Here is a 52,488-nt window from a genome sequence, read left to right on the forward strand (position 1 = left end):
AAGTCTCTAATTTTTCTTGAGATAGTATTTTAGTAGCATCAAATTTTTTGGTCGCATAACGCCATTGCAACTTTTCTATAATGGACATTTGTTCTTAATTTTTGTCAAAAATACATAATATATCCTTTCAACTATAAATTGACTTCGCGTCGAAATTCTAAAATAAAAAAAGCTGAATAACATAAAACGTTATTCAGCTTTGAACTCTTATTTTATTTTAAAAATATTATCGCTTCAAAGTAAAATTTGCTTGAAACTCTTTTCGAACTCCACTACTCGGCTCGTCATATTCTACAGTAAACCAATAATCACTTGTTGGCAAAGCCTTACCATTAACTGTACCGTTCCAGCCCTCTCCATCCGGACTTAGTTGCTTTAATAATTTTCCGTAACGATCGAAGATATAAATTATGCCATTACTACCAATACCTTCAATGTTCCAAGTGTCATTATTTCCATCACCATTTGGTGTGAAATACAATGGATAATCGATAACAAAAATAGATTCCGTGGTGATTCCACAACCGTTTTTATCTCTTGCTATAATTTCATGTTCTCCTGTAGACACATTAGAAAATATACCTTTGTTTAACTATTAAATGTTTCGCTTTTTTATATCCATAATTTTTCAACATCTGTTAATTTAGGAATCTTCACATTCCAATTGTATTTATCTTTTAATTTTACTCTGAATGCATCTAGCGCACTTGGCTCTCCATGAATTAAATAGACATGCTCGGGTACGTTTTTAATATCGCTTAGCCAATCCAATAAATCTTGTTGATCACCATGTGCAGATAAACTCTCTATACTTTTTATAGTAGCTTTTACAGGATAGTATTTACCAAAAAAACGAATTTCATGTGCTCCTTCTAAAAGTTGTCTACCCCGTGTACCTTCAGCCTGATAGCCTACTAATAGCACAGTAGTTGATGGTTCATCTATCAGCTGTTGTAAATAAGAGAGTACTCTTCCGCCTGTAACCATTCCACTTCCTGCAATAATAATTTTAGACCTTCTATCATCAATAGTTTCCCAAGTTTCTTTATAAGATCGAATAATATTTACATGGTTACACATGGCATTATAATCTTCTCTAGCGATTTTATGCCATTCGGGAAAACGTTTAAAAACATCAAGGACATTATTGCCCATGGGACTGTCTACGAAAATTGGAATGTTCGGAATTTTATTTTTCTTGTACAATTTCCAAAGCAGAAACATCAAGGTTTGTAAACGTTCTACCGCAAAACTTGGTATAATTAGATTTCCGTTATTTTGTAAGGTTTCTAGAACGATAGCTGTGAGTACATCTTCTGCATTTTCTTCGGGATGTAATTTGTTTCCGTAGGTACTTTCAATACATAAAACATCTGCCCATTCTGGTTTTTTTGGGTCTTTAAGTAAATAATCATTACGCCTACCTATATCTCCAGAAAACACATAACGCTTAGCATTGATATCTATTTCTATAAATGTTGATCCTATAATATGACCGTTATATTGAAATCGGTATGAGATATGCTCTGATAATGGTATCCAATTATCTACCTGCGCTATTTCAAATTGTTTTATGGTGTTTTCGGCGTCCTTAATGGTGTAAAATGGTAAAGCAGGATTGTGCTTGCTATATTTTTCTTTGTTCGCTTTTTCGGCTTCTTCTTCATGAATTTTTCCACTATCTTTTAGAATAATTTCGGCAATAGCCAGTGTAGGTGCGGATCCTTTTATTTTACCTTTAAATCCTTGTTTTATTAAGCGTGGTAAATATCCAACATGATCTAAATGCCCATGAGTAAGCAACACCACATCAATTGATGGCACATCAATAGGTAGATTCTCCCAATTAAGTTCTCTCAATTCTTTTAGGCCTTGAAACATACCGCAATCCACTAGTATATTTTTTTCTGATGTTTCAATTAAAAATTTAGATCCAGTAACAACTCCTGCGGCACCTAAAAAATTAAGTTTTACAAATTTTTCCATGATTCTTTATTTAGCTAGCCACATAATTGGATAATTTCATTTAAAATTTTCTTTTTCCTTGTCTCAGAAACCCCAAGATGATCTAAGTAAAATTTATCGTCAATTAAATCTCTACACAACACCACCGATCTACTCAGAAGGAATTGTTTTTCTCGTTTACTCAGCAAGGTTGATGCGGTTATGGGATATAAGCCTAATCGGTCAATTCTATCTTTTATACCATCATTAGTTGGATAATCCCAACTTAATAAATACAAACCACAGCAATTACCATATTGTAGCGCGTCTTTGGTGAATCTTGTATTGGTCACTACCCAACCTGGAGTGAGTCTGTTTTTACTTTTGGTAATTTTGTTCCAATTGGTTTTTATATCTTGATATCTCGAATTAATATATAAAGGAATTTTCACATTGCATTTGAGTCCTTGTTCACTATGAAATTTACACTCAATTATAGTGGACGTATTGTTTTTATCAGCAATAACATCAATTTCATGTGTAACACATTTACCATTTAATAAGGTTCCTACTTCAGTTTTATAACCTGAATATTTTAAAAGGGCACTCACAAAATCTTCAAAAGGAAAACCCGTTGGTCCCAATTCATAAATAGCCTTTTTGAGTTTATACTTTGAAGCGTATGGATGCTTACATTTTTTAAGTAAAGCAAAGGCCCTATTGTAAATTTCTTTAGTTGAAATACCATGATAAAGTTCATCGATCACTTTATCTAAAATATCACTTACTACCTTATCGTTTGCCCCTGTTCTATTGAGAGAATTGCGTAATTTTTCTAACGAAAATTTTACCTTTTCGCCAGAATTTTTAATAATATCTATGTTCTCAATATGCATACGATACGTTTATAAGCTTAATTCTAATCTTTATTATTTTGAGTATTATATGTAACAATCATAATCAATAGGGTTAAATGACATATTAATCAACACAAGGAATTACCAGGAATGGCACTTTTGGTTGGAATCCAATATTATGTACAACAGGCTCGTTCATAATATTTTCAATAAAACTGTGTTTGTAATTTATCATTGTGAGAATATCGATATCAAGATCATCAATAAAATCGTTTATTTCACGTGTTTTCTTTGCGTAATCTGGCATCCAATGGAATGTGTGTGGATGGTTTTCTAAATATACTTTTAACATAGATAAGTTATACTCTTGTGTACTTGTTAAATCGCTGTTTTTAGTGATATGAAGAATTCTAATTTTAGAGTTATATATTCCTGACAAGTATTTTAATGGCTCTAATTCATCTCCATAAAACCTATTAAAATCTGTTGGGAATGCAATTTGTTTTGGTTCCACAAAATTAAATTCATCCGGAACGACTAAGGTTGGACACAATTTCGTTTTTAAAGTGTTCACAGTATTACTTCCGAAGAAAAACTCTTTTGTTTTTGAGGCTCCTTTTGTTCCCATTACAACAAGGTCTATCTTATGCTTTTCTACAGCTACGTCTATAGCACTTTGTAAGTAATCTTTGCTTAAGATAACCTCAAAACTATGATTCGCATTAGAGTTAGCAGCCTCTGACATTTCCTTCAACTCAAATAATTGTCTTAATGCGTCATTTTTTACAGTCTCTACATATGTTGTTGTGATATATGTTCTAGAGGCATTAACTGAAACAGACCACGCATGCAAAAAATAAAATGTACACTCAACATCTGCGTATAATTTTAGTGCATAAACTGCTGCGCTCCATGCATTGTCTGAAAAATCTGTTGGTAGTAATATATGTTTTCTCATGATGATTTATATTTATTATTAAAGATCTATTGCTATTTATAACGCTGCGGGAATGACTAAAAAAGGAACATTTAAATTAAAGCCTATCTGATTAATTGTATTTTTAAAAAACAGATTCTCAAAGAAAGAATGTTTATTGTTTACCATTACTAAGAGGTTAATTTTTTGCTTTATTTGAAATTCATTTATCGCTTTTGGTATTTCCGTATGTCTAACTTGATGAAATAAAAATGCAAAGTCCTTAAACATAAATTCTAATGTTTCCTTATTTGAGACCTGCTTTTTATTCAATTCATAACCAGTGGATACATGTAAAGCATTTAGTCTAGAATGATTTACGGCGACGAGATCTTTTAAAATTTTAAGGTTTGTATCGTTATAGTTAACATCCAAATCAGTTGGAAATAAAATCTCATGTGGTGCTTCAAAAGAAAAGTTTGATGGCACTGCTAGAATTGGACATTTCACTTCTTTAAAAACATGAACCGTATTAGAGCCAAAAAGCACTTCGTTTGCTCCAGTAGCACCTTTAGTTCCCATGACTATAAAATCAATGTTATATTCTTCAACAAATTCTTTGATACCAGACACTAACGTATCGAATCTTGCATAGGTTTCAAATTTATGCTTAGGGTTATTATGTTCATCATTTAATGCAGTAACTATGGCTTCTAAATTGTCTTGCGATGTTTTTCTAACCGCATCTCCCAGTCCAAATTGAGCCGGATAACCGAGAACATATTCCACATGGTAAATTACAGGTGTATACGCATTAAATACGTAAAACGTACAGTCTTCATCTTTTAATAGTTGAAGAGCATAATTTATAGCATTCCGAGAGTTTTCGGAGAAATCAGTAGGAAGTAGTACAGATAGCATAACGATTGTTTTTATAACTTATGACTAAAGTTAAGGTGTTGTAAAACAAAAAACTATGATATATATCAGATACGTATATACGTAACCCAAAAAGACACCCAACTTAAATGAGTTGGGTGTCTAGTTGGATTAATAGCAAATAATAAAATAACTGATATAAAGGTAGCCGCTTTATTGCATTTAAAATATGATATATATCAGGTTTAGTAAAAATTAATTATGAGTTTCAATTGTATAAAAATTAAACAGGTACAATATTATATGCGATATTTAGTAGAAAAATACCTATTAAAAATAATAAGGTATAAATAACCTGAACCATTTTTATATTTATAATCTCTAACCAATACACCGTTGGTTTTGGAAACATAAATAAGGCTAATCCAAAAAACAAAGAAAACCAACCGATTAGCGTAATTATGAGTTTATGGTTAGGCTCCCATATATTGTGAAACAGTATATTTAATAGCCCAACAATTATAGCTATAAACGAAAAAACAATTAAAAATTTTTGATCTTTAAGGTCATTAAACACCTGCTTTATTCGTTTAGGATTTAGGCTTAATATCAAGAAGAAAATGATAAGATACCATCCCCAAAACTTTGTTAAAAATATTGAACTGTCCATAATTAAAGTGTTTTATTCATGTATTACCAAAAATGGTATATCTGTGTGATACGTAATTTTTTCTACATTAGAATGAAATAGTATACTTTGAAAATAATTAAGATTCTTAGCCACCATAACAATCATATTAATAGCTCTACTCTCCACAAAGCATTGTAAAGCGTCTTCCACATTTCTATTGGTTAAACAATGAAAACTCGGTTCAAATTCATCAAAATAGTCATTTAAGACATCTTTATTTTGAAGTTGTTCTGTATTTAACTTTGTATCTTTTTTATGAATATGTACAATACGTAAACTCGCTTTTACCATTTTTAAAATGTTGATAAATGGTTGAAGCGCCATGAGATCGTACGAGAGATTAAAGTCTGTTGGAAAAGCAATTTCTTTAAGTGGAGAATATTTTGCAGCTTCTGGAACTACAAGTGCGGTACATTTTACTTTTGTTATTACATCACCTGTATTACTTCCTACAATATATTCTCTGAGACCAGACGCACCTTTAGTTCCCATGACAAGTAAGTCTATCTTTTTCTTTTTAACACATGTTCTAATAGACTCTAAGAAAAATCCATAATCGGCAAGTGTATAAAATTTATGATTTGTATTAGGTTGACGTTTGTCGTTAATTTCTTTTAGTAAGGCTTTTAATCTAAGCTTTGAGGGTTTAATATATATCTCCTCTATTTGATCTTTTGTAGGTGAATAACTACTATCTCCAGCCATAAAAGTATCCATTCTACTGACATGAAGCAGATAAAAATTACAAACTACTGGATCAAAAAAATCAATAGCGTAAGAAATGGCATTCCATGAGTTGTCAGAAAAATCTGTTGGCAATAAAATGTTCATCGTTTAAATTTCTAAGGATATACAAATCTAAATCGATGAGGATTATTAAACTATGATATTAATCATATTGAATGGGTTAGTAGATAAGCTTTGCTTAAAATTCTAAAAGTTCAAAAGGATTGTTTTTATAAAAACCATATTAATTTATATCATGTAATTTTTGAAGGTCTAAAATTTTAATATTTCTACCTTGCATTTCTATGATACCGTCTTTCTTAAACGCTGACATGGTTCTTATCAATGTTTCTGTTGCAATACCTGCAACACTTGCCAAATCATTCCTAGAGATTACAATAGGTTCATTTGGTTTCGTGTTTAACTTTTCGGCAAACCTAATAATTGTAGCAGCTGTTTTACGTTGTACAGAACTGTAAGCCATTTGCAGTAATTGGTCTTTAACACCAGTTATATCTTCAGTTAATAACTGAATAACCTCTAATGTTACTTTGTGGTTTTCCTCTAATATAGCGGTTAAATCTGATTTAGTTACACCTGCCAATTCAACATCTTTCATGGCAATTGCAGTTTCTCTATAGGGCACATTTTGAGTAAAAGAAGTATAACCAAAGAGATCATCTTCAGTATGTATAGCTGTTGTTAATTCTTTTCCTTTATCATCAAATTTATAACACTTTACAACCCCTTTTAGTATTAAATAAATGTAATTAGAGTTTTGTCCTTCCTTATAAATAACATCATTTTTTTCATAACTAGAAATGCTGCCATTATCATCAAAGAAATTCTTTAAGTCGCTTAATGTTCGTAGTTCATCTTCGTTTGTTGTTGTTGTTGTTGATGTTTGAAGAGACTCTTGCTCTTCCTTTAATAAAGCTACTTTTGCAATTCTACTTTCAATAGCATTAATAATTTCCTCTTCACTAAACGGTTTTGTAATATAATCATCAGCACCCATATCCATACCTCTTCTTACATCTTGTCGTTCAGTTTTGGCAGATAAGAAAATAAACGGGATAAACTTTGTACTACTATCTTTAGACAAGCCTTCTAAAACACCATAACCATCTAAAATAGGCATCATAATATCACAAACAATAATATCTGGCTGATTTGCTTGCGCCATTTCGAGCCCTAATTTTCCATTTTCAGCCGTGAGGACTTCGTAATCGGACAGTTCTAATAATTCGGCTGTGTTTTCTCTTAATACCGTATCGTCTTCTATTAATAGTACTTTTTTCATTCTTGTGCTTTGTTGGGTAATTCAATAATAAATGTTGAACCTTTTTGCTCAGTGCTTGTAAACGCAATATTGCCATTTAATTTCTCTAAATGGTCTTTAACAATATTTAAACCAATACCAGTACCTTGCATAAGAAGGGCGTTTTCCGCTCTAAAATAACGTTGGAATATGTTTTTTTGATCCTTCTTTGGAATACCAATACCATTGTCAATAACCTTGAAAATTGTGGTATCCTTATTTTGTGAAATTTCAATATCTATTATCGTATTTTCATTTGAATATTTAATAGCATTATATATTAAATTAGATAAGGCTAATTCTAAAATTTTTTCATCTTGAAATAACGATAAATCGTCAATATTTTCAGGGTAGTTAATACGCTGGCCACGCTTTAATACCATATTGGCATTATAAATCACTTCATTTAACACCTTACTTATTTTAAAGGTAGAAAACTTATAATTAACCTTTCCTTTATCGAGCTTTTCTACAGAAAGAAAATCATTTAGAATCACATTGAGGTATTGGACCTTATCTGTAATGGTAGCTATATGTTTTTCACGTTTATCTTGCTGTTCAGTGCGTTTATATTTACTGAGCAACATGGTTGATGTTAATATGCCGCTTAAAGGTGTTTTAAATTCGTGAGACACCATAGAAAGAAATTTTGTTTTTAAATCGTTAAGTTCTTTTTCTACGGCTAATGCAGATTTTAATTCTTCCGTTCTTAGCTCCACTGTTTTTTCTAATCGTTCCGTGTAATTTTTTTGTTCAGTGATGTCTAAAATAATAGCCACATAAACAGCTCTATCTCCTAATTTGGAGCGCTGTAGATGAACACTAACAGGGTAAGTACTACCAGATTTTCGTTGGTGTAAAGCCTCAAACTCAATTTTTTCAATTGAATCATTGTTTAGTACTTCAACTTCATTTCTAAACTGTTCTTCATTATAATTAGGTTTTATATCTAAAGGTGTCATAGATTTTAACTCCTCTAAAGTATAACCTATATTTTTTTTAGCACCTTCATTAACATTAATAAAATTTAAAGTGATTGCATCAAACACATAAATTTCATTAAGTGATTCTAGAAATATTTTGGCTAAATGATTTTTTTCTTGTTCTAATTTTTTCCGTTCGGTAATATCTATGACTAATGCCATAATATAATTTTTACCATGAAAGGTAAACGGATTTAAACTCGCTTCAATAGGAAAAATGCTGCCATCTTTTTTTGCACCAAAGATGTCCCGACCATGTCCCATGCTTCGTTGCTTATTTTCCTTTACAAAGCCCTTAAAATGTGCACCATGTTTTGCATGATAATTCTGTGGAATTAAAATATTTAAGGTTTCATTAGAAAGCTCACCTTCATCATAACCAAACATAATTTCGCCTGCTTTATTTACCTGTACAATATTTTGCTGTTCGTCAACCACTACAACTCCTTCAGAAATTGAATCTAAAAGAACATTAAAAATGTTTTGGTCTTGCTCAAACATGGTTGGTTGTTTTTTGAAAGCGACTAAGATAATTATTCTTAATTAAAATTAAAGACTAGAATTGTTAACTTTAATATTGCGTCTATCTCAACTGATTTATATCATATAATAAACCAACAGAATGCATTAATTTTAGTAATTATAATAATACATTTTGAATCAAAAAACCCATATAGAATTTTATCGTAGTCTTGGTCATCTATATTATGCGATTGCTGCAGCGGATAATCGTATAAGAGAGGAAGAATTGAGTGCGCTTACAACTACAATAGCAAAAGAGTGGATCTCATTAGACAAGGATGCTGAATATATTTTAGAAATGTTTAAGCAACTTCAGCAAAGTGAACAAAAAACACCTGATGCTTGTTTTCAAAGTTTTGTGAATTTTAAAAGAGCGCATTACGCGCTGTTTAATAACACCATTAATTCTAAAATTCTAAAAACAGCAACAGCTATAACTACAAGTTTTTCTGGACAAAATAAATCAGAATTAATTCTACTTGCAAAACTTGATTTGGAATTAAAAAAGGAAGAAAGTAAAGGTTAAAGAAGTAATATAATCTAACCAATAGGCTTTCAAAAACTTAAACTGATGTACAATGAAACTTTATAGTGTTCTATTTCTCTTTTTAATTGTGCAATCTTGTGGTAATAACAACGAAAAAGTTTTACCAAAAGAACGTACTTTAACTGAAGCCGTGTATGCATCAGCAGTTATTCAACCTGATAGTTTATATCAAGTTTATGCTATTGTTTCAGGCATATTAGATGCTAATTTGGTTGAGGAAGGTGACATGGTTGTAAAAAATGAACAACTACTACAAATTATCAATAGCACAACAAAAATTAACAGTGAAAATGCAAAACTCGCTTTAAGTTTAGCTAAAGAGAATTATACTGGTAAAGCTGCAATTTTAAGTAGTATAGAAGATGAGATTACCGCAGCAAAACTAAACTTCAGAAATGACTCTATAAATTATTACAGACAAAAAAACTTATGGGATCAACATATTGGATCTAAAGTACAATACGATACCAAAAAGTTAAACTATGAATTGGCATCTAATCAATTAAAGTTATTACAAAATAAATATCACAGAACAGAAAACGAACTACATACAGCCTTAAAACAAGCGCAAAACAACTACCAATCGTCGTCTATTACAACCCAAGATTTTACAGTAGAAAGTAAGATTAATGGAAAAGTTTATGCGTTATACAAAGAACCTGGAGAAATTGTAACCACCATGGAGCCCTTAGCAAGTGTAGGCAGTGCTCATAGGTTTATTATAGAATTGTTGGTTGATGAAGTAGATATCGTTAAAATCTCATTACACCAAGATGTGATTCTTAATTTAGATGCTTACAAAGACATGGTTTTTAAAGGCACAATTTCAAAGATATATCCTAAAAAAGATGAACGCAATCAAACCTTTAAAGTCGAAGCTGAATTTATAGTACAACCAAAAGTATTATACCCAGGACTTTCTGGAGAAGCCAATATAATTATTGCTCAAAAAGAAAAGGTGTTAACACTACCCAAAGCTTATATCACAGATGGTAACAAAGTTAAAACAGACGACGGTATTATAACCATAGTAACAGGTTTAGAAAATATGGATTACATCGAAATTTTATCAGGAATTAGTAAAAACACTTATGTCTACAAACAAAACTAATGGTGAATTGGAATATTATATTAAGTATTGCAAAAACGCATTTACTCACTAAAATAAAGCAAACCTCTATTGCTGCACTTGGTGTCACATTTGGTATTGGCTCTTATATTACTTTGGTTTGTTTTATGACAGGTTTAAATACCATGTTAGATGATTTAATTTTAAACCAAACACCACATATTCATATTTACAACGAAATAGAACCTTCGGAAAAACAACCCATTTCATTTTATGATAATGTAAAGGAAAGTTTTACAGTCGTACACTCTATTAAACCTAAGTTAAGTCAGAAAAAAATACATAATGGCTTACCTATCATAAATTTTTTAGAAAAGAACGAAAATGTAAGAGGCGCGCTTCCACAAGTAAAAACTCAAATTTTCTATAGGGCTGGTTCTATAGAGTTAGCAGGTAATTTAACAGGCATTAATCCCTTAAATGAAGTTGAACTTTTTAATTTGGGAGATTATATTGTAGAAGGTTCTGCGGAAGCGTTACAAAACACGGATAATAGTATTCTTTTGGGTATAGGAATTGCAAAAAAAATGGCTTTAAAAGTTGGCGATCGCATACAAGTCAGCCCAATTAATGGAGGTCTTTTTCCTTTAAAAATTGTTGGTTTTTATCAGAGTGGTGTTGCCGATTTAGATGCTGTTCAAAGTTTTAGTAATATAAAAACCGTACAGCGTATTTTGGGTGAAGCCAATAATTATATCACAGACATTAACGTTAAACTTTACGATATAGAAAAAGCCTTTCCGCTCGCTCAAAATATTCAGCAACAATTCAATTTAAAAGCTGTAGATATTAAAACAGCAAATGCACAATTTGAAACCGGAACCGACATTAGAAATCTAATTACCTATGCGGTATCTATAACACTTTTAATTGTTGCGGGTTTTGGTATTTATAATATTTTAAACATGCTTATTTATGAGAAAATGAATGATATCGCTATCCTTAAAGCTATAGGTTTTTCTGGTAAAGATGTACAACTGATATTTATGAGTCAAGCTATGATTATTGGTTTTGTTGGTGGTATCCTAGGCTTATTAATTGGATATGGATTAACCAGTTTAATAGCAACAGTTCCATTTGAAACCGAAGCGATACCAACAGTGGAAACATATCCTATAAATATCCAACCATCATTCTTTATAATTGGGTTTTCATTTGCTATGCTTTCAACCTTTCTAGCAGGTTATTTACCTTCTAGAAAAGCTAAAAAAATAGATCCTGTAACCATTATAAGAGGCTTGTAATATGAAAACTGTACTCGAAGCAAAACACATCAATAAATACTTTAAAAATCCAATATTGTTTCATGTTTTAAAAGACATCAACTTTAAGGTTAAAAAAGGGGAATTTGCATCCATTATGGGGAAATCGGGTTGTGGAAAATCGACATTGCTTTATATTCTTTCTACCATGGATACCGATTACGAAGGCGAATTATATTTAGATAACAACCTTATAACCGGAAGCGACAATAAGCATTTGTCTTACATGCGAAATAAACACATTGGCTTTGTATTTCAGTTTCATTATTTACTGTCCGAATTCACAATTTTAGAAAACGTGATGCTTCCCGCTAAAAAATTAGGTGAAAAATCGCTTCAAGAAATTGAATACGATGCCATGGAAAAATTAAAAATGTTGAATATTGATCATTTGGCAAAAAAACGAGCGTCTCGTGTTTCGGGAGGTGAAAAACAACGGGTGGCTATCGCACGAGCTTTAATAAATAATCCCTCAATTATAATGGGCGATGAACCTACAGGAAACCTGGACAGCCATAATGCTGAAAATGTATTTAATATTTTTAAACAGTTAAGCGACGAAGAAGATTTATCACTACTCATAGTGACACATGATGAAGATTTTGCGAATAAAACCGATCGGATTATTCAAATGGAAGATGGAAAAATAATACGATAGAACATCCTAACACACTGATATTTATCATATTTGATGACTCATTTTATGGTTATCTTTAGTTCATACTCTTAAATGATAGCGTCATGAAAACATTACAAAACATCGAAAATCAAATTATTAGACTTACCACGAGTATTGAAGTCAATTATCCAGAATTATACAAAACTTTAGATGAGAGTCCTATTACGATCCCCTCATCATCACATCCAGATATGACCATAAGTATTATGGAAGATTATTTAGAAACACTGAAGCAGATGTTAAAGCAATATACCAAAACTCATCTTAAACAATAGTTTTAACCAAAGTGATTTATACAAATTATAAACCAATTTTAATGATAGACATAAATGCATTAAACGAATGGATTGATGCGAATCCTTTTCTCATTAGTAGTCTTAAATTTATATTCATACTTGTTATAGTTTTGGTTACTATTCAGTTGGTAAGACGCTATTTGAAACGAAAAATATCAGATACTGTAATACGGTATAAAGCACAAAAAGGCATAGAGATTGTCGGTTATGTGCTTTTAGTTTTTTTAGCCATAGTCTATTTTTCGGGATCTATTAAAGACTTCACTATTATCATTGGTTTATTTACCGCAGGACTAGCGTTTACCTTACAAGAACTGATTCTTAGTATTGCTGGTTCAATTTATATTTTTTTAGTAAAAGTATATAAACCTGGAGATCGTATTGAGATTAACGGTATCAAAGGAGATGTGATTGATGTTGATAGTATTTATACCACCATGATGGAAATTGGCCAATGGGTAAGTAGTGATAATTACAGTGGACGTATTGTAAAACTGAGCAATGCCTTTGTCTTTAAAGGCCCTATTTATAATTACTCTCAAGATTTCCCATTTATTTGGGACGAATTTAATTTACCTATTCGTTATGGTTCGGATATTGATTTAGCAAAATCGATAATCATTAAAATAGCTTCTGAAACCCTTTCTGAATACACGGCCAACTCAAAAGCACAATGGAATGAAGTGGTTAACAAATTCTATATTGAAGATGCACAAGTAGATCCCACTTTAGCCATATCATTAACTGATAATTGGATTCAATTCAACTTGAGATATATCGTAGATTATAAAAAACGAAGAAATATAAAGCATATATTGAATGATAAAATCCGCTTAGAAATAGAAAAAACAAACGGAAAAATTGTTTTAGCATCGACCACAATTGAATTAATTAAAATTCCTGATATAAACATAAAGCGCGATGCAGATGTGACATCATAGTACCACCATTTTAAGATGAAACTTTAATCTAATAGGCCATCATTTTATTTATAAAAGCACTGATTTTTTATTATAACTTCATGATTAGCAGCGGTAAAATTGGTTTTAGGTTTATTCATATTGAATTCAAATCATATATTTGTTAATGGAACAAAAACATCTAGAAACTCACCAACACTATAATTTTTTGGGTAAAAAAACAGAGCTCTATTTTGCTGTGTTCTGTGGTCTTTTTCTAATGTTAGGGTTTTTAGCAGCACATTTCACCGACGCATCATCTATCTGGTCGCTATTGGGTTATGTAATATCTTATTTTTTTGGAGGCTTTTTTATTTCAATTGAAGCATCCAAAAAATTACCTAATGGAGAATTTGATATTGATTTTTTAATGATTGCTGCTGCAGTAGGTGCTGCCTACATCGGAAGTTGGGCAGAAGGTGCGCTACTGCTGTTTCTCTTTAGCTTAGGTCATGCTTTAGAACATTACGCTTTAAATAAAGCTAAAAAATCAATTGAAGCTTTAGGTAATCTGACACCAAAAACAGCGCTCATTAAACGCAATGGAAAATTACAAGAGGTACTTATTGAATCCTTGAAAATAAACGATATCATCGTTGTAAAGCCAAACTCAAAGATTGCTGCAGATGGTGTGATTATAAGCGGTAGTAGTAGCATTAACCAAGCACCAATTACAGGTGAAAGCATCCCAATTGATAAATCATGTATAGCTAATACGGATTATTTGCCAGAGTTTAAACACATAGACAAGAGTCATATTGTGTTTGCAGGTACTATAAATGGAGATAGTAGCCTTGATGTTTTGGTACTAAAACTCAGTGAAGATTCTACAGTTTCACGCTTAGTTAAAATGGTTAGTGAGGTAGAAACTCAAAAATCACCAACGCAACGACTAACTAAAAAATTTGAAAAATGGTATGTGCCAATAGTTATAATTCTAGTGGTTTTATTGTGTTTTGCATTCCTAATTATTGATGAAAGTTTTGATACTAGCTTATACAGAGCCATAACCGTTTTAGTTGCTGCTAGTCCGTGCGCATTAGCTATTTCAACACCTAGTGCTGTATTGAGCGGCATTGCTAGAGCGGCTCAAAAAGGGGTGCTTATTAAAGGAGGGCGAGCTTTAGAAGATTTGGGCGAAATCACTACCATAGCCTTCGATAAAACAGGGACATTAACAGAAGGCAAACCAAAACTCACCAATATAATTCCATTTAACGGTTTTGATTTCGAACCATTAGCACAACTCGTTTTAGAAGTTGAAAGTCTGAGCAATCATCCTCTTGCTAAAGCCATTTCAAATGACATAAAACTAAAGTACCATTTAGAATCTCAGAATACAGCATCCAATGTTAATGCTATTCAAGGTAAAGGCATTCAGGCAACTTATAATCATACAATTGTCTTAATTGGTAATGTAAAACTAATGGAAGACGCAGGTATAAAAGTAGATAAACCTATTATTTCAAAAATGGAGGAACTTCTAAGCCATGGTCAAACCGTAATGTTAGTTGCTTTAAAAGACAAAATTGTTGGTGTCATTAGTGTTATGGATCTACCGCGAAAAACAGCGGCCTCTACACTAAAGCGTTTACTTAAAATGGGCATAAAACACATGGTAATGCTCACTGGAGATCATCAAAATGTTGGTGATGCTATTGCCAAACAAATTGGGCTGACTCAAGCTAAAGGTAATTTACTACCAGAAGATAAAGTTGCGGCTATAAAAGAATTAATTATCAGAGATAAAAAAATAGCCATGGTTGGTGATGGAGTTAATGACGCACCTGCCATGGCATTAAGTACAGTGAGTGTTGCCATGGGAGCGGCAGGAAGCGATGTTGCTCTTGAAACCGCAGACGTCGCACTGATGTCTGATAAAATAGAAAACTTACCATTCGTTATTGGACTAAGCCGCGCATCTAAACGTATTATTACACAAAACATTTTTATTAGTTTAGGAGTTGTTGCCGTCTTAATGCCTGTAACCATTTTAGGGCTCACAAATATTGGAATAGCAGTGGCCTTTCATGAAGGTTCTACTATTGTAGTTGTTTTAAATGCCTTACGATTATTGCGTTATAAAATAGATTAAAGTTGCATGCCATCGTTATAAAATGATATTTCTCATTTTATAAGCCTTGGCATTGTATTAGTTTTACGTAAAGAGAGATAAGGATGCTAACTTTTAAAAATTTTAATATTGCAGATTGGTTTTCGTTTTATAGAATTTTGGCGTCCCCTTTTTTGTTAATGCTAATTTGGTTTGATCAACGTATGGTATTTACATGGTTCTTGCTAATCAGTTATGCTACAGATGCCATAGACGGTTATTTAGCACGGAAACTAAAAATTACGAGTCCTAGAGGTTCGCAACTCGACTCATTTGGCGACCAAATGACGTTTATTATTGGTTTAGTAGGATTGTATTGCTTTGAGAGTGCATTTATTAAATCGAATATTGTTTTAATAAGTATAGCATTCGTGCCTTATATAATTCAAATGCTGATTGCTTATTTTAAATATGGAAAAGCAACCGCCTTTCATACGTATTTGGCAAAGCTTTCTGCTATAATTCAAAGCATCTTTATATTATATTCTTTATTTTTCTCTCCTAATGATGTGCTATTTTACATGATGATTGTAGTAGGTTTATTAGAAACATGCGAAGAAATTACACTCATTTTTATGTATGATAAATGGACATCTGATGTAAAGGGAATTTATTGGGCCATAAGAGATAATAGGCGAATGAAAAAAAAATCTAGCGATTTATAGTATAAATAAACTGACTTAAATCATAGGTCACAAAGCTCATTTTAAATAACTTAGTTGAACATACTTATAATTTTTTTATTAATAAGGATGAATTTACTTGAAACATGAATACCTAGTAAACTTAAAAATTAAATCAAATGAAATATTCTTACATTCTAATCCTCATCCTATTATTTTCAAATTGCAAAAATGATCAACGTGATGCGAATTATACTAATCCAGAGGTGATTGAAGATGCCCAACCAACTATTGAGGACACTATACAATTCAAAGATGCCGATATCAAACCATTAGACAAATCCTTAAAAATTGAATTAAAGCAAAAGCAACTGGTTGAGAAGAAAGATGAAAGTGAAGAACTTGAAATATTAATCATCAATAAAAATTATCTGGTAGAAAAAGAAGATTATACAATAAACTTTAAATATCCAGTGCTCAATGAGTCTTTTAATTTAACAAACAAAAACTTCAACGATTTTATTAACGACTATTATGTTAACATCACAAAAACTGAACAAGAAATTCTAGCTAATAAACTATTGTGCGATAGTATTGAAGCCAAGACATTCAGAGAAGAACGCTTTATAGATTATAAAATTTATAATGTTAATGACCGACTTATAAGTGTATTGTTTTACAAAGAAAATTTTTATTCAGGAGCCATGCATCCAAGTTATTCTTTTGATGGGTTTAATTATGATTTGCTCAACGGAGTATTTATGAGCTATAATAACTTTTTCAACCAAGATTCAGAGGAGGAATTAGTAGAAATTCTAAACGAAAACATAAATAAACAAATAGGAAAAGGTGAACTATACTATGAGTGCTGGGAGATATCTTTAGATGATTTCATGGCGCGTAAAAACAACTTTGTACTCAACGACAATTATGTTGAATTTTACTTTGATGATTGTGTAATCTGCCCATCATATACAGGCACCTACTCTATTGAACTTCCATTAGTAGATCTACTTTCAGTATTAAAAAAATATGATACAAACCCAATAGATTTTTAAAGGTATATAACTGATTGTTATGTAAAATTGCCTTAGGCACGTTCAATAAGAATCAAGATCAAAAGTTGTGTTTAAGCAAAGATAGTAGAATCAATAAAAAAAGCCTTGCAAAAAAATTGCAAGGCTTTTGCGGAGAATGAGGGATTCGAACCCCCGGAGGTGTGACCCTCAACAGTTTTCAAGACTGCCGCATTCGACCACTCTGCCAATTCTCCTTTAGCGGGTGCAAATATAAAACCCTTTTTGTTCTAGACAAACATTTCTTAGTAGTTTTTTTTATAAATATTTTAATTCATTGATTTGCAAGCTATAATTTGCCACTTTTTATTGAGGCATTGTATTTTCGGCACAATAGATGATAATCTTTTATTGAAATTTTTAAAGTAATTCGAATACTTTCTGATTAAATCATCAAATTTGTAAAAAATAATAGAGCTATGAAAAAATCACTTATAATCTTAGGACTCATTGCAGCAATAGTTGCCGTTAGCTTATCAGCATCACATATGTCAAATTTAGCCTTGATTCCTATAATCATAGCATTTATAAGCGGCTTGGCATTAGTTATTCTTTCAAAAAAAGAACAAGCCAAAATAAAACCTATTCAGTATATATTCCTATTAGTTATCGTTTCTTTAGGATTAACGATATATAAAGGTGTTTTTAAAACCATAGAAAAAGAAACCATTGAACAAGTGGATCAATTAGAAGAAAATACACAAGACCTGCCAGAAGAGTTATAAATTGACAACAATTTTTAAAAATTCTAACAGATTGTAAGAAAAGTTTAATTCTATTTGTTTTATTTTTGCGTAAATCAATTAGTTACATGAAATTATTTTTTGCTTCTGTATTGCTTTTTGTTGGATCTTGTGCCACAATAAGACATAGTGAGAAAATTAACAACCTTAAAAATAGTATAGCTTTTAAGGATAAAACTATTGTCAACACGTATTTAAACACCATTAATTCTGAAGATTTAAAAGCACATATTGTTGAAGTCGCTTCAGACAAATATAATGGTAGAATGACTGGTGAAGAAGGTCATAATTTAGTTTGTGATTATATAAGAGAACAGTATAAAAGCTATAACATAAGTGCACCAGAATCGCATGCAAACTATTACCAAGTAGTCCCTAAAGAGAATCTACCCAATAACCTCAATGAATCACAAAATATTATAGCGTTTATTGAAGGTTCTGAGTTTCCAGATGAATATGTTTACATCACGGCACATTCAGACCACGAAGGTGTTAAAAATGGTCAAATTTATAATGGAGCAGACGACAATGGCTCTGGCACTGCAGCTGTTTTAGAAATAGCAGAAGCGTTTATACAAGCGACTAAAGCTGGTAATGGTCCAAAACGAAGCGTAGTCTTTTTACATGTTACCGCTGAAGAAGTCGGCTTATATGGTTCTAGATACTATACGGACAACCCAATATTTCCAATGGAAAACACAGTAGCAACACTAAATATAGATATGATTGGGCGTGTTGATGACAGACATAAAGACAATGAAAATTATATCTATGTTATTGGCTCAGACAAAATGAGTTCCGAACTTTATTACATTGCAGAACAAGCCAATACTACCTTTACAAATCTTAATCTCGATTATAAATATAATGAAGATAGAGAGCCGAATCGCTATTATTATCGCTCAGATCATTATAATTTTGCATTAAAAGGTGTTCCTGTCATTTTCTTTTTTAATGGTGAACACGAAGACTACACAAAACCAACAGATACTGAAGATAAAATTAACTATCCCTTATTAAAAAAACGTACCAAATTAATATTTGCAACAGCTTGGTACCTGGCAAACTCTGAAACACGACTTAAGAAAGAAATTCTTTGATGTTAAAATCTGTTAAAAGACACTAGAACTCGCTTATAGCCTATTCTAATTTCGTAAATTTAGAGCTAAATATATTTGAAGGTGTGTTTTAAAATAGGTCCTCCTTCTATTCACTTTAATTATCCAATTTCTTTCTTTACATGAAAAAATTATTACTCTTAGGTGTTGCTTTTGCAATAGTAACTGGTTGTGGCACATCTTCAAAAAGCGGTGTAAACACCTCACAAATACCCCAACCTAAAAACATTGACCCAACAGAATATGCAGCAACAATTACATCTGCAGAATTAAAAACCATGCTTTATAAGTATGCTTCTGATGAATTTGAAGGTAGAGATACCGGGGAAAAAGGGCAAAAAATGGCCGTAGAATACTTGAAGCAAAAGTATGTTGATATGGAAATCCCTTCACCATTAGGTGGCGACGACTATTTTCAAGAAGTTCCTTTAGAAAAACAAAGGGTTGCTGAGGCTAAATTTTCAGTGAACGGAAAATCATTTAAAAGTTTTGAAGATCATATTGTTTTAACAGCGACTAATAATGTAAATACATCAATAGACCATATCGTTTATGTTGGTTATGGTATTGATGATGAGAACTATTCAGATTATCAAAATATTGATGTCACTGGAAAATTTGTACTTGCAAAATCTGGTGAACCTAAAGATACCGATGGTAATTTTATAACTTCTGGGACATCAGAAGCTACAAAATGGACTAATGGGCGTCGATCAATATCTAGTAAAAGAGACGCTGCTGTAGCTAATGGAGCACAAGGCATCATATTTATGAATGACAATTTATTTTCTAGATATTCGGCGTTTTATCAACGTCAGGCAGCATCTGGAACAGCAGGTCGCTTATCACTAAAAAGCAATGACAACGGAATAATAATGCTAATGATCAATGAAGCTTTAGGTAAAGCCTTACACGCTTCTATTTCTGAAGATTCAACACCAAAAGAAATCGAAACTAATATCAATTTAGAAATTGAAAACAAATCTGAATCTATTACTTCAGAAAATGTTGTAGCCTATATTAAAGGCTCTGAAAAACCAGATGAAATTGTAGTACTATCTGCACATCTAGATCATGAAGGTGTAAAGAATGGTGAAATTTACAATGGAGCTGATGATGATGGTTCTGGTACAGTTGCAATATTAGAGATTGCTCAGGCATTTAAAGCGGCGGAAAAAACTGGTCACGGCCCAAAGCGTTCTATTTTATTTTTACACGTTACTGCAGAAGAAAAAGGTCTTTTAGGATCTAGACATTATACTGATAATGATCCTATTTTTCCATTAGAAAATACCGTCGCCAACTTAAATATTGATATGATTGGACGTGTAGATCCAGAACGTACTATTGGAACAAGAAATTATATCTATCTTATTGGTAGTGATAAACTAAGTACCGACTTGCATAACATTTCTGAAGAAGCCAATAAAAATTACACAAACATAGAGTTAGATTATAAGTTTAATGCAGATAATGATCCAAATCGTTTTTATTACAGATCGGATCATTACAATTTTGCAAAAAATAATATTCCAGTTATATTTTATTTTAATGGTACCCATGACGATTACCACAAGCCTACCGATACACCAGATAAAATTGAATACGACTTATTAGAAAACAGAGCTCGCTTAGTTTTCTATACAGCTTGGGAAGTTGCCAATAGAGATCAACGCCTTGTTGTAGATAAAGCTACTGAATAATTAAAAGTTATAAATCATAAAAAAGGTCTTTCGTTAGCTTGAAAGGCCTTTTTTAGTTTTATGGGCTTAAACAAAAAAAAGCCTCCCTTTTCAGAGAAGCTTTGTCTTTTGGATGGAAGACCGGGTTTACTTCGACTGTACTCAGCATAAACTTCTCACCCTAATTCTTCTTACAAAATAGTATATACAAAAAAAGCTCCTCTTTTCAGAGAAGCTTTGTCTTTTGGGTGGAAGACCGGGTTCGAACCGGCGACTTTCGGTACCACAAACCGACGCTCTAACCAGCTGAGCTACAACCACCATTTTAAATTGGATTGCAAAGATAATTTATTTGTTATTTCTTGCAAACAGTTTTTGTATTTATTTTAAATCAAATAATGAATCTACAGCCACAAAACGCTCAACTGTATAACCCTCAGCATGTTCTACTCCAATTAGTCGTCCTAAATTTCGTGCTCTATATTCTACACTATCTGTAAAATTCTTGCTAGAAATCGGAGTTTCAGGCTCTTGACTATTCGGATCAAAAAACTGTGTTTTATACGCTAAAACAGATTCGACCTTTTTTTCCATAAAACCAGTGACGTCAACCACAACATCTGGCTGAATATCTTTCCACTGAATATAGTGATAAACTACTTTTGGCCGCCAAGGTTCTTGTGGTTGTTCTTCATCGCTATAAAATGTCTCAATCTTTTTTAAACCACTTAAAAAACAAGCGTCACTTACTAATTGACTTCCTTTTGGGTGATCAATATGTCTATCATCAATAGCATTACAAATGATTATTTCTGGTTGGTAATAACGAATCATCTTTATAATATCGAGTTGATGTGTTTTATCGTTCACAAAAAAGCCATCAGCAAATCGCATATTAATTCTAGAATGCACACCTAATATTTTAGCAGCATTAAAAGCCTCCTCATCACGTGTGTCTGCGGTTCCTCTTGTTCCTAATTCTCCCCTAGTTAAATCTATAATTCCTACTTTCTTCCCTTTAGAAACTTCTTTTGCTAAGGTTGCTCCACAACTCAATTCCACATCATCAGGATGCGCACCAATTGCTAATATGTCTAATTTCATACGTCTTTTGTTTTTTCTAAGTATCAAAAATATTAAAAAGAAGACAGAAAATCAGTTTCTTTTTAATGCGCAAACGGTTTCGATTGAAAAAAACATCAATTTTCTCAAAAATCAGTAGTCAAAATTGAAATATTAGCAATACTTACAAAGTATGACTTTCGTCATAAATAAAGCCTGTAATTGATTCTACCTTTACATTGTTATTAAAAGATAATGTCCTTATGACCTTAATGTTAGCCATTTTAATTATCACTATTTCCTTATTCATTTGGGGAAAATTCACACCAGATATTATTGCACTTATTTCCATGTTAAGCTTGTTTGTTTTTGGAATTTTAGACTTAACAGAAACCTTAAGTGGATTTAGCAATCCAACGGTAATTATGATTGCTGCCTTATTTATTATCGGAGAAGGATTATCTCAAACTGGGTGGACAGCTTTAGCTGGTGAAAAATTCATAAAATTAGCAGGTAAAAGTAAAGTAAAACTCTTGTTAATAACCACTTTTGGATCTGGTTTACTTTCTGGGGTAGTTAGCAATACTGGTACTGTAGCTACATTAATGCCAGTAACAATAGCTTCAGCATGGAGCATTGGAACTTTACCCTCTAAGTTATTGATGCCTGTAGCTTTTGGTTCTAATACAGGTGGTTTACTAACCTTAACGGGGACACCTCCAAATATTATTGTAAACAACACCATGTTAGAAAGTGGTTTAGAAGGATTTTCTTTCTTCGAGTTTGGATTAATAGGTCTACCGCTATTATTGTTAACACTACTCTATTTTAAATATATAGGTTACAGACTTTTACCGAATAATAAAACCAATAACAAACCTGTTGATATCAGCTCAACACTTCACCAATGGATTGAAGCCTACAAAGTAGATGGTGACTATTACAGACTGAGAGTTAGATCTGTATCTCCTTTATTAAACACAAAATTAGGAGACTGGAATTTTGAAAAAAATCACGCCGTAACCATTCTACGCATTAAGCGAAGACATCCTAGTATTTTAAAAGGTAATGAGCCTTTTATAGAGCTGCCAACAGACGATACAGAATTCTTATACCACGATATTATTACTGTTAAAGGAGATACCGAAGCAATAAACACTTTAATGATTAGATTCAGATTAGGTTTATTACCCCTAAACTCTATTAAAGATGAAATGCGTCATAACTTAATTAACCAAGAGGTTGGAATGTCTGAAGTTTTAGTAACTCCAAAATCTGCACTGATTGGTAAAAATGTAAAATCAGGTCATTTCTTTGAACGATATAACGTGCAACTTATGGCTGCTTCACGAAACGGAAAACCTATACTAGAGCGAGAGACTACTGTAAAAGCAGGTGATGCGTTTTTAATTAGAGGACAATGGAGTGCTATTGAAGAATTAAAAACCCAATATGAAAATTTGGTGATTTGTGGTAGCCCAGAAGGTATGGCGAAAACAGTGACTAACCTTACATTCAAATCATATATCGCATTAGCAGCACTATTACTAATGATTGTTTTGTTGGTTTTTAAAATTGTACCTGGCGCTGTTGCAGCTTTACTTTCTGCAGGTATTATAATGATAACAGGCTGTGTTCCTATGGTAAAAGCCTATAAAGGAATCAGTTGGATAAGTGTCATAATGATTGCAGCTATGATACCAATGGGAGTCGCGTTACAAAAAACAGGAACTGCAGCATGGATTGCCAATGGCTTAGTTGCATCTTTAGGAAGCTTACACCCTGTTGTGTTGCTAGGAGGTGTGTTTTTACTGACAACTACTTTTAGTCAGGTGATTAATAACTCAGCAACCGCAGTATTAATGGCACCAATTGTAATTATTGCTGCAAATACACTTAGTATATCTGCTGCACCGTTTATGATTGTTGTGGCTATTAGTGCTTCAACCGCATTTTTAACACCAGTAGGTACAACTACAAATGCAATGGTAATGACCGCTGGTAATTATAAGTTTATGGATTATTTAAAAGTAGGCGCACCACTGCTTCTACTCTTCTTAATAACATCATTAATACTTGTCCCAATAATTTGGCCTTTTTAAAACAAATGTGTAACGAAAATAATTATATCATGGAAACTCTATTAAACAATACAACTATGAAAACAAGAGACCTCAACAAGTATGGATTAAAAGATACCAATGCGCATTGGAATCTTTCACCAGAAAAATTACAAGCCATTACGATTGAAAAAGGTATGGGAAAAGAAACAGCTAACGGAACTTTAGCTATAAATACTGGTAAATTTACTGGGCGTTCCCCTCAAGATAGATTTATCGTTAAAGATGAATACACAGAAAATAAAGTTTGGTGGGGAAAAACAAACAAAGCAATTTCTCAAGATAATTTTGATAAACTACAATCTGAGATTACTAATTACCTAAGCGGAAAAGAAATCTATGTTAGAGATGCTTACGTATGTGCAGACCCAGAATATAAAACAAATGTAAGAACCGTAACAGAATATCCTTGGTCTAACATGTTTACTTATAATATGTTTTTAAGATTAGAGGAATCTGAATTAGAAAATTTTGAAGAAGACTGGTTAGTACTATGTGCTCCTGGTTATGAAGCGCCAAACCCAAAAGATTTTGGTTTACGTCAAGGAAACTTCTCTATCTTAAACTTTAGTAAGAAGATCGCTTTAGTTGGTGGTTCTGCTTATACAGGTGAAATTAAAAAAGGGATTTTCTCTTCACTAAACTTTATTCTTCCTGTTGAAAAAGATGTGTTACCAATGCACTGTTCTGCTAATGTTGGCGAAGAAGGTGATACTGCTATTTTCTTCGGATTATCTGGGACAGGAAAAACAACCTTATCCGCAGATCCTAATCGTAAATTAATAGGTGATGATGAACACGGTTGGACCTCAGAAAACAATATCTTTAATTTTGAAGGTGGTTGCTACGCAAAAGTTATAGACCTATCTGAAGAAAAAGAACCAGACATTTTTAGAGCTGTTAAACCTGGTGCCATCTTAGAAAATGTCGTTTTTAAAGACAACGGTGAAGTTGATTATATGGATAGTAGTATTACACAAAACACGCGTGTAAGTTACCCTATTTATCATATTGATAATATTCAAAAACCATCGTTTGCAGGTAACCCAACAAATATATTCTTCTTAACTGCTGATGCATTTGGTGTTTTACCTCCTGTGTCTAAATTAACACCAGGACAAGCTGCATACCACTTTATTTCTGGTTATACAGCTAAAGTCGCAGGTACTGAAGCTGGAATTACAGAACCTGTTCCTTCGTTCTCTGCATGTTTTGGCGAACCATTTATGCCGTTACACCCAACAGTATATGCTGAGATGTTAAGTAAAAAAATGCAAGATGCTGGTGTCAACGTTTGGTTAATAAACACAGGCTGGAGCGCAGGACCTTACGGAGTTGGTTCTCGTATAAAATTAAAATATACAAGAGCTATGATTACAGCTATTCTTGAAGAAAAATTAGATAATGTTGAATTTGAGCAACATCCAATTTTTGGATTATTTATGCCAAAAACATGTCCTAATGTCCCTGATGACATTTTAGACCCAATGAACACTTGGGAAAATAAAGGACAATATGTAAGCAAGTCAATTCAACTAGCACACTCTTTCCATTTGAATTTTGAAAAATTTGCTAGTGAAGCGTCTCAACAAATCATAGCAGGTGGGCCGTTAATTGATGAACACCATCAATTAAACGACCATATTTAATAGTTTCCATGACTAAAAAGAGCCTAGAAATAGGCTCTTTTGTTTTATTCATTCTATTATGAAAAATGTACTATACACAGTATTTATTTTTATGCTTTTTCAAAGTGTATTATTAGCGCAGAAAAATTCTGAAGACTACTTTGGAGCCTGGTATACACTTGGCATAAATCATAGATTTACAGAACAATTTAGTTTAACTCCTTATGCTGAATTAAGACTGTACAAACCTACATCTAATTACAATTTAACCTTTGCGAGTTTAAATGGAAACTATCACTTTAAAAAAAATCAAACAATTACCGTTGCTTATGCGTATTTAGACATTGATAGTGTTTTTGATACTGACAACGTACCCAATACTATTGAGCATCGAATTTTAGAACAGTATGCCATAAAACACAACTTTAAGGCTTTAAACATTCAGCATCGATTTAGGTTTGAACAACGCTTTTTAGAAAAGACCGCTGGAAATGAACTTCAAAATCGGTTCCGTTATAGATTGAGTTTACAATATCCTATTAACAAGACTGTATATTTAGCCTTAAAAGATGAGGGGTTTATCAACTTTCAAGATCAGGTATTTCATGAAAATCGATTTTTTGTTGGATTTGGGGTTCACATCTTAAAAAACACCCAACTACATATCGATTACTTAAAACATCATATACGAAACAATAGCCTTAACAGAATTCAAATTGGGTTAAGTATAAAAACAGACTCAAGAAAACCTAAAACATCTACAGCGCAGCAATAGCTTGATCAATATCGCGTTTTAAATCCTTGGTATTTTCTATGCCTACCGAAAAACGAATCAATTGATCACTTATACCAATTTTATCGCGCTCTTCTTGTGTTAATAAAGAATGTGATGTTAAATGAGGTGAGGACAGCGTACTCTCTACTCCTGCTAAACTCATCGATGATTTAATTAATTTTAATTGTTTCTGAAACTGTTCAGAGTCTAAATCGTCCGTTAATTCAAAAGATAACATAGCGCCAAAACCTTTCATTTGAGATTTCGCTAATTTATGTTCAGGATGTGATTTTAATCCAGGATAATATACTTTTGAAATCTTAGGATGCTTGTCTAACCATTTCGCAAGTTTCATGGCATTTTTAGTTTGAGCTTTTACACGTAAACCTAAAGTTTTCATGCTGCGTTCTAGCATCCAAACCGTCATATCACTTAAACTGCCACCTAGATTTTTACCTACATTCCAAATACGTTCAATATGTGCTTCTGAACTTGCTACAGCTCCTGCACATATATCGCTATGTCCACCAAAATACTTCGTAGCAGAATGCATTACCATATCAATTCCTAAATCTATCGGGTTCTGGTTAACAGAGGATGCAAAGGTATTATCTATAGAGGTCAATATATCTTTAGACTTACCTAGTTTGGCAACTGCTTTTATATCTGTAATTGTTAATTTTGGATTTGAAGGGGTTTCAATATGAATCAACTTGGTGTTATCTTGAATTACAGCTTCAAAATCTTCAACCGTATACCCATTGGTAAAGGTGTATTCTATACCATATTTTGGAAATTCTTCTTTTATAAAGTTTACCGTTCCACCATATATCGTATTCTGAACCACCAAATGATCGCCTTGTTTTAAAAACGCCAAAAACATGGTACTAATAGCTGCCATTCCTGAACCAAAAATTAAGGCGGCTTCTGTATGTTCTAGTGCGGCCACTTTCTTAGCTAAATATTCTTGATTTGGTGTGTTAAAATATCGTGGATAACGCTTTACTTCAACATCTAAAAACTCATAAGACGAACTTAAGAACATTGGTGATACTGCACCTTTAAATTGTTCGTCTTTTACTTCTCCGATATGCGCACAAATAGTGTTTAGGCCTAATTTTTTCTTAGTCATGATATAAATTTAAAACGTAAATTTAATAAAAATGTACCCAATTAAACCAAGCTCCATAAACAAAAACTGGTTGATAAATATTCAAATCTATCAACCAGTTTTTAAACGTTTTTAAACGAAATGTTTCAAAGTGTTACCTCTATTTTTTATAATATTTTCGATTCTTTAAATAAGAGAAAACACCTAATACTGCAATGATACCCACGGTTATTGCAATAAACTGAAAACTCAATATTTGATCACCACTAGCATAAGAGTGTAATCCTGCGAGATAGAAGTTCACCCCAAAATACGTCATCAAAATACTTCCAAAAGCTATAATTGACATTAGATTATAAATCCAACGACCTCTTAAACCTGGTACCAAACGCATGTGAATTACAAAAGCATAAATCATGATACTAATAAGTGCCCACGTTTCTTTTGGATCCCAACCCCAATATCGTCCCCAACTTTCGTTGGCCCACATTCCACCAAGGAAGTTTCCTATGGTAAGCATTACTAAACCAACCGTTAATGCCATTTCGTTAATAATGGTTAGCTCTTTAATGTGAACAAGCATGCGTTCTTTGTTTTCCTTGTTTGTAAAAATCATTAGCAATAATGAAACCACTCCTAAGATCATACCTAAAGTAAATGGACCGTAACTAGCAACAATTACCGATACGTGAATCATTAACCAATAGCCTTGTAAAACAGGTTCTAGATTACCAATAGCAGGATCCATCCAGTTCCAATGTGCAATCATTAAAATCATAGATGTTACAAACGCACCAGCAGCCACTGTTAAGCTCGATGTACTAAACCTACCTGCTAAAGATTTTGTTTTTACAGAATCTGCAGCTTTTTTAGTTTGCACTTTGTTTTTAGTAACACCAACAATAAAACCAAATAACATCGTAGACCAAGCAACATAAATCATAGATTCATAAGCGTCACTCCAAGGTGCATGACCAGATAAATACCATCTCCAGATTAAACCTAAAGTATGTAGTATAAATAATAAGGCTAAAACACCTAACAAAATGTTTATCGCGTATTTAATCCAAGTACTTCTATATTTAAAAATCTGTATGATAATAAATATAAACAGTACTGTACCTGCATATAAGTACCAGCTGTATAAACGCTTAAAAATATCGTAATCGTTGTAAAGTATTTCGGCATTAATTTTTTCGTCAGTTAACATGACGTCGCTTCCAAAACGCTCTTGTGTTTTTTTAATACCATTTAATAATTCTTCTGCTTTAGTATAGTTCCCTGTTTGTTTGGCGTTGTTTAATGTCACTAAATACGCGCTAAACCCATTATTAATAAAGTTACCGTAAAGGGTATCTTCAATTGTTTCTCTATAGCCTTGTTCTCTAAACTCTACTGAAGAAATCCATTTATTATTTTCATCGTTGGGAACAGGAAATATTTTAATCGATCGACCTTCTATCGCATTATACAACAAGTTGACCCTAGAATCTGCTTCTTTTACTTCTTTTTGAAAGCCATTAGGCACTTGCGTTTTATAGGCTTCTTCTAAATATGGGGCTAATTTATATCTCCCTTCAGGCGTAAAATAATCTACAAGACGCGAATATTTCTCATCATAATCTATACCTATAATATCTCGAATAGAATCTGCTTTCCTTGGTTTTAAATAAATAATTGGCACGTTATACCAAAGCATCGGACTTTCTTGAATAGATAAAAATACCTGATCGGCATTAAAGTCTTCATACACATCACTTTTGCTTAATTTACGTAGCATTTCAGAAGAAAACGTATGCATTGGCATCATACGACCACTGTAATCTTGAATCACCATTTTTGAAAATTTAGCAGCGTGCTCCTTAGGTGTAATATGAACATTTAGAATTGAATCTACTTGTGCTTTTCCTGTTTTTCGTTGGTGATTGTGACCATCATCGTCTGAATGTACTTGTGCAAAACCTGACAAACTAAAGAGTAGCAAAATCATAGTCATCATTTTTGCTTTCTTCTCTTTTAACTTAGACAATCGTTTTCGGATGTCATCGAAACGTGTATTCTTCACAAATAGAATTGCCATCATTGCTAAATACAATAATATATAGCCTGCATAAGTAATATAAGTTCCCCAGAGATCATGGTTTACAGACAATACGGTGCCTTTTTCATCGGGATGAAAACTTGCCTGAAAGAATCGATACCCTTTATGATCTAACACATGATTCATATAAACACGATAATCAAAATCTCCATCTTCTTTATCGAAAACCGTTATTTTACTCTCAAAAGAAGAATACGCATTTTCTGTACCTGGATATTTATCTGCAATAAAATCATTCAGTTTAATTTCAAAAGGTAGTTTTAATACTTTAGGCCCATATTGCAATGCTATTTCTAAACCACCAACTTTGAATTCTTTCATGGCTGTATAATTGCCTGGGCCACCTATAATACCAACTTTTTGCGTGTCGCCATTTGCACTGACGCTTAAAATAAGGCCATCGGCATCATTCTTTAGCAACTCTGATTTCTTTACCACTCCAAAATCACCTTGTACAATAGGTTTTGGCATAACCAATTGCATATTACCAATAACATACCTAGATCTTAAAATTAAGGGTTGTAAACTATCTTTCACCAACTTACCTGTAGCACGCGTTGCCATAGTCATATAATCTCCTTCGTATGGAGATTGAATAAATAAACCTTCATCGGTTTCGGTAATATTGATAGCACCTTCTTGATACTTATTTAAAGACACTAAAACATTGTGTAGATTGGCTACTTTTCCATCTTCTAAAAAGTGGTTGTGTGGGCCACTCTCTCCAGCTTCAACAACTTTTAAGTAGCGCTTTCCTGTATCGCTTGGAATAACATCTTCTTCAGCTCCTTCTATAAATTCTTCGAGCTTAATTGTAACTTCAGTGTCACCATAATCAAACGTTTTCTCGAATTCATTATCTAATCGAGGTGAAAAATCGACCTCTTCCTCAATTCTACGTTGTTGTAACTGACCATTAACGGTGTAATTACCAATGATACGCCCGCCAATGTAGGTTTTTTGCGAAAAGAATTCGCTTTCAGTTGCCCCTTCGCGTATTGGCATCATTCCCTCAAAACCAACATAACGTGTTATAAATGCTCCAAAAAGAATGAGAATAAAAGACAAATGTAAGATTAATGTGGCCCATTTCTCCTTTCTAAAAAGTCTGAATCTATAAATATTACCAATAAAATTGATAACAAAAAACACCATTATGGCTTCAAACCACCACGCATTATAGATTAAGGTTCTGGTATATGGAGTTGGTGAGGTTTCCATATTTCTATCTAAAATAGTACCTACTGCCATGGCAACGGCAAAGGCAATAAATAAGAATGCGGTAAGTTTTGTAGAGAATAGGAAGTTAGCGATTTTCTTTTGCATAGCTATTGGCTTTTTAAGCTGTGCAAAGATATGGTTTTTTAATTATTCCTAGTTTCAGAATAGGTACTAAAACATGTTAAAATTACGCACCAAAATCCATCTAACTTTTGTATTAGATTTAAGCATTTTATTTTGCTCTTCCATTAATTCTTTTAAATCTGAAAGCAACTGTATATCTTTAGGTGTAGATACCGTTTTATCTTTAGAATCTTGGGCTTTTGTTCGCAGTCTATTCATAAATTTTACAATGATAAACACCGTAAATCCTATGATTACAAAATCTAAAAGTACTTCGAATAATTCACCGTAAGCGATGGCAACTTCACTAGTAGTAACAGTACCGGAAGCATCTAGAATAGCATCGCGTAGGATCAACTTTTTCTTACTAAGCGTAACTCCATCTGTCAATAAAGATAATGGTGGTAATATAACTTGCTTGGCTAAAACATCTATAACTTTATTAAAGGCCGCACCAATGATGATACCAATAGCCATATCCATCATATTTCCCTTTACTGCAAATTCCTTAAATTCCTTTAAAAGCTTCATTATCTGTCTTTGTATTTCTAATATTGCTGGTTTGTTCTGTTAGCCATCTAAAAGCACTAAGAATAGCCTATATAAATTTAGATGTTTAAACTGCAAATTTAAATTATGTTCTTAACCATTAGCTATTTCTAGCCTTAAAAATATTCATGTACATAAACGTGCCCATTTTACGCGCTCTTCGTTTAGCATTTTCGGCATAATCCCCTTCAAATAATTCGTTTATAGTTTCGAACCAAAGGTTTAACCATATCCCAAAATGCAATTCCGTAATACTATGATTACATGCCGCATCTACTTTAACATGTGCTTCCAAAGGATTACCATAATATTTGGTTTTTAAAAACAAACTCGATTCCCAAAAGGTAGTTAAATGCTCTAAATGTTGCTCCCAATCTTTTATGGTTTCGTTGAAAAAAGGTCCTAATTTTTCGTCTTTCCTTACCTTTTCGTAAAATTTTGAAACTAATAAGAATATGTCTTCTCTGGTTTTTATGTCTGATTTGTTCATGGTGTTATAAATTATTTTCATTGGGTTTTGTTATCCATATATTGTCCACAAATGGACAATTTTGATTCTTGTTATTTCTGTTTAGCTTGTTGTCAAACAAAAGACCCTTTTCGGTTAATGTTTAAAATTCTATTTTTTCGTCCCGTTAGGGACTTCATATTGGTAAAAAAATCACAGTTAGACTATTGTGCCTTTCGGTACAATATATCTTTTTAATCTATACTTTACAACACAGGTTTTAGAATATAACGCTCATCATATTTCACATCAAAATCCTGCAACAATTTCAAATACTCGTCTTGAAATGCAACCTGTTTATGATGTTCTTCTTGATTTTTTATATAATTAATTATTACAGGAATTTCAGATTTTGAATATGAAAATGCGCCATAGCCAGATTGCCAAGAAAACCGACCATTTACTAAACCTTTATTATTTATCCATTTCGAAGAATCCTGTTTTACCTGTTTCATTAATTCTGATAACGATTGTGTTGGTCGCATTCCAAACAATATATGAATATGGTCTGCCATGCCATTAATTTGCAACACCTTATGATTGTTATTTTGAATTATTCCTGTAATGTATTTGTTTAATTCTGCTCTCCAACGACCTCTAATTAAACTTTGCCTATTTTGAACTGCAAAAACGGTTTGAATATGGATTTGTGTGTATGTGTTTGGCATGGTTGTAAATTATATCGCGTACCTAAAGGCACGCTGGATTAATGAAATTTCTTCTACCCATATGTTGTCCCTAACGGGACATTCGGAATTACCCCTAAATCTTCTACCTATATGTTGGCCCTAACAGGACATTCGGAATTACTCCTAAATCTTTTTCCTATATGTTGGCCCTAACGAGACATTCGGAATTACTCCTAAATATTCTACCTATATGTTGGCCCTAACGAGACAGTTTTGATGTATCGTATTATTAAACGATATAGTTCATAAATGGACAATTTCAATTTGACTTGTATGCGATCTTTCACCGAAATGTCAACATTTATACAAACGTATTTATCGAATTAATCAAAGTTATCCTTTTAATCGCATTCTTGTGATTCTAAACTAAGAAATCTTAGTATTTTTACAGCATGATATCAGTTGTATTACTTGGTGCTGGCAATGTCGCCACACATTTATATAAAGCCTTTTCAAATTCTGAAACCATTACGATTACACAATGGTATAATCGTACACGTGCTTCTATTTCATCTTATGCAAACGACGTTGACATAACAGATTCGTTAGCCGAATTAAAAGAAGCCGATATTTACATTATGGCGATTAGCGATGACCACATTGCTTCATTTTCCACAGATTTACCATTTACAAATCGATTTGTTGTGCATACGTCAGGAAGTGTTGCCATGCACGATTTAGACAAAAAGAACAAGATTGGCGTTTTTTATCCACTGCAAACCTTTTCTAAAGATGCTGAAATCAATTTTACGGAAGTTCCGATTTGTATTGAAGTTTACGAAAAAGAAAACCTTCAACTTTTAAAAGATTTAGCAAAGGCTGTAGGGTGTAAACCTCATAAAATCACTACAGAACAGCGTCAAACACTTCATTTAGCTGCTGTTTTTGTTAATAATTTCACGAATCAATTATATAGAATCGGTCATGAAATTTGTGAAACCAAGAATATAGAGTTTGAAATTTTGCATCCTTTAATTGAGGAAACAGCTAAAAAAATTCAACACATGTCACCTTTTATGGCCCAAACAGGTCCTGCGAAACGGAATGATAAAAAAACTATAAAACGGCAACTTAAACTAATAGAAAAAGAAGAACACGAGGCCATTTATAAAATGCTTACAACGTCTATAAAAAAGACACATGGTGTAAGATCGACGAGAGTAAAACGCCATAAAAACGAAAAATAACTATGAGCGACGATAAAAGTTACAAAGAATATTTAGCAAACATCAACACCTTTATTTTTGATGTTGATGGTGTCCTTACCGATGGCACAATTACAGTTACAACCGATGGCGAAATGCTAAGAACCATGAATATCAAAGATGGTTTTGCTCTAAAAACAGCAATTGATGCTGGATTTAACCTCTGTATTATTTCTGGCGGATCTAATGAAGGCGTTCGTAAACGTTTAGCCGGATTAGGCATTAAAGACATTTTCCTAGGAGCTCATAATAAAATTGAACAACTCAACAGTTACTTGGATCAGCATAGTATTTCAAAGTCGCAAGTATTGTATATGGGAGATGATATTCCTGATTTTCCCGTGATGAAATTAGTGGGTTTACCTTGTTGTCCGCAAGATGCAGTTCCAGAAATTAAAGCGATTTCAAAATATGTGTCTCATAAAAATGGAGGAAAAGGTGCCGTAAGAGATGTTATTGAGCAAGTGCTGAAAGTACAAGACAAATGGAATGGAAATTTTGACGCTAAGTACGATTAAATAGATACAACGTAAACTACAACACACATGTCGCAAGGAAGAAGACATAGTACAGGATTTGGCTATATAGGTTTTGGTAATAATCAAGCAACTTTTAACCAAAGATCTTCTAAGCCTTTTTCTAAATACAAGGAAAAATTAGATCTTGAAGCACATCTACACTACAAAATGGATTTCTTGCATAAAGATTTATCCAAAGAAGACAAGCAGCACATTAAAAACAAAATAAGACAACAAGAACTCAAAATTTTTAAAAAAGCGCTAATTATCAGTATCATTGTCTTTTTTATAATCGCTGCGTTTTCATATTACTTAATTACTAAAATATTATCTCACTAAACCTCAAATGATTCAGTTTCTTAATTTAATTCGTTGGAAGAATTTATTAATGATTGCCTTAATGCAATACTTAATAAAGTATGCACTATTATTACCATTTCAAGAAAGCCATGGAGTACTTATTACCTTAAGTCACTTCAATTTTTTTCTTTTAGTATTAGCGACCGTGTGTATCGCAGCTGGTGGTTACATTATTAACGATATTTATGATGTTGAAGCCGATAAAATTAACAAACCTAACCGATTAATTATAAATAAGCACATTTCAGAAAAAAAGGCGACGAACTTATTTGTTGTGCTTAATATTATTGGTGTCGGTTTAGGGTTTTATTTATCTAATGGTATTGGTAAACCTGAATTTTTCGCCATCTTTTTTATGACTTCGGCACTACTCTACATGTACGCGTCATACTTGAAACAAATTGCCGTTGTTGGTAACATTGTAGTGTCAATTTTGGTATGCTTAAGTATCTTATTAGTTGGAATTATTGAATTAATTCCTGTTATAACAGACAATAACAAAGCCATTCAAACCACTTTTTTATACATTATTAGAGACTATGCCATTTTTGCGTTTATGGTTAATTTAATAAGAGAACTAGTTAAAGATATTGAAGATATTGATGGAGATTATAAAGCAGGCATTCAAACATTACCTATCATTTTAGGAAGAGAACGCACTACTAAAATTGTTTTTATACTCTCATTAATTCCTATATTTTCAATCGTTTATTATGTTATTACCTATTTGTTTAAACAACAAGTAGTCGTAGGTTATTTTTTAATTCTTGTTATTGCTCCATTAATTTATGTGAGTATAAAATTGTTTAGTGCGAATCAAAAAGCGCAATTCAAACATATTAGCACAGTGCTAAAATTAGTTATGCTAACTGGTATGCTTTCCTTATTACTTTACAAATTTATTATCCTTAACTAAAATGCTAAACGACAAACTCAAAGATTTTAATATTATTCTGGCTTCGGCATCACCACGTCGTCATGCTTTTTTAAAGGAACTGCAACTCGATTTCGAAATTCAATTAAAACCAGTTGAGGAAATTTACCCAAATGAGTTAAAAAGAGAACAGATCACAGATTTTTTGGCCAAATTGAAAGCTGAGCCTTTTTTAGAAAACCTTCAAAAAAATGACATTTTAATCACCAGTGATACCATTGTTTGCTTAGGTGATAAAGCTATAGAAAAACCAAAAGATGAAGCTGATGCTGTTAACATGATAAAAGCATTAAGCAATAAAACACATGAGGTTGTAACCTCTATCTGTTTCACTCAAAAAACAGAACAGCTCATTGTAAACACAAGTACCAAAGTGACGTTTAAACCCCTTACAGACGATGAAATTCATCACTACGTCAACCACTACAAACCGTTAGATAAAGCTGGTGCATATGGTATACAAGAATGGATTGGAGCCATTGGCATTACAAGTATTGAAGGCTCGTATAATAACGTTGTTGGCTTACCTACGCATTTACTTTACAAAACGTTAAATACCATTGCAGACAGCAATTAGAATCTTATCTTTATAGAAACTGATTATCAGACATTTTGTACCAAATTTATTAAGGTAACGGTGTCTATAAAACATCTATGAATTATGATAAGAATAATAAAACCCAAACTTCTTTTAATACTAATTACGCTATTTATATACGTCACGTCTTGTAAAGACAATACAACGACGACGTCTGAAAACGACATCGCTACAGTCTCTAAGGCTGAAGAACCACAACCTAAAACAAAACTATCTGACGATTTTAAAAACTATTGGTATAATGGTGAAGCAGAAATTACGTCTTACAAGCTCGAACAAGCACGTTATGGCGAAATTAGAGAAGGCCAAGCCGTTTTGGTATTTGTTACCGAAGACTTTTTACCAAAAGAACAAGTGAAAGCCAATAACTATGATGAAACTAACACTCCTATTTTAAAATTCAATGCCACCAAAAACTTCAATACTGGTATTTATCCGTATTCTATAATGGAAAGCACGTTTTATCCTGTGGCAAATAATCAACATGCACTAAAAATTACAGCTTCAGTACAAGAATGGTGTGGCCAAGTTTATACACAAGTCAATAATCGTAATCAGTTTGAAGTACGCTCACATTCCTATTTTCAAGGTGAAGCAGACGAAACTTTTAATGTTGAAAAAACATGGACTGAAAATGAACTGTGGACAAAATTGAGAATAGATCCTCAAAGTCTTCCTGTTGGTGATTTACAAATTGTACCATCGTTAGAGTTTTCGCGCCTTCATCATAAAAAATTAAAAGCTCACAACGCACTAGCAAGTAAAACTAATGATAGCTATACGTTACATTATGAAGATTTAAATCGGACTTTAAAAATAAATTTCAGTCCTAACTTTCCTTTCGAGATATTAGGTTGGGAAGAAACGATAGTTAACGGAGTTGGTACAAATGCTGAAACTTTAACCTCTAAAGCTTCAAAATTAAAATCCATAAAATCGGACTATTGGAACAAAAAAAGCAACGCAGATTTAAAGTTAAGAGATTCTTTAAAATTACATTAAATAGTTGTAAATCTAAATTATCTTTGATGTAAAGTAAGTCATCTATGAACATCGTATTATCCAATTATCAAGATCAGATAATTTCTACACTTATATTATTAATAGTCCTGTTTATCCTTAGGACTATTATTGTTATTACAGTAAAGAAAATAGGAAAAAAAAGTGGTACAACAGAAGCACGAGCGGCCTTAATTGGCAGGTATGTAACCGTTACTTTCGTACTCATCGCAATTTTAATTGAAGCCTTTATTCTTGGTGCGCAAACACGAGATGTAACGCTTGTTTTTTCGTCTGTATTTGCTGTTATTGGTGTTGCATTGTTTGCGATTTGGTCAATTTTAAGCAACATCACTTCTGGTGTTATTATGTTTTTTTCATTTCCATATAAAGTTGGAGATAAAATAAGAATACATGATAAAGATTATCCCGTAGAAGCCATCATCGAAGATATTAGAGCTTTTCAAATCCACTTAAGAGAAGATAGTGGAGATTTAGTCACTTACCCAAACAACCTTATTCTTCAAAAAGCTGTAACTTTATTGCAAAAGGATGCATTAGACGACAGCAGTATTTTATAACGCATGAAGAAAAAGAAGGTAAAGACACGTACTCATAATTATAAAAAACATATTGGTAAAGCACCTGGTACGCTGGTGTATACAGGAAAGAAAACTGAGAAACAACTTAAAATAGAATCTTTCGATTATACCAAAGACACTATAACCGAGAATGTGCTTACCAACATTGCAGATGTTAAAGCTCACAAAGAAACCGATTCTGTTACGTGGATTAATATCGATGGCCTCAACGCTATTACCGAAATTGAAAATATTGGTAAACAATACGATTTACACCCGCTTGTCTTAGAAGATATTGTAAATACAGCGCAACGTCCTAAAATTGATGAGTATGACGATTACCTGTTTGTAGTTCTTAAAATGCTATACTATGATAATGAAGAAAACATAGTAATAGAACAAGTAAGTTTTATTTTGGGTAAAAACTATGTCTTGTCCTTCCAAGAATCGGAAGGTGATGTTTTTGACAATGTAAGAGAACGTCTTCGACATGGCAATGGTAGAATTAGAGGTTTAAAATCCGATTATTTACTGTATGCCTTAATAGATGCAGTGGTTGATAATTACTTTAGTATTATTGAAACCTTAGGTAATAAAATAGAAGATTTAGAAACCGATTTGTTTGAAGGCAATGCAAAAGAAGATATAAGTATTGAAGTACAACAACTAAAGCGCGAAATCTTAAAAGTACGACGTGCTATTTTCCCGCTTCGTGAGATAATTAACCGCGTTGAAAAAGGAGAACACTCACTAATCTTACAGCGCACAATCAATTATTATAGAGATATTTACGACCACTTAATTCAGGTGTCTGAAAACATAGATATTTACCGAGAAATGATTTGGAGTTTAATGGACATGTACATGACAACCATTAGTAATCGTATGAACGAGGTGATGAAAGTTCTCACCATAATATCAACCATTTTTATCCCATTAACCTTTCTCGCAGGTCTCTACGGAATGAATTTTGAATACATTCCAGAGCTACAATACCGTTATGGTTATTTTGTGCTATTGGGTGTGATGTTCCTAATGTTTTTAGGATTACTGTATTATTTTAAACGTAAGAAGTGGTTGTAACTTTGAAAGCAACCAAGTGCAAAACATTACATCAACAATAACTAAAAAATTAACACAACTTGAAAATGAATACCATAAATTTTAAAAAATGGGCTTTCCATTTTATGATTTGGATTTTAATAATTAATGTTATCTCATTTTACTTAACAGTGAGCTATACTAGCTTGTTTAACGAATTTAACAACACAGGCCAGATCCTATTATATTTAGGAATTTTAGCAACAGTTTTACTCTTCATGAGTCTAATTTTTATCATTATTAGCAGCATAAAAAAAGAGAAAAAGAATTATCAATATTGGACTTCAATAATCGGACTTATCTTTTTTGGAACATTGCCAATTTTAGCAAGTTTACTCTAAAAACAAAATTCGATTAGACATATAAGACGATATCGAAACGAAAAGCAAAAGTCAACGTTAAAAAAATCAAAAACAAAGGCTATACGATTCAAACTTTTCTATATTTGAAAAGCAAATAACCGAAATCCTCATGCACCAACTTAGACTCTGTCTTCTGCTTGCTATCAGCACTATATTTTCACTTCAAGCACAACAACCAAAAACCTATAATGCATCAGAAATTTACGAAGCCGTTCAAAAACTAAATGTTTTAGGTTCAGTATTATATGTCGCTGCGCATCCAGATGACGAAAATACGCGTCTCATTTCTTATATGTCTAACGAAGTTAAAGCGCGTACTGCTTATTTATCCTTAACACGAGGCGATGGAGGTCAAAATTTAATTGGTCCAGAAATCAGAGAACTTTTAGGTGTTATAAGAACTCAAGAGTTACTAGCTGCAAGACGTGTAGATGGTGGAGAACAAATGTTTTCAAGAGCGAATGATTTTGGCTACTCTAAACATCCCGATGAAACTTTAGAAATCTGGAATGAAGACGAGGTTCTTGCAGACGTCGTTTGGGCCATAAGAAAATTTAAACCCGATGTGATTATTAATCGGTTCGATCATAGAAGAGCTGGTCAAACACATGGTCACCATACAGCTTCTGCAACATTAAGCATGGAAGCTTTTGATATTGCTAATGATGCTTCAAAATATGCATCACAATTAGAATTGACTGAAACCTGGCAACCAAAACGTTTATTTTATAACACCTCTTGGTGGCGTTATGGAAGCCAAGAAAAATTTGATAAACTAGACAAAAGCAATATGCTCAATTTTGATGTTGGTGTGTTTTACCCTTCTAAAGGCATGTCTAACAACGAAGTCGCGGCATTAGCCAGTAGCCAACATTTGTGTCAAGGTTTTGGTCGTTTATCGCAACGTGGAACGCAACAAGAATATATTGAATTGTTAAAAGGGGAACCTATCAGTGAAGGCAACAATGTTTTTGAAGGGATTGACGTCTCTTGGAACAGAATTGAAGGTGGTGAAGCCATTGGAACCATTTTAAAATCCGTTGAGACCAACTTTAACTTTAAAAATCCAGCGTCACATTTACCAGAACTTTTAGAAGCGTATAAATTACTTCAATCCATAAAAGATAAACACTGGAAAACCGTTAAAACTAAAGAGCTTAAAACAATTATTGAAGCCTGTACTGGTTTGTATTTAGAAGTTTCGGTAAATACGCCAACAGCAGCTCCCAACTCGGAAGTAAAGCTTAATATGGAAGTTTTAAATAGAAGTACTGTGTCAATTGACTTGGTGTCTTATAAACTTTCAACCTTAGAATCCGGTATTGCCAAAAACATGACCTTATCCTCCAATCAAAAATTAAATTTTGAAGAAGGTATTACCATTCCAAATAACAGCAACTATACCACACCTTATTGGCTAAATACTAAAAGTACATTAGGCATGTACAACGTAAAAGACCAAAGTTTAATTGGCTTACCAGAAACACCAAGAGCGGTTTTTGTTGCATTCAATTTATTAGTTGATGGCACTCCGTTAACAATCACCAAGCCTGTTGTGTATCGCTATTCTAAACCAGATAAAGGTGAATTATATCGTCCTTTTGAAATTGTACCAATTGTTTCAGCAAGTCTAGGTCACGAGGTTTATATTTTTGAAAACGACCATCAAAAAGAAATTGAAGTCACTGTAAAAGCTGGTAAGGATAATGTAGAAGGCTTTGTACAAATGGCTTATCCTAAAGATTGGCAAGTCTTTCCACAAAAACAAAAGATTGATATTGCTAGCAAAGGAGATATTCAAAATGTCATTTTTACAGTTATTCCTCCAAAACACCAAAGTGAAGGACTATTAACTCCAATGGTAAATATTGATGGTGAATTTTATACCGACAAAATTATTGAAATTGATTATGCACATATTCCATTTCAGACTGTTTTAATGCCTAGCGAAAGCAAAGTAGTACGTTTAAACATAGAAAAGGAAGGTAGTAACATTGGCTATATTGAAGGTGCAGGAGATGTGGTTCCAGAAAGCTTAAGGCAAATTGGATATAATGTCACAATCATTAAACCCGAACAAATTTCGCCAGAAAACCTTGATGATTTTGATGCCATCGTTGTAGGAATCAGAGCTTACAATATTGTTGATGACCTTGTATTTAAACAACGGTTTTTATTAGACTATGTAAAGGAAGGTGGCAACTTAATCATTCAATACAACACAAGCAGAGGTGTAAAAGTTGATAATTTAGCGCCTTACGATTTACAATTATCTAGAGATCGTGTTACAGACGAAAATGCGGTCGTAAGAATTTTAGAGCCAAACCATCCCATTTTAAATTTCCCTAATAAAATAGGAGTTCAAGATTTTGACGGTTGGGTACAAGAACGTGGGTTATACTTTCCTAATCAATGGGCTAAAGAATTTACACCATTACTTGCAGCTAACGACAAAGGTGAAAACTCTAAAGAAGGTGCACTTCTGGTTGCAAAATACGGTGAAGGAAACTATATTTACACAGGTCTCAGTTTCTTTAGAGAATTTCCGGCAGGAGTTCCTGGAGCGTTTAGACTTTTTGCAAACCTACTATCTGCTGGCAAACAAAAAGAAAGCACTCTAAAAAACTAAGAAGCTAACAACTAACTAAACAAACAGCTAATGAGTAACCAAGAAAATCAACCAGAGCCGAAGCAAAAATGGAGTAAAATGTATACAGCTGTCCTAATAGCTAATGCACTATACATTGTCTTGTTCTATTTCATTACAGAATCATTCGCCTAAAAAAAGAAAATGCAGCAGACTTTAGATTGGATTGATTGGATTGTTTTAATAGTAACCTTAGCCACCATTGTTGGTTATGGAACTTGGAAAACCAGAGGCCGAAAAAACGCACAAGACTACATTAAAGGAGGTAATACGTCTAAATGGTGGACTATAGGTCTATCTGTAATGGCAACACAAGCAAGTGCAATTACATTTCTTTCTACAACAGGTCAGGCATTTGCTGATGGTATGGGATTTGTTCAGTTTTATTTTGGACTCCCAATTGCCATGATTATTATTTGCCTGGTGTTTATTCCTATTTATCATCGGCTTAAAGTTTACACAGCTTACGAGTTTTTAGAAAATCGGTTCGACCTTAAAACCCGAAGCTTAACAGCCATTCTCTTTTTAATTCAACGTGGCTTAGCAGCAGGAATCACCATTTTTGCACCAGCCATTATTCTTTCAGTTGTTCTCGGATGGAACATTGTAACTCTTAACATTATTATTGGTGTTTTAGTTATTATTTATACAGTTTCAGGTGGTACAAAAGCCGTAACAGTTACCCAAAAGCAACAAATGTTCGTCATATTTGCTGGTATGATTGCGGCGCTATTTATCATTATTAATTTAATTCCTGATGAAGTTTCTTTTGTAGATGCCATTGATATTGCTGGTGCTACCGGAAAAATGCAAGTTTTAGATTTTTCATTCGATTTAGAAAATAGATATACCGTTTGGACGGGTTTAATTGGTGGAACATTTTTAATGCTCTCTTATTTTGGTACAGACCAAAGCCAAGTGCAACGTTATCTTTCTGGTAAATCATTGAAAGAAATGCAAATGGGTTTATTGTTTAATGGTATGCTAAAAGTGCCAATGCAATTCTTTATTCTGCTTGTTGGTGTGATGGTATTTGTATTTTATCAATTTAATCCTTCGCCTTTAAACTTTATAGATAAATCGGAACAGACGGTTTTGTCTTCAGAATATGGTGATGAGTATAGAACACTTCAAGATAAACAAGCCGCATTATTTACCAAAAAGCAAAAGGTGAGTTTAGCATTATCTAAAAGCACAGATGATAGTTTAAAAAAGGATCTTTTTCAACTCGATAGTATTGAAAAAACGTACCGTAAAGAATCGAAGTTTTTAATTAAAAAAGCTGTTGATCCTGAATATACAACGGCATATAATACACTTCAAAATGAAGTTGAAGCCCTTAAATCTAATCCCGAAAGCGAAGCTTATCTTTCAAAATCTGCTGAGTTAACATCCTTATATTTAGATGCAGCTAAAGACACACAGACCAACGACCGGGATTATATGTTTATTAGGTTTATTTTAAACAACCTTCCAACCGGACTTATTGGTTTATTATTAGCTGTTATTTTATCGGCCGCCATGTCTTCCACGGCTTCAGAAATTAATGCACTAGCGACTATAACTGTAATAGATTTATATGGAAGAAATCAAAAGGAAGAAAAAGGTGAAGACCACATGGTTAAAATGACCAAATGGTTTACACTAGGTTGGGGAATTGTAGCTATCATTATTGCCTGTTTTGCAGATCTTGCCGAAAATTTAATTCAATTGGTTAATATCATAGGTTCTATTTTCTACGGTAATGTTTTAGGCATATTTTTATTGGCTTTCTTCTTTAAATATATAAAAGGAAACGCTGTGTTTTTTGGAGCATTAATCACACAGGCTATCGTTGTCATTGGTTGGTGGCTAGATTGGATGCCGTATTTATGGCTCAATTTATTTGGTTGCGTCGTTGTGATTTCTATCGCTAACCTATTACATGTCATTACACCCAAAAACAACCATATTGAAGTCAACAGTGATTAATTGGGGAATAATTGGAGCTGGTAAAATTGCGACTAAATTTGCATCGGATTTAGCTGCAGTTTCAAATACCCAACTCTATGGTATCGCGTCTCGAAATTTAGAAAAAGCCAAAACTTTCGGTCAAGACTTTAAGGCTACAATGGCTTACGGAAATTATAAAGACTTAGTCTTAGACCCTAACATTGATGCTATTTATATTGCAACACCTCATAGCTTTCATAAAGAACACACAGCATTATGTTTAAATCATAACAAAGCCGTTTTATGTGAAAAACCATTTGCTATGAACCTTGATGAAGTTGAAGATATGATTCAACTGTCAAAACAAAAGGAAACTCTTTTAATGGAAGCCATGTGGACTATTTTTCTTCCGCATTATCGCTATGTTTTAGACCTCATAAAAAACAAACATTTCGGAAACATTATAAAACTTGAAGCTGATTTTGGTTTTCATCCAACGTATGACGAAACTTCTCGAGTTTTCGATAAGTCTGTTGGAGGAGGAAGCTTATTAGATATTGGAATTTACCCTGTATTCGCAGCACTATCAACATTAGGTGCACCTGAAACGATAAATGCTAGTGCTAAATTTTTCGATACTGGTGCAGACTCAGAATGTAATATCACGTTTCACTATAAAAATGCTACTGCGATATTAAAAAGCACCTTTTTAGAAGAAACACATACGCAAGCCATCTTTCATTGTGAAGAAGGAACGATTAAAATAAACGGCCGTTTTCACGAGCCTTCATCTGTAACACTAACGGATTCTGAAGGCCATTCCGTTTTAAAGGAGTTTGATACAAAAACTATTGGTTATGGTTACGAAATTGAACATTTTAATGCATTACTTAGAGCTGGTAAAACGGAAAGTAATATCATGACATTTAATAAGAGTAAACAATTGATTGCTACTTTAGATAGCATACGACGTAAAATTGACTTACAATACCAATAAAAAAAGCGCAACTAAATAATTAGCTGCGCTTTTTGAATTTATACTTTAGCCTGAACTATTTTGCTCCCCATTCTTTTAGAGAATCATTATTCATTTTTACATAATCCGCGTTGCCTGCTTCTTTAGCTGCAGCCAAAGATTTCTTGGCAAGTGCAATCGCACCTTTTTTATCACCTGCTTTCGCATAGATTAAAGATTGTTGACGTAACTGCCAAAAACGTGGCTCCTTTGTCATTGACATTGCTTTATCGATCCAAGTTTTTGCCTGATTAATATCTTTATCTTCACTCAGGTAATAAGTAGCAGCAGCATAATAATCATTAAAAGAAGGACCAGCCATTACGTTTTCTATAGATGTCGTTACCGCTTTATCAGTTGGAACTTTAAACTCAACTCCAACATACGTTTTTTCCCACATCATTCCAATAACAGCAGAACTGCTTGTAATATCATCTATAGAAATGGTAAACGATTTAATATCCATTTCAATAGGATAAACTGGCGTGGTAACACGCGCTGCAACTTTAGACTCATCTAATTCTGCAGGAGCTCCACCTCCATTATAATCGGTGTAAAAAACAACATCCCAAGTTTTCGCTTGTGGAATAGTAAAAATCGCATACGTACCTGCTTTAAGATCTTTTCCATCAATAGTAACATCATTACTAAACGTAACTTTAGTTCTTGCATTGGCTCCGGTTCTCCAAACTTTATCGTAAGGTACAAGGTCGCCAAAAATTGTTCTTCCGCGCATCGCTGGACGAGAATATTCTATAGACACATCTGTTAATCCTACAACTTGCTCAATTTTTGCAGCAGGACTTGCCTCAGGTGTTTCAATCTGTGCATTTACCGAAAACATTAAGGTTAAGGCAAATGTAAAAAGTACTAATTTCTTCATTTCTTATGGTATTATATGTGGTTAATTATTAAATGTAAATTTACGACTTAACAAAAGCTAGATATGTTAATAAAGTCTTAAAATCAATTAGATGAAAGAATTAACATAAAAATAATTCAGCAAATTATTTGAGGCCTCAATCTTTCATCGTAATATTGCAATATAATAATACATGAGATTATGGGTTTAACTAAATCAGAAATTTTTACAACAGAGCAGAATCAAATTTCAAGCATAGCCAAGGTCTTTGGTCATCCTGCTAGAGTAGCGATTCTACAATATTTATTTAAAATTAATTCGTGTATCTGTGGAGATTTAGTTGAAGAAATCGGTTTGGCGCAACCTACCATTTCTCAGCATTTAAAAGAATTAAAAAACATTGGACTTATTAAGGGAAACATTACAGGCACCAGTATTTGCTATTGTATAGACAAAGACAATTGGACGGAGATGAAAACCACCTTATCCATTTTTCTTAATCAAGACTTAAACGACAACAGCAATTGCTGTTAAGTAACATTATAAAAAATAGACTTATGAAACTATCAGAAATTAAATCAAAATTAAAAACCTTAGACACTATTGCGTTTCAATTACCAAACGGCACTTTAGTACCAAATCATTTTCATGTGACTGAAGTCGGTAAAATATCGAAACACTTCATCGATTGTGGTGGTACAGTTAGAACAGAAAATGTAGCCAACTTTCAACTTTGGGAGGCAGACGACTATGATCATAGATTACATCCTGAAAAACTATTAAGCATTATTGAGCTTTCTGAAAAAGTCTTACATATTGAAGATTTAGAAATTGAAGTAGAATACCAAGGAGACACTATCGGAAAATATGGTTTAGATTTTGATGGTGAACATTTTTTATTGACGTCCAAATTAACAGATTGTTTGGCAAAGGACAAATGTGGAATTCCTGAAAAAAAATCAAAAGTAAAATTGTCCGAAATACAAAAGGAAGCGGCTCCTTCTTGCGCTCCTGGTTCTGGATGCTGCTAACCATTAAAACTTTATAAAACGCATGTTATACCAACCAATTAACAACCAAGTGGAGCAGTTAAATATTGATTCTATTTCTGCAGAACGTAAAACCGTTTTACAACCACTCATAGATTTTATACAGCAAAAAGCAGCTACAAATGAAACTATTAATTTAAACTTTATATGTACTCATAATTCGCGTCGCAGTCACTTATCGCAAGTTTGGGCGCAAACAATGGCGACCTATTTCGATATAAAAAATGTGTATTGTTATTCTGGAGGAACAGAAGCAACAGCTCTTTTTCCTGTTGCAGCAAAAACACTTGAAAATACAGGGTTTCAAATTGAAATGCTATCTAACGGAAGCAATGCGGTTTACAGTATTAAATTTTCAAAAAACGCACATCCTATCATTGGATTTTCAAAAACATTTGATGCACAATTTAATCCAACTTCTGCATTTGCTGCGATTATGACCTGTTCTAGTGCAGATCAAGGTTGTCCTTTTATTGGTGGATCCGAAAAACGAATTCCGATTACTTATGAAGATCCAAAAGCCTTTGATAACACGCCTCAGCAACTAGAAAAATATAAGGAACGTAGCCTTCAAATTGCTACAGAACTAAAATATGTGTTTTCTAACATTACAAAATAATTAGCATGACTGCAATCAAGAAAAAATTAAGTTTTTTAGATAGTTACCTTACTTTGTGGATTTTTATAGCCATGGCTGTAGGTGTAGGAATTGGATTTTTTGTACCATCATTTCCTATTCTTATTGAATCGTATAGTAGTGGAACTACTAATATTCCAATCGCTATTGGGCTAATTTTAATGATGTATCCACCGCTTGCCAAAGTTAATTACGCCCTATTACCAAAAGTGTTTAAAGATGTCAAAGTCTTATCTATTTCATTAGTTTTAAATTGGATTGTTGGTCCTGTTTTAATGTTTCTTTTAGCCATTACATTTTTAAGAGACTATCCTGAATACATGGTTGGGCTAATCTTAATTGGCTTGGCACGTTGTATTGCAATGGTTTTAGTTTGGAATGACCTTGCTGAAGGAAGTTCTGAATACGGAGCAGGTTTAGTCGCCTTAAATAGTATTTTCCAAGTGTTTGCTTACAGTTTTTATGCCTATCTATTTATTACAGTCCTTCCACCCTATTTTGGTTTTGAAGGTGCCATCGTAGATATTTCTATTGCTACCATTGCAGAAAGTGTCGCCATATATTTAGGCATTCCGTTTTTACTCGGAATACTTTCGCGTTTAATATTAGTGAAACTAAAAGGTGAAGCATGGTACACTAAGAAATTTATTCCTGCCATCTCTCCTATGACCTTAATTGCCCTACTATTCACCATTGTAGTGATGTTTTCACTAAAAGGAGAGTTAATTGTAGAAATACCAATGGATGTGTTAATCATCGCTGTGCCCTTATTAATATACTTTGCCTTAATGTTTATTATTGGATTTTTTGTCAGTAAAGCTATGGGAGCCACATATGATAAAAACGCAGCAATCGCATTCACAGCTGCTGGTAATAACTTTGAATTGGCCATTGCTGTCGCTATTGCTGTTTTCGGATTAAATTCTGGTCAAGCCTTTGCTGGAGTCGTTGGTCCTTTAGTTGAAGTACCCGCTTTAATACTTTTGGTTCGGGTTGCATTTTGGCTACGTAAAAAATATTATTTACCTAAAAACGCTTAGGTCTAAAACCGTTTTTCCATAATTCATGTTAAATTTTGTTTAACTTTATAAATAAATCGTTAAACATAATGTATTTTTGTATTGTAAAACAATTACAATGGCAAAAAAGAAAAACATAAAAGAATCAGACCTTATATCTTTTTATATGGATTATGTGCTTACACATAACCACAAACCAAAAACGATATACGCTTTTGCTAAAGACAATAATTTTGAGGAACAAAAATTCTATGAGTTCTTCAGTTCTTTTGAGACTTTAGAACAATCTATATTTAAAATATTTTTTGATAACACTTTCGCTATTTTAGAGAAAAGCGAAGACTATCATTCATTTGATGCGCGCCATAAACTTCTAAGTTTTTATTTCACATTTTTTGAAATACTTACAGCCAATAGAAGTTATGTGGTTCAGGCATTAAGTAGGGATAAAAACAAACTCAAATCCCTCAAAACACTTTCGCATTTAAAGCAACGTTTTAGTCACTACATTGAGAATTTAAATATTCAAACCATAGATCTAAAACAAGAAAAGCTTGAAAATCTAAAAAATAAAGCCCTCAAAGAATCTGCTTGGATACAATTGTTAGTCACAATGAAATTCTGGTTAGATGATACGTCTACCTCATTTGAAAAAACGGATGTATTTATTGAAAAATCCGTACAAGCTAGTTTTGACATCATCGATACGACTCCCTTAAAAAGCATCATCGACTTTGGTAAATTTTTATACAAAGAGAAAATTAACATGAACTAATTAGATATTGAAATAAATTCAGCAGATATGAAAACAATAGATAGTATTCCCATTACTAAAATATCTAGAGCGTCTAAGTTAGTGTCAACCGGCGCAAAAGTTGGTGTTAATTATTTAAAATATTACGGCGACAAAATGGTTAATTCTAAAACCGATGCCAAAGAACGCCTCAACCAAAATAATGCCGAAGACATATACGATAGTTTAAAAACCTTAAAAGGTAGTGCGTTAAAAGTAGCGCAAATGTTAAGCATGGAAAAAAGCATATTGCCACAAGCTTACGTTGAAAAATTCTCCTTATCACAATTTTCGGTACCGCCATTATCACCACCTTTGGTTATAAAAACATTTAAAAAATATTTCGGAAAACATCCCGAAGATTTATTCGATACTTTTAATGCAACTTCTGTAAACGCTGCTAGCATAGGCCAAGTTCATATAGCGGAAAAGAATGGGAAAAAACTTGCTGTGAAAATCCAATATCCAGGAGTTGCAGAAAGTATCGCTTCAGATTTAGCTTTGGTTAAACCCATTGCTATAAAGATGTTTAACATTAAAGGAAAAGACTCTGATAAATATTTTAAAGAGGTTGAAAATAAACTTACAGAAGAAACAAACTACATATTAGAGATTGCACAAAGCAAAGAAATAGCTGAGGCGTGTCAGCATATTCCAAATTTAAAATTCCCCAAGTATTACGAGGAATTTTCTTCCGAACGTATTATAACAATGGACTATATGGCAGGTGAACACCTTTCAGAATTTGTAGTTCATAATACAGACCAAGACAAATCTAATAAATTGGGTCAAGCCTTATGGGATTTTTACATGTACCAAATTCATCAATTAAGAAAAGTACATGCCGATCCACATCCTGGAAATTTTTTAATTTCTGAAGAAGCTAACTTAATTGCATTAGATTTTGGGTGCATGAAAATTATTCCTGAAGATTTTTATAGCCCTTATTTTGAATTAGCAAATCCTGAATGTATTAACGACCCTAAACGTTTTACTGAAAAACTTTATGAACTCGAAATTTTAAGGCAAGATGATTCAGAAGAAGAGATAACCTTCTTTAGTGCCATGTTTCATGAGTTATTAAGTTTATTTACACAACCATTTCACGCTGAAACTTTTGATTTTTCAGATCCTGCATTTTTTAATCAAATTACAGAAATGGGACAACGGTATTCAAAAAGTACAGAACTCAGAAACATGAATGGCAATAGAGGATCAACACATTTTATATATATCAACAGAACTTTCTTTGGATTATACAATTTAATGTTCGACCTTAAAGCTCAGGATATTAAAATCAACAATTTCAAGAACCTGTAAATAAATCCATCTATCTAAACCCATTTTTAATGCGTATACTCATCACAGGTACAACAGGCTATATTGCCAAAAGACTAGCACTTCAATTACTTGAAGATAAGCATGAACTTGTATGTTGCGTCCGTGATTTAAACAGAATTCCAGATGAAATTGAAGACCATCCGCTATGTTCATTTATAAAGGTAGATTTCTTAAAACCTGAAGATGCTGAAATTCCAAAAGACATTGATGCTGCGTATTACTTAATTCATTCGATGTCGACTAGTTCAGATGATTTTGAAGACCTAGAACAGCAATGTGCCCAAAATTTTAAAGACCTTGTTAAACCTACAAACTGTAAACAAGTGCTTTTTTTAAGCGGCATTGTTAATGATGCTTCTTTATCGAAGCATTTAAAATCGAGATTACAAGTTGAAAACACTCTAAAATCTGAACGTTACGCCTTAACTACATTCAGAGCTGGCATCATAGTTGGTAGCGGAAGTGCGTCATTTGAAATTATAAGAGATATCGTAGAGAAATTACCTTTTATGATTACACCAAAATGGCTAAATACTAAAACGCAACCCTTAGCCGTACGTGATGTACTTAACTTTTTAGCAGGTGGATTAGGAAAAACCGAACTCTATAATAATGCTTATGATATTTTTGGACCAGAAGTCCTGACATATAAGCAAATGCTACTTCAATTTGCTGAAGTTAGAGATTTAAAACGCTACATCGTTACGTTACCTGTATTAACACCAAAACTATCATCGTATTGGTTGTATTTTGTAACCTCTACGTCTTTTAAGTTAGCAGCGGCATTAGTCGATAGTATGAAAGTTGAAGTCATTGGAAAACCAAGTGACATCAACACCATTATTGGTATCGAACCCATGGATTACAAAACGGCTGTGGATTTAGCCTTTCAGAAAATTGAACAAAATGCTGTGATATCAAGTTGGAAAGATGCCGTGAGCAGCGGACGGTTTAAAGACCAATTATCTAAACATATTGAGTTACCAAAATTTGGCTGTTTTAAAGATGTAAAGCAACGAAAAGTGACAGACGAAGAATTTACTTTAAATAAAATATGGGCTATTGGTGGCCGAAACGGTTGGTACAGCTTCAATGGGTTGTGGAAAATTAGAGGTTATATGGACAAGCTTTTTGGTGGTGTTGGTTTACGACGCGGCAGAACAAGCGATACGAATTTAGAAGCAGGCGACGCATTAGATTTTTGGCGTGTGTTATATGCTAACAAAGAAGAAAAACGATTGTTACTTTTCGCAGAAATGCGTTTACCTGGCGAAGCGTGGTTAGAGTTTAAAATTGTGGACGACCAATTACACCAATGTGCTGTTTTTAGACCTAAAGGCATTTGGGGACGCTTGTATTGGTATGCCGTTTTACCCTTTCATGCGTTTGTTTTTAATGGCATGATTAACGCTTTGGTAAAAAAATGAAAGGTGTAAAAAAGGAAAATCTTCCTTCAAAACTATGTCCTGTGTGTCAACGTCCTTTTGCATGGCGCAAAAAATGGGAACGCGATTGGGAAGACGTAAAATATTGTAGCGACAAATGCAAAAAACAGAAAACAATAGTAATTTAGTATGGTTTA

Annotated in this window: 52 protein-coding genes and 2 tRNA genes (1 of these 54 cut by a window edge); 35 read left to right on the forward strand and 19 right to left on the reverse strand. The window is 33.0% G+C overall.

Annotation, left to right across the window (positions count from 1 at the left end):
• The 10 genes from ITJ86_RS13265 to ITJ86_RS13310 form a co-directional block, all read right to left on the reverse strand.
• On the reverse strand, positions 1 to 88 hold the 5' portion of the coding sequence (locus ITJ86_RS13265; protein ID WP_195872136.1) for an NAD(P)H-dependent oxidoreductase. It extends 542 nt beyond the left edge of the window; the window shows 88 of its 630 coding nt (coding positions 1-88); it begins with the start codon at positions 86 to 88; its stop codon lies beyond the left edge, outside the window.
• Between the two features lie 138 nt (positions 89 to 226).
• Positions 227 to 568 carry a T9SS type B sorting domain-containing protein gene (locus ITJ86_RS13270; protein WP_225034632.1) on the reverse strand — a complete coding sequence of 114 codons (342 nt, stop codon included), beginning with the start codon at positions 566 to 568 and terminating at the stop codon, positions 227 to 229.
• Between the two features lie 44 nt (positions 569 to 612).
• Positions 613 to 1,986, reverse strand: coding sequence for an MBL fold metallo-hydrolase RNA specificity domain-containing protein (locus tag ITJ86_RS13275; protein ID WP_195872137.1), 1,374 nt, complete (start codon positions 1,984 to 1,986; stop codon positions 613 to 615).
• A gap of 14 nt (positions 1,987 to 2,000) precedes the next feature.
• The gene (locus ITJ86_RS13280) at positions 2,001 to 2,840 is read right to left on the reverse strand and encodes an ATP cone domain-containing protein (RefSeq protein WP_195872138.1); all 840 of its coding nucleotides are present in this window, start codon (positions 2,838 to 2,840) and stop codon (positions 2,001 to 2,003) included.
• A gap of 85 nt (positions 2,841 to 2,925) precedes the next feature.
• Entirely contained in the window at positions 2,926 to 3,759 is an 834-nt protein-coding gene (locus ITJ86_RS13285; RefSeq protein WP_195872139.1) for a universal stress protein, read from the reverse strand.
• 36 nt (positions 3,760 to 3,795) lie between these two features.
• A complete protein-coding gene (locus tag ITJ86_RS13290; protein ID WP_195872140.1) occupies positions 3,796 to 4,638 on the reverse strand; it encodes a universal stress protein in 843 nt (280 codons plus the stop codon).
• Positions 4,639 to 4,879: 241 nt separating this feature from the next.
• Positions 4,880 to 5,266 carry a hypothetical protein gene (locus ITJ86_RS13295; protein WP_195872141.1) on the reverse strand — a complete coding sequence of 129 codons (387 nt, stop codon included), beginning with the start codon at positions 5,264 to 5,266 and terminating at the stop codon, positions 4,880 to 4,882.
• 12 nt (positions 5,267 to 5,278) lie between these two features.
• A complete protein-coding gene (locus tag ITJ86_RS13300) occupies positions 5,279 to 6,118 on the reverse strand; it encodes a universal stress protein (RefSeq protein ID WP_195872142.1) in 840 nt (279 codons plus the stop codon).
• A 139-nt stretch (positions 6,119 to 6,257) separates the two neighbouring features.
• Complete coding sequence (locus ITJ86_RS13305; protein ID WP_195872143.1) at positions 6,258 to 7,316, reverse strand: response regulator; 1,059 nt, start codon at positions 7,314 to 7,316, stop codon at positions 6,258 to 6,260.
• Positions 7,313 to 8,818 (reverse strand): sensor histidine kinase, encoded by a 1,506-nt coding sequence (locus tag ITJ86_RS13310; protein ID WP_195872144.1) that lies wholly within the window; start codon positions 8,816 to 8,818, stop codon positions 7,313 to 7,315. The genes ITJ86_RS13305 and ITJ86_RS13310 overlap by 4 nt, the downstream gene beginning before the upstream one ends.
• 154 nt (positions 8,819 to 8,972) lie before the next feature.
• On the opposite strand from ITJ86_RS13310, the gene ITJ86_RS13315 reads away from it, so the two are divergent.
• The 9 genes from ITJ86_RS13315 to ITJ86_RS13355 all read left to right on the forward strand — a co-directional run bounded on the left by ITJ86_RS13315 (position 8,973) and on the right by ITJ86_RS13355 (position 17,505).
• Positions 8,973 to 9,365: a hypothetical protein gene (locus tag ITJ86_RS13315; protein ID WP_195872145.1), complete on the forward strand. Its 393-nt coding sequence runs from the start codon at positions 8,973 to 8,975 to the stop codon at positions 9,363 to 9,365.
• A gap of 52 nt (positions 9,366 to 9,417) precedes the next feature.
• A complete protein-coding gene (locus ITJ86_RS13320; RefSeq protein WP_195872146.1) occupies positions 9,418 to 10,497 on the forward strand; it encodes an efflux RND transporter periplasmic adaptor subunit in 1,080 nt (359 codons plus the stop codon).
• Positions 10,497 to 11,759 carry an ABC transporter permease gene (locus ITJ86_RS13325; RefSeq protein WP_195872147.1) on the forward strand — a complete coding sequence of 421 codons (1,263 nt, stop codon included), beginning with the start codon at positions 10,497 to 10,499 and terminating at the stop codon, positions 11,757 to 11,759. The genes ITJ86_RS13320 and ITJ86_RS13325 overlap by 1 nt, the downstream gene beginning before the upstream one ends.
• A gap of 1 nt (position 11,760) precedes the next feature.
• Positions 11,761 to 12,435, forward strand: a complete 675-nt coding sequence (locus tag ITJ86_RS13330; RefSeq protein ID WP_195872148.1) for an ABC transporter ATP-binding protein — start codon at positions 11,761 to 11,763, stop codon at positions 12,433 to 12,435.
• A gap of 83 nt (positions 12,436 to 12,518) precedes the next feature.
• Positions 12,519 to 12,731 carry a hypothetical protein gene (locus ITJ86_RS13335; protein ID WP_195872149.1) on the forward strand — a complete coding sequence of 71 codons (213 nt, stop codon included), beginning with the start codon at positions 12,519 to 12,521 and terminating at the stop codon, positions 12,729 to 12,731.
• A 41-nt stretch (positions 12,732 to 12,772) separates the two neighbouring features.
• Positions 12,773 to 13,693, forward strand: a complete 921-nt coding sequence (locus tag ITJ86_RS13340; protein WP_195872150.1) for a mechanosensitive ion channel family protein — start codon at positions 12,773 to 12,775, stop codon at positions 13,691 to 13,693.
• Positions 13,694 to 13,838: 145 nt separating this feature from the next.
• Positions 13,839 to 15,806 carry a heavy metal translocating P-type ATPase gene (locus tag ITJ86_RS13345; RefSeq protein ID WP_195872151.1) on the forward strand — a complete coding sequence of 656 codons (1,968 nt, stop codon included), beginning with the start codon at positions 13,839 to 13,841 and terminating at the stop codon, positions 15,804 to 15,806.
• A gap of 83 nt (positions 15,807 to 15,889) precedes the next feature.
• Entirely contained in the window at positions 15,890 to 16,489 is a 600-nt protein-coding gene (locus tag ITJ86_RS13350; protein ID WP_195872152.1) for a CDP-alcohol phosphatidyltransferase family protein, read from the forward strand.
• Between the two features lie 137 nt (positions 16,490 to 16,626).
• Complete coding sequence (locus ITJ86_RS13355; RefSeq protein ID WP_195872153.1) at positions 16,627 to 17,505, forward strand: RsiV family protein; 879 nt, start codon at positions 16,627 to 16,629, stop codon at positions 17,503 to 17,505.
• 130 nt (positions 17,506 to 17,635) lie between these two features.
• On the opposite strand, the gene ITJ86_RS13360 is transcribed toward ITJ86_RS13355, so the two are convergent.
• A tRNA-Ser gene (locus ITJ86_RS13360) sits at positions 17,636 to 17,720 on the reverse strand.
• A 222-nt stretch (positions 17,721 to 17,942) separates the two neighbouring features.
• On the opposite strand from ITJ86_RS13360, the gene ITJ86_RS13365 reads away from it, so the two are divergent.
• The 3 genes from ITJ86_RS13365 (at position 17,943) to ITJ86_RS13375 (ending at position 21,087) form a co-directional block, all read left to right on the forward strand.
• Positions 17,943 to 18,248: a hypothetical protein gene (locus ITJ86_RS13365; RefSeq protein WP_195872154.1), complete on the forward strand. Its 306-nt coding sequence runs from the start codon at positions 17,943 to 17,945 to the stop codon at positions 18,246 to 18,248.
• A gap of 86 nt (positions 18,249 to 18,334) precedes the next feature.
• Positions 18,335 to 19,366 carry a M28 family metallopeptidase gene (locus ITJ86_RS13370; RefSeq protein ID WP_195872155.1) on the forward strand — a complete coding sequence of 344 codons (1,032 nt, stop codon included), beginning with the start codon at positions 18,335 to 18,337 and terminating at the stop codon, positions 19,364 to 19,366.
• Between the two features lie 140 nt (positions 19,367 to 19,506).
• Positions 19,507 to 21,087, forward strand: coding sequence for a M28 family metallopeptidase (locus ITJ86_RS13375; protein WP_195872156.1), 1,581 nt, complete (start codon positions 19,507 to 19,509; stop codon positions 21,085 to 21,087).
• A gap of 225 nt (positions 21,088 to 21,312) precedes the next feature.
• On the opposite strand, the gene ITJ86_RS13380 is transcribed toward ITJ86_RS13375, so the two are convergent.
• Both ITJ86_RS13380 and bshB1 read right to left on the reverse strand, forming a co-directional pair.
• Positions 21,313 to 21,388 (reverse strand) — tRNA-His (locus ITJ86_RS13380).
• A 59-nt stretch (positions 21,389 to 21,447) separates the two neighbouring features.
• The gene (gene bshB1 / locus ITJ86_RS13385) at positions 21,448 to 22,170 is read right to left on the reverse strand and encodes a bacillithiol biosynthesis deacetylase BshB1 (RefSeq protein ID WP_195872157.1); all 723 of its coding nucleotides are present in this window, start codon (positions 22,168 to 22,170) and stop codon (positions 21,448 to 21,450) included.
• A gap of 221 nt (positions 22,171 to 22,391) precedes the next feature.
• Here bshB1 and ITJ86_RS13390 point away from each other — a divergent pair, with 221 nt between their 5' ends.
• From ITJ86_RS13390 to ITJ86_RS13400, 3 genes are read left to right on the forward strand one after another with little or no spacing between them, the layout of a single operon-like run.
• Positions 22,392 to 24,230 (forward strand): SLC13 family permease, encoded by a 1,839-nt coding sequence (locus ITJ86_RS13390; RefSeq protein ID WP_195872158.1) that lies wholly within the window; start codon positions 22,392 to 22,394, stop codon positions 24,228 to 24,230.
• Positions 24,231 to 24,286: 56 nt separating this feature from the next.
• Positions 24,287 to 25,897 (forward strand): phosphoenolpyruvate carboxykinase (ATP), encoded by a 1,611-nt coding sequence (pckA, locus tag ITJ86_RS13395; RefSeq protein WP_230080308.1) that lies wholly within the window; start codon positions 24,287 to 24,289, stop codon positions 25,895 to 25,897.
• 58 nt (positions 25,898 to 25,955) lie between these two features.
• Entirely contained in the window at positions 25,956 to 26,651 is a 696-nt protein-coding gene (locus tag ITJ86_RS13400; protein WP_195872160.1) for a DUF2490 domain-containing protein, read from the forward strand.
• Here ITJ86_RS13400 and ITJ86_RS13405 read toward each other — a convergent pair.
• The 5 genes from ITJ86_RS13405 to tnpA form a co-directional block, all read right to left on the reverse strand.
• The gene (locus ITJ86_RS13405; protein ID WP_195872161.1) at positions 26,635 to 27,783 is read right to left on the reverse strand and encodes a trans-sulfuration enzyme family protein; all 1,149 of its coding nucleotides are present in this window, start codon (positions 27,781 to 27,783) and stop codon (positions 26,635 to 26,637) included. The genes ITJ86_RS13400 and ITJ86_RS13405 overlap by 17 nt on opposite strands.
• Positions 27,784 to 27,922: 139 nt before the next feature.
• Positions 27,923 to 31,189 carry a cytochrome c biogenesis protein CcsA gene (ccsA, locus tag ITJ86_RS13410; RefSeq protein WP_195872162.1) on the reverse strand — a complete coding sequence of 1,089 codons (3,267 nt, stop codon included), beginning with the start codon at positions 31,187 to 31,189 and terminating at the stop codon, positions 27,923 to 27,925.
• Positions 31,190 to 31,255: 66 nt separating this feature from the next.
• Positions 31,256 to 31,738: a large conductance mechanosensitive channel protein MscL gene (gene mscL / locus ITJ86_RS13415; protein WP_195872163.1), complete on the reverse strand. Its 483-nt coding sequence runs from the start codon at positions 31,736 to 31,738 to the stop codon at positions 31,256 to 31,258.
• A gap of 118 nt (positions 31,739 to 31,856) precedes the next feature.
• On the reverse strand, positions 31,857 to 32,246 hold the full coding sequence (locus ITJ86_RS13420) for a group III truncated hemoglobin (RefSeq protein WP_195872188.1): 390 nt from the start codon (positions 32,244 to 32,246) through the stop codon (positions 31,857 to 31,859).
• 224 nt (positions 32,247 to 32,470) lie between these two features.
• The gene (tnpA, locus tag ITJ86_RS13425) at positions 32,471 to 32,932 is read right to left on the reverse strand and encodes an IS200/IS605 family transposase (protein ID WP_195872164.1); all 462 of its coding nucleotides are present in this window, start codon (positions 32,930 to 32,932) and stop codon (positions 32,471 to 32,473) included.
• Positions 32,933 to 33,345: 413 nt separating this feature from the next.
• Here tnpA and ITJ86_RS13430 point away from each other — a divergent pair, with 413 nt between their 5' ends.
• The 12 genes from ITJ86_RS13430 to ITJ86_RS13480 all read left to right on the forward strand — a co-directional run bounded on the left by ITJ86_RS13430 (position 33,346) and on the right by ITJ86_RS13480 (position 45,187).
• A complete protein-coding gene (locus ITJ86_RS13430; protein ID WP_195872165.1) occupies positions 33,346 to 34,140 on the forward strand; it encodes a Rossmann-like and DUF2520 domain-containing protein in 795 nt (264 codons plus the stop codon).
• 2 nt (positions 34,141 to 34,142) lie between these two features.
• On the forward strand, positions 34,143 to 34,676 hold the full coding sequence (locus ITJ86_RS13435; RefSeq protein WP_195872166.1) for a KdsC family phosphatase: 534 nt from the start codon (positions 34,143 to 34,145) through the stop codon (positions 34,674 to 34,676).
• A gap of 27 nt (positions 34,677 to 34,703) precedes the next feature.
• Positions 34,704 to 35,015 (forward strand): hypothetical protein, encoded by a 312-nt coding sequence (locus ITJ86_RS13440; RefSeq protein ID WP_195872167.1) that lies wholly within the window; start codon positions 34,704 to 34,706, stop codon positions 35,013 to 35,015.
• 7 nt (positions 35,016 to 35,022) lie between these two features.
• Positions 35,023 to 35,952 carry a geranylgeranylglycerol-phosphate geranylgeranyltransferase gene (locus ITJ86_RS13445; protein ID WP_195872168.1) on the forward strand — a complete coding sequence of 310 codons (930 nt, stop codon included), beginning with the start codon at positions 35,023 to 35,025 and terminating at the stop codon, positions 35,950 to 35,952.
• Between the two features lies 1 nt (position 35,953).
• Positions 35,954 to 36,547 (forward strand): Maf-like protein, encoded by a 594-nt coding sequence (locus ITJ86_RS13450; RefSeq protein WP_195872169.1) that lies wholly within the window; start codon positions 35,954 to 35,956, stop codon positions 36,545 to 36,547.
• An 84-nt stretch (positions 36,548 to 36,631) separates the two neighbouring features.
• On the forward strand, positions 36,632 to 37,570 hold the full coding sequence (locus tag ITJ86_RS13455; RefSeq protein WP_195872170.1) for a septum formation inhibitor Maf: 939 nt from the start codon (positions 36,632 to 36,634) through the stop codon (positions 37,568 to 37,570).
• A gap of 44 nt (positions 37,571 to 37,614) precedes the next feature.
• Complete coding sequence (locus ITJ86_RS13460; RefSeq protein ID WP_195872171.1) at positions 37,615 to 38,148, forward strand: mechanosensitive ion channel domain-containing protein; 534 nt, start codon at positions 37,615 to 37,617, stop codon at positions 38,146 to 38,148.
• Positions 38,149 to 38,151: 3 nt separating this feature from the next.
• Positions 38,152 to 39,231, forward strand: coding sequence for a magnesium/cobalt transporter CorA (gene corA, locus ITJ86_RS13465; RefSeq protein WP_195872172.1), 1,080 nt, complete (start codon positions 38,152 to 38,154; stop codon positions 39,229 to 39,231).
• 489 nt (positions 39,232 to 39,720) lie between these two features.
• Entirely contained in the window at positions 39,721 to 42,240 is a 2,520-nt protein-coding gene (locus ITJ86_RS13470) for a PIG-L family deacetylase (RefSeq protein WP_195872173.1), read from the forward strand.
• A gap of 30 nt (positions 42,241 to 42,270) precedes the next feature.
• A complete protein-coding gene (locus ITJ86_RS17460) occupies positions 42,271 to 42,393 on the forward strand; it encodes a hypothetical protein (RefSeq protein WP_262897313.1) in 123 nt (40 codons plus the stop codon).
• Positions 42,394 to 42,402: 9 nt separating this feature from the next.
• Positions 42,403 to 44,229: a sodium:solute symporter gene (locus ITJ86_RS13475; RefSeq protein ID WP_195872174.1), complete on the forward strand. Its 1,827-nt coding sequence runs from the start codon at positions 42,403 to 42,405 to the stop codon at positions 44,227 to 44,229.
• Positions 44,183 to 45,187, forward strand: coding sequence for a Gfo/Idh/MocA family protein (locus ITJ86_RS13480; protein WP_195872175.1), 1,005 nt, complete (start codon positions 44,183 to 44,185; stop codon positions 45,185 to 45,187). The genes ITJ86_RS13475 and ITJ86_RS13480 overlap by 47 nt, the downstream gene beginning before the upstream one ends.
• Positions 45,188 to 45,242: 55 nt before the next feature.
• Here ITJ86_RS13480 and ITJ86_RS13485 read toward each other — a convergent pair whose 3' ends face one another.
• Positions 45,243 to 46,088 carry a DUF2911 domain-containing protein gene (locus ITJ86_RS13485; RefSeq protein WP_195872176.1) on the reverse strand — a complete coding sequence of 282 codons (846 nt, stop codon included), beginning with the start codon at positions 46,086 to 46,088 and terminating at the stop codon, positions 45,243 to 45,245.
• A gap of 180 nt (positions 46,089 to 46,268) precedes the next feature.
• On the opposite strand from ITJ86_RS13485, the gene ITJ86_RS13490 reads away from it, so the two are divergent.
• The 8 genes from ITJ86_RS13490 to ITJ86_RS13525 all read left to right on the forward strand — a co-directional run bounded on the left by ITJ86_RS13490 (position 46,269) and on the right by ITJ86_RS13525 (position 52,479).
• Entirely contained in the window at positions 46,269 to 46,601 is a 333-nt protein-coding gene (locus tag ITJ86_RS13490) for an ArsR/SmtB family transcription factor (RefSeq protein ID WP_195872177.1), read from the forward strand.
• Between the two features lie 23 nt (positions 46,602 to 46,624).
• Complete coding sequence (locus tag ITJ86_RS13495) at positions 46,625 to 47,098, forward strand: DUF6428 family protein (RefSeq protein ID WP_195872178.1); 474 nt, start codon at positions 46,625 to 46,627, stop codon at positions 47,096 to 47,098.
• Between the two features lie 22 nt (positions 47,099 to 47,120).
• Positions 47,121 to 47,735: an arsenate-mycothiol transferase ArsC gene (locus tag ITJ86_RS13500; RefSeq protein WP_195872179.1), complete on the forward strand. Its 615-nt coding sequence runs from the start codon at positions 47,121 to 47,123 to the stop codon at positions 47,733 to 47,735.
• 5 nt (positions 47,736 to 47,740) lie between these two features.
• The gene (gene arsB / locus ITJ86_RS13505) at positions 47,741 to 48,793 is read left to right on the forward strand and encodes an ACR3 family arsenite efflux transporter (protein WP_195872180.1); all 1,053 of its coding nucleotides are present in this window, start codon (positions 47,741 to 47,743) and stop codon (positions 48,791 to 48,793) included.
• Between the two features lie 97 nt (positions 48,794 to 48,890).
• On the forward strand, positions 48,891 to 49,547 hold the full coding sequence (locus ITJ86_RS13510) for a TetR family transcriptional regulator C-terminal domain-containing protein (protein WP_195872181.1): 657 nt from the start codon (positions 48,891 to 48,893) through the stop codon (positions 49,545 to 49,547).
• A gap of 27 nt (positions 49,548 to 49,574) precedes the next feature.
• On the forward strand, positions 49,575 to 50,885 hold the full coding sequence (locus ITJ86_RS13515; protein ID WP_195872182.1) for an ABC1 kinase family protein: 1,311 nt from the start codon (positions 49,575 to 49,577) through the stop codon (positions 50,883 to 50,885).
• Between the two features lie 29 nt (positions 50,886 to 50,914).
• Positions 50,915 to 52,333: an SDR family oxidoreductase gene (locus ITJ86_RS13520; RefSeq protein ID WP_195872183.1), complete on the forward strand. Its 1,419-nt coding sequence runs from the start codon at positions 50,915 to 50,917 to the stop codon at positions 52,331 to 52,333.
• Entirely contained in the window at positions 52,330 to 52,479 is a 150-nt protein-coding gene (locus ITJ86_RS13525) for a DUF2256 domain-containing protein (protein WP_195872184.1), read from the forward strand. Before ITJ86_RS13520 ends, ITJ86_RS13525 begins: the two co-directional genes overlap by 4 nt.
• Positions 52,480 to 52,488: the final 9 nt, after the last annotated feature.

Origin of the sequence: Winogradskyella marina (genome assembly GCF_015645385.1) — a bacterium.
Classification (GTDB): domain Bacteria; phylum Bacteroidota; class Bacteroidia; order Flavobacteriales; family Flavobacteriaceae; genus Winogradskyella; species Winogradskyella marina.

Excerpts from the sequence above, each read along its gene's own strand:
- ITJ86_RS13275 (WP_195872137.1), bottom strand. The coding sequence starts at position 1,986 with ATGGAAAAATTTGTAAAACTTAATTTTTTAGGTGCCGCAGGAGTTGTT.
- ITJ86_RS13345 (WP_195872151.1), top strand. The coding sequence starts at position 13,839 with ATGGAACAAAAACATCTAGAAACTCACCAACACTATAATTTTTTGGGT.
- ITJ86_RS13390 (WP_195872158.1), top strand. The coding sequence starts at position 22,392 with ATGACCTTAATGTTAGCCATTTTAATTATCACTATTTCCTTATTCATT.
- ITJ86_RS13480 (WP_195872175.1), top strand. The coding sequence starts at position 44,183 with ATGTCATTACACCCAAAAACAACCATATTGAAGTCAACAGTGATTAAT.
- ITJ86_RS13435 (WP_195872166.1), top strand. The coding sequence starts at position 34,143 with ATGAGCGACGATAAAAGTTACAAAGAATATTTAGCAAACATCAACACC.
- mscL (WP_195872163.1), bottom strand. The coding sequence starts at position 31,738 with ATGAAGCTTTTAAAGGAATTTAAGGAATTTGCAGTAAAGGGAAATATG.
- ITJ86_RS13460 (WP_195872171.1), top strand. The coding sequence starts at position 37,615 with ATGAACATCGTATTATCCAATTATCAAGATCAGATAATTTCTACACTT.
- ITJ86_RS13290 (WP_195872140.1), bottom strand. The coding sequence starts at position 4,638 with ATGCTATCTGTACTACTTCCTACTGATTTCTCCGAAAACTCTCGGAAT.
- ITJ86_RS13335 (WP_195872149.1), top strand. The coding sequence starts at position 12,519 with ATGAAAACATTACAAAACATCGAAAATCAAATTATTAGACTTACCACG.
- ITJ86_RS13470 (WP_195872173.1), top strand. The coding sequence starts at position 39,721 with ATGCACCAACTTAGACTCTGTCTTCTGCTTGCTATCAGCACTATATTT.
- ITJ86_RS13515 (WP_195872182.1), top strand. The coding sequence starts at position 49,575 with ATGAAAACAATAGATAGTATTCCCATTACTAAAATATCTAGAGCGTCT.
- ITJ86_RS13500 (WP_195872179.1), top strand. The coding sequence starts at position 47,121 with ATGTTATACCAACCAATTAACAACCAAGTGGAGCAGTTAAATATTGAT.
- ITJ86_RS13330 (WP_195872148.1), top strand. The coding sequence starts at position 11,761 with ATGAAAACTGTACTCGAAGCAAAACACATCAATAAATACTTTAAAAAT.
- pckA (WP_230080308.1), top strand. The coding sequence starts at position 24,287 with ATGAAAACAAGAGACCTCAACAAGTATGGATTAAAAGATACCAATGCG.
- ITJ86_RS13430 (WP_195872165.1), top strand. The coding sequence starts at position 33,346 with ATGATATCAGTTGTATTACTTGGTGCTGGCAATGTCGCCACACATTTA.
- ITJ86_RS13355 (WP_195872153.1), top strand. The coding sequence starts at position 16,627 with ATGAAATATTCTTACATTCTAATCCTCATCCTATTATTTTCAAATTGC.
- ITJ86_RS13485 (WP_195872176.1), bottom strand. The coding sequence starts at position 46,088 with ATGAAGAAATTAGTACTTTTTACATTTGCCTTAACCTTAATGTTTTCG.
- ITJ86_RS13445 (WP_195872168.1), top strand. The coding sequence starts at position 35,023 with ATGATTCAGTTTCTTAATTTAATTCGTTGGAAGAATTTATTAATGATT.
- ITJ86_RS13280 (WP_195872138.1), bottom strand. The coding sequence starts at position 2,840 with ATGCATATTGAGAACATAGATATTATTAAAAATTCTGGCGAAAAGGTA.
- arsB (WP_195872180.1), top strand. The coding sequence starts at position 47,741 with ATGACTGCAATCAAGAAAAAATTAAGTTTTTTAGATAGTTACCTTACT.
- ITJ86_RS13525 (WP_195872184.1), top strand. The coding sequence starts at position 52,330 with ATGAAAGGTGTAAAAAAGGAAAATCTTCCTTCAAAACTATGTCCTGTG.
- ITJ86_RS13455 (WP_195872170.1), top strand. The coding sequence starts at position 36,632 with ATGATAAGAATAATAAAACCCAAACTTCTTTTAATACTAATTACGCTA.
- ITJ86_RS13305 (WP_195872143.1), bottom strand. The coding sequence starts at position 7,316 with ATGAAAAAAGTACTATTAATAGAAGACGATACGGTATTAAGAGAAAAC.
- ITJ86_RS17460 (WP_262897313.1), top strand. The coding sequence starts at position 42,271 with ATGAGTAACCAAGAAAATCAACCAGAGCCGAAGCAAAAATGGAGTAAA.
- ITJ86_RS13400 (WP_195872160.1), top strand. The coding sequence starts at position 25,956 with ATGAAAAATGTACTATACACAGTATTTATTTTTATGCTTTTTCAAAGT.
- ITJ86_RS13450 (WP_195872169.1), top strand. The coding sequence starts at position 35,954 with ATGCTAAACGACAAACTCAAAGATTTTAATATTATTCTGGCTTCGGCA.
- ITJ86_RS13510 (WP_195872181.1), top strand. The coding sequence starts at position 48,891 with ATGGCAAAAAAGAAAAACATAAAAGAATCAGACCTTATATCTTTTTAT.
- ITJ86_RS13325 (WP_195872147.1), top strand. The coding sequence starts at position 10,497 with ATGGTGAATTGGAATATTATATTAAGTATTGCAAAAACGCATTTACTC.
- ITJ86_RS13475 (WP_195872174.1), top strand. The coding sequence starts at position 42,403 with ATGCAGCAGACTTTAGATTGGATTGATTGGATTGTTTTAATAGTAACC.
- ccsA (WP_195872162.1), bottom strand. The coding sequence starts at position 31,189 with ATGCAAAAGAAAATCGCTAACTTCCTATTCTCTACAAAACTTACCGCA.
- ITJ86_RS13365 (WP_195872154.1), top strand. The coding sequence starts at position 17,943 with ATGAAAAAATCACTTATAATCTTAGGACTCATTGCAGCAATAGTTGCC.
- ITJ86_RS13440 (WP_195872167.1), top strand. The coding sequence starts at position 34,704 with ATGTCGCAAGGAAGAAGACATAGTACAGGATTTGGCTATATAGGTTTT.
- ITJ86_RS13495 (WP_195872178.1), top strand. The coding sequence starts at position 46,625 with ATGAAACTATCAGAAATTAAATCAAAATTAAAAACCTTAGACACTATT.
- ITJ86_RS13375 (WP_195872156.1), top strand. The coding sequence starts at position 19,507 with ATGAAAAAATTATTACTCTTAGGTGTTGCTTTTGCAATAGTAACTGGT.
- ITJ86_RS13295 (WP_195872141.1), bottom strand. The coding sequence starts at position 5,266 with ATGGACAGTTCAATATTTTTAACAAAGTTTTGGGGATGGTATCTTATC.
- ITJ86_RS13340 (WP_195872150.1), top strand. The coding sequence starts at position 12,773 with ATGATAGACATAAATGCATTAAACGAATGGATTGATGCGAATCCTTTT.
- ITJ86_RS13420 (WP_195872188.1), bottom strand. The coding sequence starts at position 32,246 with ATGAACAAATCAGACATAAAAACCAGAGAAGACATATTCTTATTAGTT.
- corA (WP_195872172.1), top strand. The coding sequence starts at position 38,152 with ATGAAGAAAAAGAAGGTAAAGACACGTACTCATAATTATAAAAAACAT.
- ITJ86_RS13405 (WP_195872161.1), bottom strand. The coding sequence starts at position 27,783 with ATGACTAAGAAAAAATTAGGCCTAAACACTATTTGTGCGCATATCGGA.
- ITJ86_RS13490 (WP_195872177.1), top strand. The coding sequence starts at position 46,269 with ATGGGTTTAACTAAATCAGAAATTTTTACAACAGAGCAGAATCAAATT.
- tnpA (WP_195872164.1), bottom strand. The coding sequence starts at position 32,932 with ATGCCAAACACATACACACAAATCCATATTCAAACCGTTTTTGCAGTT.
- ITJ86_RS13300 (WP_195872142.1), bottom strand. The coding sequence starts at position 6,118 with ATGAACATTTTATTGCCAACAGATTTTTCTGACAACTCATGGAATGCC.
- ITJ86_RS13520 (WP_195872183.1), top strand. The coding sequence starts at position 50,915 with ATGCGTATACTCATCACAGGTACAACAGGCTATATTGCCAAAAGACTA.
- bshB1 (WP_195872157.1), bottom strand. The coding sequence starts at position 22,170 with ATGAAATTAGACATATTAGCAATTGGTGCGCATCCTGATGATGTGGAA.
- ITJ86_RS13320 (WP_195872146.1), top strand. The coding sequence starts at position 9,418 with ATGAAACTTTATAGTGTTCTATTTCTCTTTTTAATTGTGCAATCTTGT.
- ITJ86_RS13285 (WP_195872139.1), bottom strand. The coding sequence starts at position 3,759 with ATGAGAAAACATATATTACTACCAACAGATTTTTCAGACAATGCATGG.
- ITJ86_RS13350 (WP_195872152.1), top strand. The coding sequence starts at position 15,890 with ATGCTAACTTTTAAAAATTTTAATATTGCAGATTGGTTTTCGTTTTAT.
- ITJ86_RS13370 (WP_195872155.1), top strand. The coding sequence starts at position 18,335 with ATGAAATTATTTTTTGCTTCTGTATTGCTTTTTGTTGGATCTTGTGCC.
- ITJ86_RS13310 (WP_195872144.1), bottom strand. The coding sequence starts at position 8,818 with ATGTTTGAGCAAGACCAAAACATTTTTAATGTTCTTTTAGATTCAATT.